At 59.4% G+C, this 56023-nt stretch carries 57 protein-coding genes, 3 tRNA genes and 1 riboswitch (2 of these 61 running past the window's edge); of the genes, 20 read left to right on the forward strand and 40 right to left on the reverse strand.

The window, feature by feature from the left end; all coding sequences use genetic code 11:
• The 3 genes from dusC to OJ965_RS15320 all read right to left on the reverse strand — a co-directional run.
• On the reverse strand, positions 1 to 498 hold the 5' portion of the coding sequence (dusC, locus tag OJ965_RS15310) for a tRNA dihydrouridine(16) synthase DusC (RefSeq protein WP_265136814.1). It extends 453 nt beyond the left edge of the window; the window shows 498 of its 951 coding nt (coding positions 1-498); its start codon is at positions 496 to 498; its stop codon lies beyond the left edge, outside the window.
• A 2-nt stretch (positions 499 to 500) separates the two neighbouring features.
• Positions 501 to 1862, reverse strand: a complete 1362-nt coding sequence (gene rhlE, locus OJ965_RS15315) for an ATP-dependent RNA helicase RhlE (protein WP_009091317.1) — start codon at positions 1860 to 1862, stop codon at positions 501 to 503.
• A 218-nt stretch (positions 1863 to 2080) separates the two neighbouring features.
• The gene (locus OJ965_RS15320) at positions 2081 to 2473 is read right to left on the reverse strand and encodes a YbhQ family protein (protein ID WP_009091318.1); all 393 of its coding nucleotides are present in this window, start codon (positions 2471 to 2473) and stop codon (positions 2081 to 2083) included.
• 179 nt (positions 2474 to 2652) lie between these two features.
• On the opposite strand from OJ965_RS15320, the gene OJ965_RS15325 reads away from it, so the two are divergent.
• Genes OJ965_RS15325 through OJ965_RS15335 form a run of 3 tightly spaced genes read left to right on the forward strand, consistent with a single transcriptional unit; the run spans position 2653 to position 5623 of the window.
• Positions 2653 to 3414 carry an endonuclease/exonuclease/phosphatase family protein gene (locus OJ965_RS15325; protein ID WP_009091319.1) on the forward strand — a complete coding sequence of 254 codons (762 nt, stop codon included), beginning with the start codon at positions 2653 to 2655 and terminating at the stop codon, positions 3412 to 3414.
• Positions 3411 to 4655 carry a cardiolipin synthase ClsB gene (gene clsB, locus OJ965_RS15330; RefSeq protein WP_058958320.1) on the forward strand — a complete coding sequence of 415 codons (1245 nt, stop codon included), beginning with the start codon at positions 3411 to 3413 and terminating at the stop codon, positions 4653 to 4655. The genes OJ965_RS15325 and clsB overlap by 4 nt, the downstream gene beginning before the upstream one ends.
• Positions 4655 to 5623 (forward strand): lysylphosphatidylglycerol synthase domain-containing protein, encoded by a 969-nt coding sequence (locus tag OJ965_RS15335; RefSeq protein ID WP_009091322.1) that lies wholly within the window; start codon positions 4655 to 4657, stop codon positions 5621 to 5623. Before clsB ends, OJ965_RS15335 begins: the two co-directional genes overlap by 1 nt.
• An 84-nt stretch (positions 5624 to 5707) precedes the next feature.
• Here the strand turns inward: OJ965_RS15335 and OJ965_RS15340 are convergent, their stop codons facing one another.
• Together OJ965_RS15340 and OJ965_RS15345 are read right to left on the reverse strand one after the other, a co-directional pair.
• Positions 5708 to 6415 (reverse strand): Bax inhibitor-1/YccA family protein, encoded by a 708-nt coding sequence (locus OJ965_RS15340; RefSeq protein WP_046101458.1) that lies wholly within the window; start codon positions 6413 to 6415, stop codon positions 5708 to 5710.
• Positions 6416 to 6518: 103 nt separating this feature from the next.
• The gene (locus OJ965_RS15345; RefSeq protein WP_058958322.1) at positions 6519 to 7613 is read right to left on the reverse strand and encodes a DUF1615 domain-containing protein; all 1095 of its coding nucleotides are present in this window, start codon (positions 7611 to 7613) and stop codon (positions 6519 to 6521) included.
• Positions 7614 to 7719: 106 nt separating this feature from the next.
• Between OJ965_RS15345 and OJ965_RS15350 the strand changes: the two genes are divergently transcribed.
• The gene (locus OJ965_RS15350; RefSeq protein ID WP_058958323.1) at positions 7720 to 8505 is read left to right on the forward strand and encodes an OBAP family protein; all 786 of its coding nucleotides are present in this window, start codon (positions 7720 to 7722) and stop codon (positions 8503 to 8505) included.
• Positions 8506 to 8512: 7 nt separating this feature from the next.
• On the opposite strand, the gene moaE is transcribed toward OJ965_RS15350, so the two are convergent.
• The 5 genes from moaE to moaA form a co-directional block, all read right to left on the reverse strand.
• The gene (moaE, locus tag OJ965_RS15355; RefSeq protein WP_265136822.1) at positions 8513 to 8965 is read right to left on the reverse strand and encodes a molybdopterin synthase catalytic subunit MoaE; all 453 of its coding nucleotides are present in this window, start codon (positions 8963 to 8965) and stop codon (positions 8513 to 8515) included.
• A gap of 1 nt (position 8966) precedes the next feature.
• The gene (moaD, locus tag OJ965_RS15360) at positions 8967 to 9212 is read right to left on the reverse strand and encodes a molybdopterin synthase sulfur carrier subunit (protein ID WP_009091327.1); all 246 of its coding nucleotides are present in this window, start codon (positions 9210 to 9212) and stop codon (positions 8967 to 8969) included.
• Entirely contained in the window at positions 9205 to 9690 is a 486-nt protein-coding gene (gene moaC / locus OJ965_RS15365; RefSeq protein ID WP_111207711.1) for a cyclic pyranopterin monophosphate synthase MoaC, read from the reverse strand. The genes moaD and moaC overlap by 8 nt, the downstream gene beginning before the upstream one ends.
• Before the next feature lie 2 nt (positions 9691 to 9692).
• Positions 9693 to 10208, reverse strand: coding sequence for a molybdenum cofactor biosynthesis protein B (gene moaB / locus OJ965_RS15370; protein ID WP_009091329.1), 516 nt, complete (start codon positions 10206 to 10208; stop codon positions 9693 to 9695).
• A gap of 14 nt (positions 10209 to 10222) precedes the next feature.
• On the reverse strand, positions 10223 to 11209 hold the full coding sequence (gene moaA / locus OJ965_RS15375; RefSeq protein ID WP_154927948.1) for a GTP 3',8-cyclase MoaA: 987 nt from the start codon (positions 11207 to 11209) through the stop codon (positions 10223 to 10225).
• A riboswitch (molybdenum cofactor riboswitch) is annotated at positions 11199 to 11332 on the reverse strand. (Overlaps the previous gene by 11 nt.)
• Before the next feature lie 203 nt (positions 11333 to 11535).
• On the opposite strand from moaA, the gene OJ965_RS15380 reads away from it, so the two are divergent.
• The gene (locus OJ965_RS15380) at positions 11536 to 12459 is read left to right on the forward strand and encodes a gluconeogenesis factor YvcK family protein (protein WP_009091333.1); all 924 of its coding nucleotides are present in this window, start codon (positions 11536 to 11538) and stop codon (positions 12457 to 12459) included.
• Here OJ965_RS15380 and uvrB read toward each other — a convergent pair.
• A complete protein-coding gene (gene uvrB, locus OJ965_RS15385) occupies positions 12443 to 14464 on the reverse strand; it encodes an excinuclease ABC subunit UvrB (protein WP_009091335.1) in 2022 nt (673 codons plus the stop codon). The genes OJ965_RS15380 and uvrB overlap by 17 nt on opposite strands.
• An 893-nt stretch (positions 14465 to 15357) precedes the next feature.
• Here uvrB and OJ965_RS15390 point away from each other — a divergent pair.
• Positions 15358 to 16080 carry an ABC transporter ATP-binding protein gene (locus OJ965_RS15390; RefSeq protein WP_009091339.1) on the forward strand — a complete coding sequence of 241 codons (723 nt, stop codon included), beginning with the start codon at positions 15358 to 15360 and terminating at the stop codon, positions 16078 to 16080.
• A gap of 63 nt (positions 16081 to 16143) precedes the next feature.
• On the opposite strand, the gene bioD is transcribed toward OJ965_RS15390, so the two are convergent.
• From bioD to bioB, 4 genes are read right to left on the reverse strand one after another with little or no spacing between them, the layout of a single operon-like run.
• On the reverse strand, positions 16144 to 16815 hold the full coding sequence (bioD, locus tag OJ965_RS15395) for a dethiobiotin synthase (protein ID WP_046101450.1): 672 nt from the start codon (positions 16813 to 16815) through the stop codon (positions 16144 to 16146).
• Complete coding sequence (gene bioC, locus OJ965_RS15400; RefSeq protein WP_009091341.1) at positions 16812 to 17567, reverse strand: malonyl-ACP O-methyltransferase BioC; 756 nt, start codon at positions 17565 to 17567, stop codon at positions 16812 to 16814. The genes bioD and bioC overlap by 4 nt, the downstream gene beginning before the upstream one ends.
• A complete protein-coding gene (gene bioF / locus OJ965_RS15405) occupies positions 17551 to 18702 on the reverse strand; it encodes an 8-amino-7-oxononanoate synthase (RefSeq protein ID WP_154927950.1) in 1152 nt (383 codons plus the stop codon). The genes bioC and bioF overlap by 17 nt, the downstream gene beginning before the upstream one ends.
• A complete protein-coding gene (gene bioB, locus OJ965_RS15410) occupies positions 18702 to 19733 on the reverse strand; it encodes a biotin synthase BioB (protein WP_009091343.1) in 1032 nt (343 codons plus the stop codon). The genes bioF and bioB overlap by 1 nt, the downstream gene beginning before the upstream one ends.
• A gap of 85 nt (positions 19734 to 19818) precedes the next feature.
• On the opposite strand from bioB, the gene bioA reads away from it, so the two are divergent.
• Positions 19819 to 21123: an adenosylmethionine--8-amino-7-oxononanoate transaminase gene (gene bioA, locus OJ965_RS15415; RefSeq protein ID WP_265136833.1), complete on the forward strand. Its 1305-nt coding sequence runs from the start codon at positions 19819 to 19821 to the stop codon at positions 21121 to 21123.
• Positions 21124 to 21197: 74 nt separating this feature from the next.
• Entirely contained in the window at positions 21198 to 21674 is a 477-nt protein-coding gene (locus OJ965_RS15420) for a kinase inhibitor (protein WP_009091345.1), read from the forward strand.
• A gap of 133 nt (positions 21675 to 21807) precedes the next feature.
• Here OJ965_RS15420 and pgl read toward each other — a convergent pair whose 3' ends face one another.
• The gene (gene pgl / locus OJ965_RS15425; RefSeq protein WP_167428479.1) at positions 21808 to 22809 is read right to left on the reverse strand and encodes a 6-phosphogluconolactonase; all 1002 of its coding nucleotides are present in this window, start codon (positions 22807 to 22809) and stop codon (positions 21808 to 21810) included.
• A gap of 155 nt (positions 22810 to 22964) precedes the next feature.
• Between pgl and OJ965_RS15430 the strand changes: the two genes are divergently transcribed.
• Positions 22965 to 23783 carry a pyridoxal phosphatase gene (locus OJ965_RS15430; protein ID WP_154927953.1) on the forward strand — a complete coding sequence of 273 codons (819 nt, stop codon included), beginning with the start codon at positions 22965 to 22967 and terminating at the stop codon, positions 23781 to 23783.
• On the opposite strand, the gene modC is transcribed toward OJ965_RS15430, so the two are convergent.
• From modC to OJ965_RS15450, 4 genes are all read right to left on the reverse strand, one after another.
• Positions 23784 to 24842, reverse strand: coding sequence for a molybdenum ABC transporter ATP-binding protein ModC (modC, locus tag OJ965_RS15435; RefSeq protein ID WP_009091349.1), 1059 nt, complete (start codon positions 24840 to 24842; stop codon positions 23784 to 23786).
• Positions 24842 to 25531 carry a molybdate ABC transporter permease subunit gene (gene modB, locus OJ965_RS15440; protein WP_265136840.1) on the reverse strand — a complete coding sequence of 230 codons (690 nt, stop codon included), beginning with the start codon at positions 25529 to 25531 and terminating at the stop codon, positions 24842 to 24844. The genes modC and modB overlap by 1 nt, the downstream gene beginning before the upstream one ends.
• Complete coding sequence (modA, locus tag OJ965_RS15445; RefSeq protein WP_154927955.1) at positions 25528 to 26301, reverse strand: molybdate ABC transporter substrate-binding protein; 774 nt, start codon at positions 26299 to 26301, stop codon at positions 25528 to 25530. The genes modB and modA overlap by 4 nt, the downstream gene beginning before the upstream one ends.
• 146 nt (positions 26302 to 26447) lie before the next feature.
• The gene (locus OJ965_RS15450) at positions 26448 to 26603 is read right to left on the reverse strand and encodes an AcrZ family multidrug efflux pump-associated protein (RefSeq protein WP_009091356.1); all 156 of its coding nucleotides are present in this window, start codon (positions 26601 to 26603) and stop codon (positions 26448 to 26450) included.
• 140 nt (positions 26604 to 26743) lie between these two features.
• Between OJ965_RS15450 and modE the strand changes: the two genes are divergently transcribed.
• The 6 genes from modE (at position 26744) to gpmA (ending at position 33426) form a co-directional block, all read left to right on the forward strand.
• Positions 26744 to 27526: a molybdenum-dependent transcriptional regulator gene (gene modE, locus OJ965_RS15455; protein WP_154927956.1), complete on the forward strand. Its 783-nt coding sequence runs from the start codon at positions 26744 to 26746 to the stop codon at positions 27524 to 27526.
• 69 nt (positions 27527 to 27595) lie between these two features.
• Positions 27596 to 29068 carry a molybdate ABC transporter ATP-binding protein ModF gene (modF, locus tag OJ965_RS15460; protein WP_154927957.1) on the forward strand — a complete coding sequence of 491 codons (1473 nt, stop codon included), beginning with the start codon at positions 27596 to 27598 and terminating at the stop codon, positions 29066 to 29068.
• Between the two features lie 234 nt (positions 29069 to 29302).
• Positions 29303 to 30349, forward strand: coding sequence for a galactose-1-phosphate uridylyltransferase (galT, locus tag OJ965_RS15465; protein WP_009091362.1), 1047 nt, complete (start codon positions 29303 to 29305; stop codon positions 30347 to 30349).
• Positions 30346 to 31494: a galactokinase gene (gene galK, locus OJ965_RS15470; protein WP_058958449.1), complete on the forward strand. Its 1149-nt coding sequence runs from the start codon at positions 30346 to 30348 to the stop codon at positions 31492 to 31494. Before galT ends, galK begins: the two co-directional genes overlap by 4 nt.
• Entirely contained in the window at positions 31488 to 32522 is a 1035-nt protein-coding gene (gene galM / locus OJ965_RS15475) for a galactose-1-epimerase (RefSeq protein WP_150029427.1), read from the forward strand. The genes galK and galM overlap by 7 nt, the downstream gene beginning before the upstream one ends.
• 151 nt (positions 32523 to 32673) lie before the next feature.
• Positions 32674 to 33426: a 2,3-diphosphoglycerate-dependent phosphoglycerate mutase gene (gpmA, locus tag OJ965_RS15480; protein WP_265136850.1), complete on the forward strand. Its 753-nt coding sequence runs from the start codon at positions 32674 to 32676 to the stop codon at positions 33424 to 33426.
• 351 nt (positions 33427 to 33777) lie between these two features.
• Here the strand turns inward: gpmA and aroG are convergent, their stop codons facing one another.
• Positions 33778 to 34830 carry a 3-deoxy-7-phosphoheptulonate synthase AroG gene (gene aroG, locus OJ965_RS15485; protein WP_009091369.1) on the reverse strand — a complete coding sequence of 351 codons (1053 nt, stop codon included), beginning with the start codon at positions 34828 to 34830 and terminating at the stop codon, positions 33778 to 33780.
• Positions 34831 to 35117: 287 nt separating this feature from the next.
• Between aroG and OJ965_RS15490 the strand changes: the two genes are divergently transcribed.
• From OJ965_RS15490 to zitB, 4 genes are all read left to right on the forward strand, one after another.
• On the forward strand, positions 35118 to 35480 hold the full coding sequence (locus tag OJ965_RS15490; RefSeq protein WP_033736370.1) for a YbgS-like family protein: 363 nt from the start codon (positions 35118 to 35120) through the stop codon (positions 35478 to 35480).
• Positions 35481 to 35579: 99 nt separating this feature from the next.
• Positions 35580 to 36161 (forward strand): response regulator transcription factor, encoded by a 582-nt coding sequence (locus OJ965_RS15495; RefSeq protein WP_009091372.1) that lies wholly within the window; start codon positions 35580 to 35582, stop codon positions 36159 to 36161.
• Positions 36143 to 39220 carry a hybrid sensor histidine kinase/response regulator gene (locus OJ965_RS15500; protein WP_265139280.1) on the forward strand — a complete coding sequence of 1026 codons (3078 nt, stop codon included), beginning with the start codon at positions 36143 to 36145 and terminating at the stop codon, positions 39218 to 39220. Before OJ965_RS15495 ends, OJ965_RS15500 begins: the two co-directional genes overlap by 19 nt.
• Positions 39198 to 40181, forward strand: coding sequence for a CDF family zinc transporter ZitB (zitB, locus tag OJ965_RS15505; protein WP_111207724.1), 984 nt, complete (start codon positions 39198 to 39200; stop codon positions 40179 to 40181). The genes OJ965_RS15500 and zitB overlap by 23 nt, the downstream gene beginning before the upstream one ends.
• Positions 40182 to 40226: 45 nt before the next feature.
• On the opposite strand, the gene pnuC is transcribed toward zitB, so the two are convergent.
• The 3 genes from pnuC to OJ965_RS15520 form a co-directional block, all read right to left on the reverse strand.
• Positions 40227 to 40961, reverse strand: a complete 735-nt coding sequence (pnuC, locus tag OJ965_RS15510) for a nicotinamide riboside transporter PnuC (protein ID WP_111207725.1) — start codon at positions 40959 to 40961, stop codon at positions 40227 to 40229.
• A 24-nt stretch (positions 40962 to 40985) separates the two neighbouring features.
• Positions 40986 to 42047, reverse strand: coding sequence for a quinolinate synthase NadA (gene nadA, locus OJ965_RS15515; RefSeq protein ID WP_009091379.1), 1062 nt, complete (start codon positions 42045 to 42047; stop codon positions 40986 to 40988).
• Positions 42048 to 42174: 127 nt separating this feature from the next.
• Positions 42175 to 42720, reverse strand: a complete 546-nt coding sequence (locus OJ965_RS15520) for a methylated-DNA--[protein]-cysteine S-methyltransferase (protein WP_140028230.1) — start codon at positions 42718 to 42720, stop codon at positions 42175 to 42177.
• Positions 42721 to 42878: 158 nt separating this feature from the next.
• On the opposite strand from OJ965_RS15520, the gene OJ965_RS15525 reads away from it, so the two are divergent.
• The gene (locus tag OJ965_RS15525; RefSeq protein WP_265136875.1) at positions 42879 to 44354 is read left to right on the forward strand and encodes an AlkA N-terminal domain-containing protein; all 1476 of its coding nucleotides are present in this window, start codon (positions 42879 to 42881) and stop codon (positions 44352 to 44354) included.
• Between the two features lie 139 nt (positions 44355 to 44493).
• Here the strand turns inward: OJ965_RS15525 and OJ965_RS15530 are convergent.
• The 16 genes from OJ965_RS15530 to sucC form a co-directional block, all read right to left on the reverse strand.
• Positions 44494 to 44569, reverse strand: a tRNA-Lys gene (locus OJ965_RS15530).
• Between the two features lie 46 nt (positions 44570 to 44615).
• Positions 44616 to 44691, reverse strand: a tRNA-Lys gene (locus OJ965_RS15535).
• 67 nt (positions 44692 to 44758) lie between these two features.
• Positions 44759 to 44834, reverse strand: a tRNA-Lys gene (locus OJ965_RS15540).
• A 164-nt stretch (positions 44835 to 44998) separates the two neighbouring features.
• Positions 44999 to 45793 carry a cell division protein CpoB gene (gene cpoB, locus OJ965_RS15545; protein ID WP_009091386.1) on the reverse strand — a complete coding sequence of 265 codons (795 nt, stop codon included), beginning with the start codon at positions 45791 to 45793 and terminating at the stop codon, positions 44999 to 45001.
• 9 nt (positions 45794 to 45802) lie between these two features.
• A complete protein-coding gene (gene pal, locus OJ965_RS15550; RefSeq protein ID WP_009091388.1) occupies positions 45803 to 46330 on the reverse strand; it encodes a peptidoglycan-associated lipoprotein Pal in 528 nt (175 codons plus the stop codon).
• Between the two features lie 51 nt (positions 46331 to 46381).
• A complete protein-coding gene (gene tolB, locus OJ965_RS15555) occupies positions 46382 to 47677 on the reverse strand; it encodes a Tol-Pal system beta propeller repeat protein TolB (protein WP_046101431.1) in 1296 nt (431 codons plus the stop codon).
• 115 nt (positions 47678 to 47792) lie between these two features.
• Positions 47793 to 49133 carry a cell envelope integrity protein TolA gene (gene tolA, locus OJ965_RS15560; RefSeq protein WP_009091391.1) on the reverse strand — a complete coding sequence of 447 codons (1341 nt, stop codon included), beginning with the start codon at positions 49131 to 49133 and terminating at the stop codon, positions 47793 to 47795.
• Between the two features lie 27 nt (positions 49134 to 49160).
• Positions 49161 to 49589 carry a colicin uptake protein TolR gene (gene tolR, locus OJ965_RS15565; RefSeq protein WP_009091394.1) on the reverse strand — a complete coding sequence of 143 codons (429 nt, stop codon included), beginning with the start codon at positions 49587 to 49589 and terminating at the stop codon, positions 49161 to 49163.
• Positions 49590 to 49602: 13 nt separating this feature from the next.
• The gene (tolQ, locus tag OJ965_RS15570) at positions 49603 to 50289 is read right to left on the reverse strand and encodes a Tol-Pal system protein TolQ (RefSeq protein WP_009091396.1); all 687 of its coding nucleotides are present in this window, start codon (positions 50287 to 50289) and stop codon (positions 49603 to 49605) included.
• Positions 50286 to 50690 (reverse strand): tol-pal system-associated acyl-CoA thioesterase, encoded by a 405-nt coding sequence (ybgC, locus tag OJ965_RS15575; protein ID WP_009091398.1) that lies wholly within the window; start codon positions 50688 to 50690, stop codon positions 50286 to 50288. The genes tolQ and ybgC overlap by 4 nt, the downstream gene beginning before the upstream one ends.
• A 177-nt stretch (positions 50691 to 50867) precedes the next feature.
• Complete coding sequence (gene ybgE / locus OJ965_RS15580; protein WP_111207730.1) at positions 50868 to 51161, reverse strand: cyd operon protein YbgE; 294 nt, start codon at positions 51159 to 51161, stop codon at positions 50868 to 50870.
• Positions 51161 to 51265 (reverse strand): cytochrome bd-I oxidase subunit CydX, encoded by a 105-nt coding sequence (gene cydX / locus OJ965_RS15585; RefSeq protein WP_009091402.1) that lies wholly within the window; start codon positions 51263 to 51265, stop codon positions 51161 to 51163. Before cydX ends, ybgE begins: the two co-directional genes overlap by 1 nt.
• A gap of 15 nt (positions 51266 to 51280) precedes the next feature.
• Entirely contained in the window at positions 51281 to 52420 is a 1140-nt protein-coding gene (gene cydB / locus OJ965_RS15590; RefSeq protein ID WP_046101429.1) for a cytochrome d ubiquinol oxidase subunit II, read from the reverse strand.
• 11 nt (positions 52421 to 52431) lie between these two features.
• The gene (cydA, locus tag OJ965_RS15595) at positions 52432 to 54003 is read right to left on the reverse strand and encodes a cytochrome ubiquinol oxidase subunit I (protein WP_058956301.1); all 1572 of its coding nucleotides are present in this window, start codon (positions 54001 to 54003) and stop codon (positions 52432 to 52434) included.
• 570 nt (positions 54004 to 54573) lie between these two features.
• On the reverse strand, positions 54574 to 55449 hold the full coding sequence (gene sucD, locus OJ965_RS15600; RefSeq protein ID WP_009091407.1) for a succinate--CoA ligase subunit alpha: 876 nt from the start codon (positions 55447 to 55449) through the stop codon (positions 54574 to 54576).
• Positions 55449 to 56023, reverse strand: partial view of an ADP-forming succinate--CoA ligase subunit beta gene (sucC, locus tag OJ965_RS15605; protein WP_009091408.1) — the 3' end only. The gene runs 592 nt beyond the window's last position; 575 of the gene's 1167 nt are visible here — the last part of the coding sequence; the start codon falls outside the window, past its right edge; it ends in the stop codon at positions 55449 to 55451. The genes sucD and sucC overlap by 1 nt, the downstream gene beginning before the upstream one ends.

Raw genomic sequence — 56023 nt, forward strand, 5'->3', positions numbered from 1 at the left:
CACCAGCTCACTGGCTCCCGCCTGCTGTACAGCATCGGCGATCTCCAGGCTGCGGGCGCTGGAATCCCAGCCGAGCCGCACTTTCACCGTGACCGGTAAGTCAGCAGGCACCGCTTCACGCATCGCTTTCGCGCCGCGATAGATCAGATCGGGATCTTTAAGCAGGGTCGCCCCGCCCCCGCTGCCGTTGACCAGCTTAGAGGGACAACCGCAGTTGAGATCCACCCCCCAGGAGCCCAGCGCCACCGCACGGGCGGCGTTCTCGGCTAACCATTCGGGATGCTGCCCCAGCAGCTGCATCCGCACCCGCGTGCCGGAAGGCGTGCGGCTGTTGTTATGCAGCTCGGGGCAGAGACGATAAAAGGATTTTACCGGCAGCAGCTGATCGACCACGCGCAAAAACTCGGTGATGCAGATATCGTAGTCGTTCACTTCCGATAACAGCTGGCGCACCAGCGAATCAAGCACGCCCTCCATCGGCGCCAGTAAAACCCTCATACTCAGACGTTCCCGGTACGCTTCGGTGCCGGACGACGCGGACGGGAAGCGGGCTTGTCGCCCTGAGGCGCAGGCTGTCCCTGACGACGAGGCTGAGAACGCTTGTCGCCGGATGAACGTGGTGCACCTGCACCCTGTCCGCCCTGACCACGACCGCGCCCGCCGCCTGCACCGCCGCGCGACTGCTGCTGGCGACCGTTGATGATAGGCTCTGCTTTGATGCTCGGATCGGGTTCATAACCCGGAATCGCCAGGCGCGGGATTTCACGCTTCAGCAGGCGTTCGATATCACGCAGCAGTTTATGCTCATCGACGCAGACCAGTGACAGTGCCGCACCGGTGGCCGCCGCACGGCCGGTACGGCCAATACGGTGCACATAATCTTCGGCGACGTTGGGCAGCTCATAGTTGACCACGTGTGGCAGCTCTTCGATATCCAGGCCACGCGCCGCGATATCGGTCGCCACCAGCACGCGGATCCCGCCAGATTTAAAGTCAGCCAGCGCACGGGTACGGGCACCCTGGCTCTTGTTGCCGTGGATCGCGGCGGCGGTGATGCCATCTTTGCCCAGCTGCTCGGCAAGGTGGTTAGCGCCATGCTTGGTTCGGGTAAAGACCAGCACCTGCTGCCAGTTCCCTTCGCCAATCAGCTGCGACAGCAGTTCCCGCTTGCGCTTCTTATCCACGAAATGCACCTGCTGAGCAACCTGTTCAGAGGCGGTGTTGCGGCGCGCCACTTCCACCATTTCCGGGTTGGTCAGCAGTTTTTCAGCCAGGCCTTTAATCTCATCAGAGAAGGTGGCCGAGAAGAGCAGGTTCTGACGCTTAGCCGGCAGGCGCGCCAGCACGCGACGGATGTCGTGGATAAAGCCCATATCGAGCATCCGGTCCGCTTCATCCAGTACCAGAATTTCGACCTTAGAGAGGTCAACCGCATTCTGATGCGCCAGATCCAGCAGACGACCCGGTGTCGCCACCAGCACGTCGACGCCGCCACGCAGTTTAACCATCTGCGGATTGATGCTGACACCACCAAACACCACCATCGACCGCAGCGGGAGATATTTGCTGTAGTCACTGACGTTTTCGCCGACCTGCGCCGCGAGTTCACGGGTCGGGGTCAGGATCAGGGCGCGCACCGGGCGACGGCCGCGCACCGGCGTGGTGGTCGCAGAGAGTTTTTCAAGCAAAGGTAAGGTAAAGCCGGCCGTCTTGCCGGTGCCGGTCTGGGCGCTCGCCAGCAGATCGCGGCCTGCCAGCACCACAGGTATCGCCTGGCGCTGGATAGGTGTAGGTTCGCTGTAGCCTTGTTCGGCGACCGCGCGCAAAATATCGGCACTCAGGCCGAGAGAGTCAAAAGACATTACGTGATTTACTCCGGTCCGCTCTGTCCGTGATTCACGGTGTAGTTTTCAGAGGGATAGTGACGGCAGCTGGGGCTGACGCGTGAAAAGGGCACAAACTACGATGCGTAAGCGGGCGAGTGTAGCAGCTTTAGAGCAAGTGTGCGAGATAGCTCACATTTACACACACATCTTCCCTGCCCCATAAACAGGAAGGCCACCTTTCGGTGGCCTTCAACTTAGCTACGTTTTTTTTCGATGCGCCGTGGCGGTTCTTTCGCCAGCAGCGACACCAGCGCCGGACCCAGCAACATCACCACGCCGAGGCACGCCAGCAGCAGGTTGTTGTGGTAGATCCGCGACACCAGAAACAGTGTCATCATGGCAGCGCCAAAGTAGTAAGTGGTGGTCGCTTCTTCAAGATAATCGCCAAGGGTCCGTAAACGGGCGATGCGCTGTGTTGCCAGCATGGCAACAAAAACCAGTGCGTAGACGGCCACCAGCGTGCTGCAGACATCGACCAGGGCCTTGTGCTTCCAGCCCCAGATCAGCGCAGCGATCACCAGCAGATGCATAGCGATATGCATGTATGTCTGACCCGTGATGATTTGAATACGATTAGACCATTTCATTCAGTTCTCCTGGCAGACCCAACAGGTCGCCCAAGTGCTACCGGCACAAGCCGGAAACGGTTTCCTCAATGTAAAACAATTTTCGGATAACGCCTTAATTATCGCCCTCTCTCACCACCCATTTGTGACAAAGACTACACTTTGATTCTGGTGATGATGAAAAGGAGTGCGTCGCGAGTATGCCACAAAACACGCAAGGATTTTCAATAAAAGTCCTGACGATCAATACACACAAGGGTTTTGCCCCGTTTAATCGCCGCTTCATCCTGCCGGAATTACGCGAAGCCGTTCGCGCAACGTCGGCGGATGTGGTCCTTCTGCAGGAGGTGATGGGCACGCATGCCATCCATCCGCTTAACCATGACGCGTGGCCCGAGGCGCCACACTATGAGTTTCTGGCCGACACCATGTGGAACGATTTCGCCTACGGGCGCAATGCGGTCTACCCGGAAGGACATCACGGCAATGCCGTGCTGTCGCGCTTTCCGATTGCAGAGTATGAGAACCGGGATATCTCGGTGGCGGGCAGTGAAAATCGCGGCATGCTGCACTGTCAGATCGCCCTGCCCGAGCCGCATGGCACGCTGCACGTTATCTGCGTGCACCTTGGCCTGAAGGCCTCGCACCGCCGCGCGCAGATGAAGATGATATGTGAAATGGTCACCTCGCTGCCGCCCGACGCGCCGGTTGTGGTGGCGGGTGATTTTAACGACTGGCAACGACGCGCTAACGCGATCTTAAAACAGGGCGCAGGCCTGAAAGAGGTATTCAGCATGAAAACCGGACGCCCGGCGCGCACCTTCCCGGCGCGCTTCCCGATTCTGCGGCTCGACCGCATCTATGTGCGCAATGCCACCGTCACTCATCCGTGGGCGCTGCCGCGTAAGCCGTGGTCCCATCTCTCCGACCATGCGCCGCTGGCCGTGGAGATTCACCTATGAATTTCAGCTGGCAGGAAGGCAACCGGCTGCTGTTGCTGGAAAATGGTGAGGCGTTTTTCCCGCGCGTCTTTGGTGCGATACAGCGGGCCGAGCGCACGGTGCTGATTGAAACCTTTATTCTGTTTGAGGATGAGGTCGGCAATGCCCTGCATCGCGAACTGCTGGCGGCGGCCCAGCGCGGGGTGCGGGTTGAAATCATGGTCGATGGCTACGGCTCCGCCGAACTTTCCGACACCTTTGTGAACAGCCTGACCAGCGCGGGCGTGCGCTTCATCTACTACGATCCGCGCCCGCTGGTGATGGGCATGCGCACTAACGTGTTCCGCCGCCTGCACCGCAAAACCGTGGTGGTGGATGACGTGGTGGCCTTTGTGGGCGGCATCAACTTCTCTGCCGAGCACAACACCGACTACGGCCCCGAGGCCAAGCAGGATTATGCGGTGCAGGTCAAAGGGCCGGTGGTAGGCGATATCGCCCGCTATCTGCAGCAGGCGATTGGCAGTGAACAGCCTACCCGCCGCTGGTGGGGGTCGCGATCTCACCGTCCGGCGGTCAATGCCAGGCCCGGCGATGCCCAGGTGCTCTATGTCTATCGCGACAATGACGAACATCGCGACGACATCGAAATGCACTACCTTGAGATGCTGCGCGAGGCGAAGCGGGATGTGATTATCGCTAACGCCTACTTCTTTCCCGGCTACCGGCTGTTGCGTGAGATGCGCAACGCGGCGCAGCGCGGCGTCAGGGTGCGGCTGATTGTGCAGGGCGAGCCGGATATGCCAATTGTGAAAGTAGGCGCGGAGTTGCTCTACAACTATCTGGTCGATGGCGGGGTTGAAGTCTATGAATATATCCGTCGTCCGCTGCACGGCAAGATCGCGGTGAAGGACGATCAGTGGGCCACCGTCGGCTCCAGCAATCTCGACCCGCTCAGCCTGTCACTCAACCTGGAAGCCAACCTGATCATTCACGACCGGCCGTTTAACCAGACGCTGCGTGACAACCTTGAAGCGCTGCTGGCAAATGATTGTCAGCGGGTGCAGGAGGATCGTCTGCCCCCGCGCAACTGGTGGCAACTCAGCAAAAGCGTGGTGGTCTTCCACTTCCTGCGCCATTTCCCGGCTATTGCGGGCTGGTTACCGGCGCACACACCGCGGCTGGCCCAGGTGGCAGCCCCGGTGCAGCCCGAAATGGAGACACAGGATCGCGTAGAAGCCGACAACCAGGGAGCAAAATCCTGATGGCAAAAAAACATCCACGCTGGCAACTGGCAAAAAAGATCCTCACCGTGCTGTTCTTTATCGCGGTGGTGGTGCTGCTGGTGGTTTATGCCCGCAAAGTGAACTGGGAAGATGTTTATGACGTCATCGTTAACTATAACCGCTTTGTGGTTCTGACCGCCGCCGGACTGGTGGTGCTGAGTTACCTGGTCTACGGCTGCTATGACCTTATCGGGCGCGCCTACTGCGGGCATAAGCTGGCGAAGCGGCAGGTGATGCTGGTGTCATTTATCTGTTACGCCTTTAACCTGACGCTGAGCACCTGGGTCGGCGGCGTGGCGATGCGCTACCGGCTCTACTCCCGTCTGGGACTCGACAGCGCCACCATCACCCGCATTTTCTCCCTGAGCATCGCCACCAACTGGCTGGGCTACATTCTGCTGGCTGGCGTGGTGTTCAGTGCGGGCATGGTCTCCATCCCCAGCGGCTGGTTTATCGGTGAGACTACCCTGCGGCTGATCGGTGTGGTGCTGCTGGTGCTGGTGGCGATCTACCTCTGGGCCTGTGCCTTCTCGAAACAGCGGCGCTGGACGGTCAAAGGGCAGACGCTGCAGCTCCCCTCGCTGCGTATGGCGCTGCTGCAGTTTGGCGTCTCCTGCGCTAACTGGATGGTGATGGGGGCGATTATCTGGCTGCTGCTGGGGCGCGATGTCGGCTATCCGATGGTGCTGGGCGTGCTGCTGATCAGCAGTATTGCCGGGGTGATCATTCATATTCCGGCGGGGATTGGCGTGCTGGAGGCGGTCTTCCTGGCACTGCTCAGCGGTCAGCACGCGTCGCATGGCACCATTATCGCGGCGCTGCTCGCCTATCGCGTCCTCTATTTCATCCTGCCGCTGCTGCTGGCGCTGGTGCTCTATCTGGTTCTGGAGAGCCGGGCAAAGCATCTGCGCCAGAAGAACGAGCAGAAGCTTCAGAAGTCATCATAAAACGGGGGAGGCGCAACCGGTGCGCCTCCCCCTTTACATCTCAGCCGTTCAGCGCGGCGCTGGCCGCGAAACGGGTAGCCTGACTCAGCGACGGTTGCCCATAATCCGCAGCAGCATCAGGAAGAGGTTGATGAAGTCCAGATAGAGCGTTAACGCCCCCATGATCGAGTAGCGACGCAGGTTTTCCGTATCGCGCGCATCAATCTGCTCACCGATATTTTTCAGCTTCTGGGTGTCATAGGCGGTCAGGCCGACAAACACCACCACTCCGATGTAGGTAATCGCCCACATCAGCGCCGGGCTCTTCAGCCAGAAGTTCACCAGCGACGCCAGCAGGATGCCGATCAGCGCCATAAACAGCAGACTGCCAAACCGGCTCAGATCGCGTTTGGTGGTGTAGCCGTAGAAGCTCATGGCGCCAAACATCCCGGCGGCGACAAAGAAGGTACTGGCGATGGAGGAGTAGGTGTAAACCAGGAAGATGCTGGCCATCGTGACGCCGGTCAGCGCCGAATAGAGCATAAACAGCCCGGTCGCCACCGCCCCGCTCAGGCGATGCACCATGCCTGACAGGAAGAACACCAGCGCCAGCTGCGCGATAATCAGCCCGAAGAAGGTGATCCGGTTGGCGAAGACCAGCTCCATGACCGCAGGCGTACGTGCAGCGAACCAGGAGACAAACGCCGTCAGCAGCAGACCACAGGTCATCCAGCCATACACCTGGGCCATGTAAGCCTGAAGCCCGCGCGAGGCGGGTTGAACGATAGAATCATGTCGTGGATATCGATCCATGATGCACCTCTTGATAAAGGGATGAGTAGTAAGACGCTCCACAGGGAGCCCTGTCAGATTTAAGTGTGGCACAGCTCAGCTCAACTGCGCCACAACATGCCGTTTAACGCCGCGACAGGCACTGCTGATAACGGCTGTCGACGCGCTGCGCAAACCACGCCGTCGTAAGATTGCGGGTAATTTTCGGGCTCTCCAGCTTAATGCCCGGCAGCATTTCACGCGGCAGCTTACGGCCCGCCATTTTATCCGCCAGGGTAAAGACCTGCTTCCAGAGTTCGCTGTCGCTGAACGACGCTTTCTCCCCTTTCTCCAGATCGCGCCGGATGGCGCTGTTGCTCATGTCGATCTGCTTCGACAGGGTGCGCACCGCCAGTTCGGTGCCGCCCGCCGCGTCTGAGCCATAGAGGATCAGATCGCCATCCAGCGCCAGCTTCATCCCGGTCGCCTTCGCCACCGCCGCCTGGAACGCCGCGTTGCGACTGGCGTACCAGCCCGCATTGAAGTCCGCGAAGCGGTAGAGCGGCTGGCTGTAGTCAGCCGGGTAGCCGAGCAGGTGCATGGTGCCGAAGTAGATCCCGCCGTGACGGGTAAAGACTTCACGCCGGATCGTGCCATCAACCGGCCACGGGTAGCCTTTGGCATGCGCCTCGGCAAAGGCAATGCTGACCTGCATCGGCCCGCCCGTGTGGATCGGATTGAGATTGCCAAACAGCGTCTGGCCCATCGGCACCATGTCGATCAGGTCATCAAAGATGGCGCTCAGCTCTTTTTCACTGCGCACTTTGTCAAGCCGCGCCGCGTAACTTTCGCCGGTCGGGGATTTAATCAGCAGCGCCGTGCGCACCAGAAAAGCTGGCACGTGGACTTTGGCTGCCCGGCGATTGATCTCACCCCAGGCGATTTTAGGCAGGCCGGGCACGGCCGCTTCGGCGCTGAAGTTACTCTCCTGATCCGCCACGGCGATCACCGCGCAGAGGTTGCTGGCGCTGGGATCGATCTGCTGGGTGCGGAAAGAGGTGTAGATATCGTCGCTCCATGCCGCTTTGTTGCTGACATGCGACGGCAGCAGCCGCTGAATTTGTGCTTTCACATCCTCAGGCTGCCGGACCGGCGCCTCGGGGGTTTTCTTGCTGCTACAGCCCGCCAGCACCAGCGCGGCGACCAGTGTCAGACGTTGCAGAATCGGGGTGGATGACATGCCTGTCCTCAGAATGAACCAAAACCCTACTCTATCATCGCCAGCGTTTCACAGGCAGGCGGGAACTGAACTAAGGTTACCTTTTTTAACGTTAAAGGAACTTACGATGTTTAAACTCTGGCCTGTTGCGGCGTTCAGCCTGTTATTAACCGGCTGCGGCGCCAATAATACGCCTGCTCAGGTGCAGTCACCGGGCGCGCCCACCTCCTCCTCGCTGAAGCTGCTGGAGACCGGCGCCAGCGTGATGCAGTCACGACCGCCGATTGAGGCAATCAACACCTATCTGGATGGCTTCCATTTTTACAATGGTGACCAGAACGGTCAGATGGAGGCACACCACTACGTCACCGTGCTGAACGAGGATGTGATGCAGGCGGTGATCTATGACGGCAACACCCGCGACGCGCGGCTGATGGGGGTGGAGTACATCATCAGCGAACGGCTGTTCAACACCCTGCCCCCGGAGGAGAAGAAGCTGTGGCACAGCCACCAGTATGAGGTGAAGTCGGGCACGCTGATTGCGCCGGGCTTACCCGCCAGCGCCGACCACGCCCTGATGAAACGCATCGTGAATACCTACGGGAAAACCTGGCACACCTGGCATACCGATCGCGATAAAACGCTGCCGCTCGGCATTCCGGCACTGATGATGGGCTTTACGGCGGATGGTCAGATGGATTCCCGGCTGCTGGCCGACCGCGATCGCCGCTTCGACGTCGACAGCAAAGCGATTCGCGCCCGGCGCGCCGATATCGTGGCGCACCCGGCAGCAGCGGGTGCGAACGCGTGGCAGCAGGGCCAGGTGATCCAGCTGAAGCGGACGACGGGCGGCGGTGAGCACAGTCACGGCCAGACCCGCTTTGGCCCGGCGGAGCAGCTGAAGCAGCCGTAGTTCCGCGCTACTCCCAGCGCTGAGCGGCCTGGTGATCGCTGTCGCGGGCATCCACCCAGCGGTGACCCTGCTCTGTCGCTTCGCGTTTCCAGAAGGGCGCGCGCGTTTTCAGGTAATCCATGATGAATTCGGCGGCGGAAAAGGCGCTGCCGCGATGGGCGCTGGTCACGCCGACCAGCACGATTTCATCGCCGGGAAACAGCTCGCCGACGCGATGGATCACCGTGACGCGCTGCAGCGGCCAGCGTTCACGCGCCGCCGCCACGATCTCCTGCAGCGCTTTCTCGGTCATACCGGGATAGTGCTCCAGCGTCAGCGCCGCCACATCACTCCCCAGATTGTGGTTGCGGACTTTACCGGTAAAGGTCACGACCGCGCCATCTTCATCACAGGCGGCCAGCCAGCGATACGCTTCCGCCATGTCAAACGGCGCGGGGCCGACGCGAATCTGCGTATCCATCTCAGCCTCCGGTTACGGGCGGGAAAAAGGCCACTTCATCCCCGGCGTGCAGGGGATGCGTCATCGGCACCAGCGTCTGATTGACCGCCGCCAGCAGCTTACCCGACGCCAGCGCCAGCGCCCAGCGGTCGTCCCTTGCAGCGAGGGATGCGCGCAGTGCCGCCACGTCCGGATAGTCCGCGCTGACCTCCAGTGCGGCCGTGCCGGTCAGCTCGCGCACCTGGGCAAAAAACAGCACCTTAATCATGGGCCACCGCCTGAAAATCGCCGCTTTTGCCACCGCTCTTGCTGATTAAACGCAGCTGATCGATGACGATATCTTTCTGCACCGCTTTGCACATGTCGTAGATAGTCAGCGCGGCCACCGAAGCCGCGGTCAGCGCCTCCATCTCCACGCCGGTTTTGCCACTCAGGCGGCAGAGCGAGGTGATGCGGACCCGGCTGTGTGCCGGTTCTGCTTCGAGGTTCACTTCCACTTTGCTCAGCATCAGTGGATGGCAGAGCGGAATCAGCTCCCAGGTGCGTTTCGCCGCCTGGATACCGGCGATGCGGGCGGTGGCAAAGACATCCCCTTTATGGTGGCTGCCCTCGATAATCATCTGCAGCGTTTCCGGCTGCATCAGCACCAGCACTTCTGCCCGCGCTTCGCGCACGGTTTCAGCCTTGGCGGAGACATCCACCATGTGCGCTTCGCCCGCGGCGTTAATGTGTGTAAGTTGAGACATGCTTATTGTTTCTTCAGATGTGAGACAAAATTACAGGGCGCGGTGCGCGCATCGATCTGATCGGCAATGATGCGCTCCCAGGCGGTACGGCAGGCGCTGGTCGAACCCGGCACGGCCAGAATCAGCGTCTGATTCGCCAGACCGGCAATGGCGCGTGACTGCAGGGTCGAACCGCCAATCTCCTCATAGGAGATCATCCGGAACAGTTCGCCAAATCCCTCAATCTCGCGGTCAAACAGCGGCAGCAGCGCTTCCGGCGTGCTGTTCTTCAGGTTAAACCCGGTGCCGCCGTTCACGATCACCACCTGCACATCGTCACTGGCGATCCAGCGCGACACGGTGGCACGAATGCGATAGAGATTCTCCGGCACGATAGCGTGATCGACCACGCTGTGGCCCGCTTCCGCCGCCGCGCTGCGCAGGTAGTCACCGGAGGTGTCGTTGCTGGCATCGCGACGATCGGAGACCGTCATCACCGCAATCTGCACCGCCTGAAATTCGCTGGCTGGTTTACCCATACTGCCTCCTGAAATTAGCCGCCAATGTAAGAGAGATTCTGTGTGATGCCGGTGTTGCCCTGATGGAGAAAATGGGTCTGCTTCTTCTGCCCCAGGCTGCTGGCAATGCGCGCCTGCAGTTCAGCCTGCTGGTCGTCCGACGCCAGCAGATCGCGCAGCGGAATGCCGCCGTCGCCAAACAGACAGAGGTGCAAATTGCCCTGTGCGGAGACGCGCAGACGGTTGCAGCTGGCACAGAAATCTTTGGCGTAGGGCATAATCAGGCCGATCTCGCCGACATAATCGGGATGGTAAAAAACCTGCGCCGGGCCGTCACTGCGTTCGCTTTCGCGACGCTGCCAGCCCTGAGCGATCAGCTGGTCGCGGATCACCGCACCGGAAACGTGCTGATCGCGGAACAGCGAACCGCCGTCACCGGTTTCCATCAGTTCGATAAAGCGCAGCTGAATCGGACGGGTGCGGATCCAGTCCAGGAAGGTGGCGAGATTGCGGCTGTTAAGATCGCGCATCAGCACGCTGTTGACTTTCACCTGGCGAAAACCGGCGTCAAAGGCGGCATCGATGCCGCTCATCACCTGATGAAATTTATCCTGACCGGTAATGGCGTGAAACTGGCGGGCATCCAGACTGTCCACGCTGACGTTCAGCGCGGTTAAGCCTGCCTCGCGCCACTGCTTCACGTCACGCGCCAGCCGGTAGCCGTTAGTGGTCACCGCGATCTGACGAATGGCGGCGTTTTCACGCACCGTGGCGATGATGTCGGTGAAATCACGGCGCAGCGACGGCTCACCCCCGGTCAGCCGCACTTTTTCCGTGCCGGCTGCCGCAAAGGCCCGCGTGACACGGCGGATTTCATCCAGAGAGAGAAAGCTTTTGTTACGAATTCCCTGCGGCTTGTAGCCGTCCGGGAGACAGTAGGTACAGCGGAAATTACAGACATCCGTGACCGACAGGCGCAGGTAATAGAACTTACGCGCGTATGCATCAGTAAATTGTGACACCAGAACACCTTTCCAGATTGGGAGATGCAGTCATTTCTTCCTGCACCCTGGCAGCTCGATGGCTACGGCCTGAACCCCCTATCCGCAGACTTAGGCATTCAGGCTTGAGTGTACGCTGACCCGTTGATCAGCGCGGTAAACATGATGGTAGCGTGATTCACGCCACTCTTCCATTCGCTGTTTTCGCTATATATTCTTATACATATCGAATTTTCACCGCATTTTCGCGACAGGATACGTTAAAATGCCCGCCTGATTTTGACGTAAGTCATCCGCGCGGGCTTAGCGTTTAGAGCCTCGCCACGCGAAAGGAAGTAAGGAGAAGTATGAATCGCACACTGGCCGATCTTGATCGCGTTGTGGCACTGGGCGGCGGACACGGTCTGGGCCGCGTGATGTCTGCCCTTTCCCCGCTGGGCTCGCGTCTCACCGGCATTGTCACCACCACCGACAACGGCGGTTCAACCGGCCGTATCCGCCGTTCCGAAGGCGGGATCGCCTGGGGGGATATGCGCAACTGCCTGAACCAGCTGATTACCGAACCCAGCGTCGCCTCTGCGATGTTTGAGTATCGTTTCGCCGGTAATGGCGAACTGGCCGGGCACAACCTGGGTAACCTGATGCTGCGCGCGCTGGATCATCTCAGCGTGCGCCCGCTGGAGGCGATCAACATCATCCGCAACCTGCTGAAGGTGGATGCCTTTTTAATCCCGATGTCGGAGCAGCCGGTGGATCTGGTGGCGATGGATGCGGAAGGCAACATGGTTTACGGCGAAACGGCGATTGACGAGATGAAGCAGCCGCCGCAGGAGCTGATGCTGCATCCTAATGTCCAGCCTACGCGGGAAGCGCTGCAGGCGATTGGTGAGGCGGATCTGATCCTGATCGGGCCGGGCAGCTTCTACACCAGCCTGATGCCGATCCTGCTGATGGATGAGATGGCGCAGGCGCTGCGGCGCACGCCCGCCACCATGGTCTTTATCGGCAATCTGGGCCGCGAGCTCAGCCCCGCCGCCGCCAGCCTGTCGGTGGCTGACAAACTGGCAATGATGGAGCGTTACATCGGCAAGCGGGTGATTGATGCGGTGGTGGTCAGCCCGGCGGTCGATACCCGGGGGATTGACGATCGGCTGATCGTCCGTGAACCGCTGGAGGCCGCCGACATTAAATATCGTCACGACCGCCAGCTGCTCAGGGTGGCGCTGGAACACGCCATTCAGGGTTTTAACGGCGCTATGAGGCCGCAATAAACAGCGTACGCAGCTCATGCAGCTGATCGCGCACGTTCGCCGCCTGCTCGAACTCCAGGTTCTGCGCATGCTGCTGCATCTGTCCCTCCAGCTCGTGGATTTTCTTCTGCAGCGCCTGAGGCGTTAAGGTCAGCAAATCGGCCTGAGCCTGCGCTTCGCCCGGGCGGGCCGGTCTGGCTTTGCCACGGGTTTTCACCACGTTGTTGCCGAGTTCCAGAATATCGGTGATCTTCTTGTTGAGGCCCTGCGGCACGATGCCATTCTTTTCATTGTGCAGCTGCTGTTTCTCACGGCGGCGTTCGGTCTCTTCAATGGCGCGCGCCATCGACGGCGTGATTTTATCGCCGTAGAGAATCGCCTTACCGTTGACGTTTCGTGCCGCACGACCGATGGTCTGGATCAGGGAACGTTCTGAACGCAGGAAGCCCTCTTTATCCGCATCCAGGATCGCGACCAGTGACACTTCCGGCATATCCAGCCCCTCACGCAGTAAGTTGATGCCCACCAGCACATCAAACTCACCCAGACGCAGGTCGCGGATGATCTCCATACGTTCCACCGTATCGATATCGGAGTGCAGATAGCGCACCTTTTCGCCATGCTCTGTCAGGTATTCGGTGAGATCTTCCGCCATGCGTTTGGTCAGCACCGTCACCAGGATACGTTCGTTGGCCGCCACGCGCTGACGGATCTCCGACAGCAGATCGTCAACCTGGGTGCCGACCGGACGCACTTCGATGATCGGATCGAGCAGACCGGTCGGACGCACCACCTGATCGACCACTTCATTGCCCGATTTTTCCAGCTCATATTTACCCGGCGTCGCCGACACGTAGATGGTCTGGGGCGCCAGCGCCTCAAACTCTTCAAACTTCATCGGACGGTTATCCAGCGCCGACGGCAGACGGAAGCCATACTCCACCAGCGTCTCTTTACGCGCCCGGTCGCCTTTGTACATGCCGCCAATCTGCGGAATGGTGACGTGGGACTCATCCACCACCAGCAGGCCATCGGCAGGCAGATAGTCAAACAGCGTTGGCGGCGCTTCGCCCGGCCCGCGGGCAGAGAGATAGCGTGAATAGTTTTCGATGCCGGAGCAGTAGCCCAGCTCGCTCATCATCTCCAGATCAAACTGGGTACGCTGGGTGATACGCTGCTCTTCCAGCAGTTTGTTGTTCTCCAGCAGCACCCGCCGGCGATCCGCCAGCTCCACTTTGATCTCTTCCATCGCCTGCAGGATACGCTCGCGCGGCGTGACGTAGTGGGTTTTAGGGTAGATGGTGAAGCGCGGCACCACCGACTCGATCTGGCCGGTCAGCGGGTCGAACAGCGACAGCCGCTCAACCTCTTCGTCAAACAGCTCTACGCGCAGCGCAATGTCATCCGACTCCGCCGGGAAGATATCGATCACTTCGCCGCGCACCCGGAAGGTCCCGCGCTGGAACGCCTGGTCGTTTCGGGTGTATTGCAATTCTGAGAGACGACGCAGAATACTGCGCTGATCGATGATCATGCCGCGGGTCAGGTGCAGCATCATTTTCAGATAGAGATCGGGGTCGCCCAGACCGTAGATCGCGGAGACGGACGCCACCACGATCACATCCCGCCGCTCCAGCAGCGCCTTGGTGGCCGACAGACGCATTTGTTCGATGTGCTCATTCACCGAGGCATCTTTTTCGATAAAGGTGTCGGAGCTGGGCACATAGGCTTCAGGCTGATAGTAGTCGTAGTAAGAGACGAAGAACTCCACGGCGTTATCCGGGAAAAACTCTTTCATTTCGCCATAAAGCTGGGCGGCCAGCGTCTTATTGGGCGCCAGCACCATGGTCGGACGGTTGAGGTCGGCAATCACGTTGGCGACGGTAAAGGTTTTACCGGAGCCGGTTACCCCTAATAAGGTCTGATGGGCCAGTCCATCCTCCAGTCCCTCTTCCAGGCGACGGATCGCCTCAGGCTGATCGCCTGAAGGTTTAAAGGCAGAGTTTAATTTAAAGGCTTTGCTCATGAATGCATTTCCTGCTGGAGAAGTCGGCGGGCAGGCACTTATTTTACTCGGCTATGGTGATTTTGCCAGAAAATAATACTGGATATAAAAACAGTAATGGTGCAATGTTAACCCCGTTGCGGTTCCGCTCCCCTCTCTGGCGCGCGATGAAAATCCAGGCGAAGCGTGTTGCGCAAGGTTATCCCCAGGCAGAGATCGGATTTAACATTTGTCAATAGAGCGTCACAAAATTACAGTCTGGTTACCTGACAGAGAAATCGCAGGCTTGTTTTTTAATAAAATACTGATTTTACTGGCTTTAGCTTATGAGGCCAGAATCTCGTCATTATGTTACCAGGCCCCGTATTTCCTCGCTTCCAACTGGTTTTCATTACCTAATGCACAAGGTTATCCACAGGAATAGTGGATAAGTGATGGCAGCCCCGCCGCCATCAGCTGTGTATAGTTTTTCCCTGCCCTTCTGACACCGCGAAAATAATTTTTTTTCCGTTAAATTTCGCGCCCGCGGCTGGCGGAATAGTCTGCATTTTTAATCCTTCCCCCCGCTGGCCAGGCAAATTTCCGGGCGCCGACTAGAATTCTTAATCAGATTCGTTGCCTTCTCAGAGCACGCCTGCACCAGGAACAGCGCCGCCAGGCACTGCAAAAGTGCAGGTGCGTAATGACCGTGGGGAATTGATAAGTTTTTCTCACCTTTCCTTCCCCGAAAGCAGGCACAGCAGCAGAAAACAGGGCCGTTTTAAGATCTGGCCTGGGAATTGCAGGACTCTCTGGCACCAACGCGCATCAGGCGCACTGAGCTGCAACGGCGACAGGGCCGCTGCTGATGACTTGTTTGCCAGACGACAGAGAGCGGAAGCATTCAGGCTAATGATCGGGAAGGAGAGTGTCAGATGCTGAGTTTACGTTCGGTGAATCAATTTTACGGTCAGAACCACATTCTCTGGGATGTGGACCTCGATCTGGCGCCTGGCACCTGCACCGGCGTTCTGGGCCGGCCTGGCATGGGCAAAACGACGCTGGTGAACTGCATCATGGGCAGACTGCCTATCAACAGCGGCTCTATCTCCTGGAAGGAAGATGGCTCCCCGCCGGAAGATCTGCTGCTGCAACCGGCTGAACAGCGGGCACAGATGGGGATCGGCTACGTGCCGCAGGGCCGCCATATTTTTACCCAGATGAGCGTGGAAGATAACCTGCTGATCGCCCTGCTGGCGGGTGCCAGTCAGCACGATCGCCATCGCGCCATTCCTGAAATGGTGTTCGATCTCTTTCCGGCACTCTATTCGCTGCGCCAGCAGCGCAGCGGCGATCTGCCTGTCGATCAGCAGCAACAGCTGGCCCTGGCGCGTGCGCTGGTGCTGCAACCTAAACTGCTGATTCTCGATGAACCCACCGATGGCATGTCGCCGTGGCTGGAGGAGGAGATGGGCAATCTGATCCGGCGGCTTAACCTCGACTACGGGCTGACCATTCTCCTGCTGGAGCAGCGCCTGTCGCTAATCCGCCGCGTGGCAGACTACTTTCTGCTGCTGCACCGCGGTCGCAATGTGGCGCACGGCAGCATGGCGCAGCTTGACGACTACACCGTCGATAAATGGCTGACGGTGGCCTGAGGCAAAACCGGTTGCGGCGGGCAGAGCCGCCGCTGGCCGCAGTGACTGCCGGGCCGGGTCCGCTTATTCAGGCAGCGTCAGGTAGTGTCCACAGGCAGCCTGCTGCGCCTCATCCGTGAGATAGGGGATCGTGCCCAGACAGGGGGCAGGCAGGCGCTGTTTCAGGCTGGCGAGATAGTGCTGATAGCGTTTGCCCGGTGGCTCGATGGTATTCGCGATCCAGCCTGCCAGGGGCAGCCCGCGCGCCCGTACCGCCTCTGCGGTGAGCAGCGCATGGTTGATGCAGCCCAGCTTAATCCCCACCACCAGAATCACCGGCAGCTGTTCGCTGACCACCCAGTCCGCATAGGTGTGCGTCTCCGACAGCGGGGTGTACCAGCCCCCGGCCCCCTCGACCAGAATCCAGTCCGCCAGCGGCTCCAGTGCCGCCAGACCGGCCGACAGCGCCAGATGGGTAATCGGCCTGCCCTCTTCCGCGCTGACGATGTGCGGCGATGTCGGTTCCATAAAGGCCAGCGGATTGACCTGCTGGTACGTTAACGCGACGCTGCTGTAACGCTGCAGGGCCAGCGCATCGCTGTTGCGGATGCCCTCCGGCGTCATTTCACAGCCCGACGCCACCGGCTTATAGCCCGCACAGCGGAAGCCTGCGGCGGCGGCAGCCTGCAACAGCGCGCCGCTGGCGACCGTTTTGCCGACTTCGGTGTCGGTGCCGGTGATAAACAGGCGTTTCATGATGCACTTACTCCATAAATTAAATGATAACTCAGGCGGTAGCCGTGCCGGTCGCGCGGCCAGTGCGCCTCTAACCGGCTGAGGCGTTGCCGGGTTAACACCTGGCCGTCACGCCCCTGATGCAGATGGGTCGCGCCAATGCCCTTCAATGAGCGCATGGCGCTGAGCGCATCGGGAAAATGGATCGTCACCCGCTCCGAGGTGCAGCGCAGCGGCCAGGCATGGCAGGCGGCGGCAATCTGCGCCTCGCTGAGAAAGCGATTGGCATGCGGCAGTGCGTCCAGATGTGACCAGGCTTCATGCACCTCCTGCAGCGAATCGTCCCCCAGGGTGGAAAAGAGCAGCGTGCCGCCGGGACGCAGCACCCGCCGGAACTGGGCCAGCGCCTGCGGCAGATCGTCACTCCACTGCACCGCCAGGTTGCTCCAGACCAGGTCAAAGCTGTTGTCCGCCAGCGGCAGCGCATCAATGTCCCCCGCCAGATAGTGCTGCGCCGCGTCGTTGCGGCGTGCCTGTTGCAGCATCTGCGGGGAGAGATCCAGCGCCGTAACCTGTTTGCCGCGCGCGCGCCAGAGCCGGCTGTACCAGCCGGTGCCACAACCGGCATCCAGCAGGTGCAGACCACTGTCGACCGGGGCGTGTGCCAGCAGGGCATCGCCGCTCAGACGCTGCAGGGCGGCATGCGCATCGTAGTGGCTCGCCGCCCGGCCAAAAGCGCGTGCGACCGCCTGTTTGTCAACCTGCAGCGTCATGCAGTGCCTCCAGTAGCCGATCGATATCCTCAGGGCGATGTGCCGCCGTCAGGGTGATGCGCAGCCGGGCGGTACCCGGTGGCACGGTAGGCGGCCGGATAGCGCTCACCCAGCAGCCCGCCTCAGCCAGCCGCGCAGAGAGCGCCACTGCCTCGCTGTTTTCACCCACCAGCAGGGGCTGAATCGCACTCTCTGAATCCATCAGCTGCCACGGCAGCGACGCCGCGCCGCGCCGGAAATGGCGGATATTCTGCTGCAGGCGCTGGCGCAGCGCCTCGCCCTGCTGAACTTCATGCAGCGCCGCCTGCAGCGCAAAAGCCTGGGCCGCGGGCATGGCGGTGGAGTAGATCAGATGACGGCTGAACTGCAGAAAGTAGTCGGCGGTGTCGGCATCGCACAGCAGGGCCGCGCCGCTGACACCAAAGGCTTTGCCGAAGGTGATCACCTGCAGTTCCGGCCGGACGCCCTGCTGCCAGCAGCTGCCGCGTCCCTGCTCACCCACCACGCCAATACCGTGCGCATCATCCACCAGCAGCCAGCCTCCGGCCTGACGCGTCTGCTGCGCCAGTGCGGCCAGCGGCGCGCTGTCGCCATCCATGCTGAAAATCCCCTCAGTCACCACCAGCGTCTCCCCCTCACAGGGTGAGGCGAGCCGCGCCGCCAGACTCTCCGGCGCGTTGTGACTGAACCGGCGCAGCTGCGCCGGGCTGTGGCTGGCCGCGTCGAGCAGTGAGGCGTGGCTGAGCTTATCAGCCAGGATGCGATCGTTTTTCTCTCCCAGCAGATGGATCACCGCCTGGTTGGCTGCGAAACCGGAGATAAAGAGCAGCGCACGCTCATAGCCGAGCCAGTCGGCCAGCTGCGCCTCCAGATCGGCATGCTGCCGGTGATAGCCGGTTACGTGCCCTGAAGCCCCCGCGCCCGCGCCGGTCAGCGCCGCACCCTGCTGCCATGCCGCGATTACCGCCGGATGGCGGGTCAGGCCGAGATAATCATTGCTGGAGAAGTGGTGATAGCAGCGACCGCCGCTGTGCAGCGTGCGGGTCGTCTGTTCGTCAATAATCCGTCGCTGCCGCCAGCCATCGGCCGCACGACGCTGATCCAGCGCCTGCCGGAATCGTTGCTGCCAGCTCATTACAGCGCCGCGTTGTAGAACTGTTCCGTGTCCGCATGGAACAGCTGCTCGCTGAGATGCTCTTCCTGCTGCTGATCGCCGTGCTGCGTGTGCGTATGCTCCGGGTTCAGCCCCAGTTTGCGGAACAGCACCCGATCGGTATCCTCTTCCGGGTTTGGCGTGGTCAGCAGCTTGCAGCCGTAGAAAATGGAGTTCGCCCCGGCCATAAAGCACATCGCCTGGGTCTGTTCGTTCATCTGCTCCCGGCCTGCTGAGAGACGCACATGGGAGGTCGGCATCATGATGCGCGCCACCGCGATGGTGCGGATAAAATCGAACGGTTCCACATCGTCGTTATCCGCCAGCGGTGTGCCTTTCACCTTCACCAGCATGTTGATCGGCACGCTCTCGGGTGGCGTCGGCAGATTGGCTAACTGCACCAGCAGACCGGCGCGATCGTTCACGGTTTCCCCGAGGCCGACGATCCCGCCTGAACAGACTTTGATCCCGGCGTCGCGCACTTTGCCCAGCGTATCCAGGCGCTCCTGATAACTGCGGGTGGTGATGATGGAGCCGTAAAACTCCGGCGAGGTGTCGAGATTGTGGTTGTAGAAATCGAGCCCCGCGCCCGCCAGTCGCTGCGCCTGCTGCTCGCTGAGGGTGCCCAGCGTCATGCAGGTTTCCATTCCCATCGCCTTGACGCCTTCAACCATCTTTTCCAGATAGGGCATATCGCGCTCGTGCGGATTTTTCCACGCGGCCCCCATGCAGAAGCGGGTCGAACCCGCGGCTTTGGCCTGACGGGCGGAGGTCAGCACCTCTTCCACTTCCATCAGGCGTTCCGACTCCAGGCCGGTCTTGTAGCGCGCACTCTGCGGGCAATATTTGCAATCCTCCGGGCAGGCACCGGTTTTGATCGACAGCAGGGTACTGACCTGCACCTGACGCGGGTCGAAGTGCTGACGATGCACCTGCTGCGCTTTAAACATCAGTTCAAGAAAGGGTTCATCAAACAGCGCTTGCGCCTGTGCAATTGTCCAGCGTTGAGCCATTACTTACTCCAAAAAGGGTGTCATCCCGACAGAAAGCAGGGGTATACTTGTAAACTATATTTTTTTATTTTGGTTTACAACTCCGATGACCCTCACCGCGTTCACCTCTGAAGATGCCCGTTTTGACCGCCAGCATATCTGGCACCCCTACACCTCCATGCAGGATCCCCTGCCCTGCTACCCCGTGGTGGCCGCCCGCGGGGTTACGCTGCAACTCGCCGATGGCCGTGAGCTGGTGGATGGCATGTCCTCCTGGTGGGCCGCGATCCATGGCTACAACCATCCGCGCCTGAACCAGGCGCTGACCGCGCAGGTTGCACAGATGTCCCACGTCATGTTTGGTGGCATCACCCACCCGGCAGCGGTGGCGCTCTGCCGCCAGCTGGTGGCGATGACGCCTGAGGCGCTGGAGTGCGTCTTCCTGGCGGACTCCGGTTCGGTGGCGGTGGAAGTGTCGATGAAGATGGCGCTGCAATACTGGCTGGGCCGCGGTGAAACGCGCCAGACCTTTCTGACGCTGAAGCGCGGCTATCACGGCGATACCTTTGCGGCGATGTCGGTGTGCGATCCTGAGAACTCCATGCACAGCCTGTGGCGCGGCTATCTGCCGGAACATCGCTTTGCAGCGGCACCGGCCTGCGGCTTTGACGATGCGTGGCAGAGCCAGGACTTTGAGGATTTTGCCCGGCTGATTGAGACACACCATCAGCAGCTGGCGGCGGTGATTCTGGAGCCGATTGTGCAGGGCGCTGGCGGCATGCGTTTTTATCATCCGCGCTACCTGCAGCAGGTGCGGGAGGCGTGCGACCACTACGGCGTGCTGCTGATTGCCGATGAGATCGCCACCGGATTCGGCCGCACCGGCAAGCTCTTTGCCTGCGAGCACGCGGGCATCACCCCGGATATTCTCTGCGTCGGCAAGGCGCTCACCGGCGGCATGATGACCCTGGCGGCCACCCTGACCACCCGCGAAGTGGCGGACACCATCAGCCGCAGTGCGGCAGGCTGTTTCATGCATGGCCCGACCTTCATGGGCAATCCGCTGGCCTGCGCGGTCGCGTCGGAGAGCCTGAAGATGCTGGCGGAAGGAGAGTGGCAATGCCAGGTGGCAAACATCGAACGGCAGCTGCGGGCTGAACTGCTGCCGCTGCGCCACTCGCCGCAGGTGGCCGACGTGCGCGTGCTGGGCGCGATTGGCGTGGTGGAAACGCATCAGGCGGTCAACATGGCGGCGCTGCAGCAGTTCTTTGTGGAACAGGGGGTCTGGATCCGCCCGTTTGGCCGCTTAATCTACCTGATGCCGCCCTACATCATCACGCCACCGGCGTTAAGCCGGCTGACCGCTGCGATTGCCGGCGCGCTGGATCATCTGCACCATTTTGTCTCCTGAGCAGGCTGACCGCTGGCACTGGCTGCGCTTTTGGTTATGATGAAAGGCTATTCATCGACAGTTAAGGAGATGTGATGCGCGTTTTTAGTCAGGATTTTAATGACGGCGAGAAGATGCCTGAGAAGCATGTTTTCAACGGCATGGGTTATCACGGCGAGAATATCTCTCCGCATCTGGCCTGGGAAGCGGCACCGGCGGGCACGAAAAGTTTTGTTGTGACCTGCTACGATCCGGATGCCCCGACCGGGTCCGGCTGGTGGCACTGGGTCGTGGCGAACATCCCGGCCAGCACCACCTCTCTGCCACAGGGTGCCGGTTCCGGTAAAGCGGAGCTGCCTGCAGGCGCCGTGCAGACCCGAACTGATTTCGGTCAGGCGGGTTACGGTGGCGCAGCACCGCCGCAGGGCGAAACCCATCGCTACATTTTCACCGTGCATGCGCTGGATGTGGAGACGATTGAAGTGGATGAAGGCGCCAGTGGCGCGATGGTCGGCTTTAATGTGCATTTCCACGCTCTGGCGAGCGCCTCGCTGACCGCGAACTATCAGTAACAGGGGACGCTTTCCTCTTCTGACCGTGTCCCCTGCATGCTGAGCGGATTCATCGCGGTCAGAGGCAGCCGGATTTGCGTTTTTGCGCCCTCTGAATGCCTCTCCTGCTCAGGAGAGGCGTTTTCAGGATAGGTTACGCCTGCAGCGAGTGGATCACGACCCACATCGGACCCTGGCCCACGGCATAACGCCCCAGCGGCTCTAACAGCCCTTTCGGTTCATTAATGGCATAGACTTCAATGTGATGCGACTTCTGCCCCGCCGCCACCAGATAGCGTCCGCTGTGGTCGATATTGAAGCCGCGCGGCTGCGTTTCGGTCGGCTGGAACCCTTCCAGCGTCAGCTCATCACCCAGTTCGCTGACGCTGAAGATCGCCAGCGTGCTGCTGGTGCGATCGCAGGCATAGAGGAAACGGCCATCCGGCGTCAGGTGAATATCGGCTGCCCAGCGCGTGCCGCTGAAGTCCGGCGGCATCATGTCCAGCGTCTGGACGCTCTCGGCTTCTCCCCCGCCCTGATTTAACGCCCAGACCTCAACCGTGCTGTCGAGTTCGTTCACGCAGTAGGCGTACTGCCCGCCCGGATGGAACTGCATGTGACGCGGACCGGCACCCTCGACCGTCGTCACCTGCGCCTGCTCACGCGGCGTCAGCTGACCGTCTGCGCCCAGCGCAAACAGACAGATGCGATCCTGCTTCAGGGCCGGCACGTAGAGCGTCTTATTGTCATTGTCGATGTTGGCGGAGTGACAGCCCTCCAGTCCGTTAATCACCTGCAGCGGCGCCTGCGGAATCCCATCCTCACCAATCGGGCTGACGCTGACGCAGGCATCGTTGTAGGAGCCACAGAAGAGGAATTTCCCCTGATGATCGGTGGAGATGTGGGTCGGACTGCCGGGCAGCGGCGCCTGGCCCGCTTCCGTCAGCGTGCCGTCTGCGGCAATACGAAATGCCAGCACGCGAAAATTGGGACGAACACCGACATAGAGAAAATCGCGCTTCGGACTCACCACCATCGGCTGAACCTGGCCGGCGACATCGGTCACCTGAAGCAACGTCAGCCCACCCTCATCATTCATCTGCCAGACGTGGATCTGCTGGCTCTCGGGACTGGCGGTGTAGACAACTTGTTTCATGCATTCTCCTTTTTTGCTGCCTGATCATGAACTGTCAATCACTGTAGCGCGTTTTATTGCCGGACGCTGGAATCATTTGTGCCCTGTTTTTTGTCTCCGGGCCGCGGTCAGGTGTAGACTTTAGCCCTCGCAAACCCGGATGAATGGAAGGATTAATGAGCTACCGTGTAATTGCCCTCGACCTCGACGGCACACTGCTGACCCCCGCCAAAACGATTCTGCCGCAGTCCATCGAGGCGCTGAACCAGGCACGCCAGGCGGGTATTCACGTCGTTATCGTGACCGGACGCCATCACTGCGCCATCCATCCTTTTTATCAGGCGTTACAGCTGGAGACACCTGCGATCTGCTGCAATGGCACCTATCTGTACGATTATCAGGCGAAAAAGGTGCTGGCGTCCGACCCGCTCGATCCGCAACTCGCCCTTGAGGTGATCGACAGGCTGAACGCGCAGCGGATTCACGGCCTGCTCTATGTGGATGATGCGATGCTCTATCAGACCGCAACCGGACACGTGACGCGCACCCTGAAGTGGGCCGAATCCCTCCCTGCCCACCAGCGCCCGCTGTTTCGTCAGGTGCCTGACCTCGCTCAGGCGGCGCGCGATGCCGGTTCGATCTGGAAGTTTGCGCTGTCGCATACCAACATTCCGGAACTGCAGCAGTTCGCCAGCCAGGTGGAAACGGAGCTGGGGCTGGCCTGCGAATGGTCGTGGCACGATCAGGTGGATATCGCCCGCGGCGGCAACAGCAAAGGCAAACGACTGGCGCAGTGGGTTGAATCACAGGGCCTGAGCATGTCGGATGTGATCGCCTTCGGTGACAACTACAACGATCTCAGCATGCTGGAAACGGCCGGACTGGGGGTGGCGATGGGCAACGCCGACGAGGCGATTAAAGCGCGGGCGAAGAAGGTGATCGGCACGAACCTTGAAACCGCCATTGCCGATACCCTCCATCAGTACGTGTTGTAATCAGGGCGTCACCGAGACGCTTTTAATCTGGGCATAGAGCCACTGATCGGGCCGGATGCCCAGCTCATCCCGCGCCCACGGCGTGATGCGTGCCCAGAGTTCGCTGATGCCGATGCGCAGCTTCACCTCAACCTGATCGCCGACCTCCACCAGCTCCACCACCTGCGCGGGCAGAATGTTGCGGATGGAGCTGTGCTGGGGTGGCTGCAGCGCCAGCGAAACGTCGGCCGAGGCGATGCGAATGCGCAGCGGGGTCTTCACCGGCTGATTCACCCGGCTGACCCAGATATGCTGATCGCCCAGCGACAGCGCGGTCATCGGGTAGTCGGGATGCTGCTCCAGCACCTGCACTCGCAGCACGCTGGTCAGTTCACTCATCGGCAGCCAGGGACGCATCGCGCTGCTGCTCCAGACCCGCTCCAGCGGTCCAAAGGCTTTAACCCGCCCTGCATCCAGCACCAGCACGTTATCGGCCAGCTGCAGGATCTCCTCCAGGCTGTGCGAAACGTAGAGCATCGGAATATCGACCTGCTTCGCCAGCTTTTGCAGATAAGGCATCAGTTCGCGTTTGCGCGGCAGATCCAGTGACGCCAGCGGCTCATCCAGCAGCAGCATATCCGGTGCGGTCAGCAGCGCACGGCCAATGGCGACCCGCTGCTTCTCGCCGCCCGACAGCGACAGCGGAAAGCGTGGCAGCAGCGCCTCCAGCCCCAGCAGTGACACCAGGGTGTCGAACTGCGCTTTCATCGCGGGCGCCATGCCATATTGCAGGTTGCCGCGCACCCGGTAGTGGGGAAAGAGCCGGGCATCCTGAAAGACATAGCCGATACGCCGCTTTTCCGGCGGCAGCGATATCCCCTGATCCGCATCGAACAGCAGCCGGTCATTCAGCGCTATCCGTCCTCGCTGGGGCTGAGTCAGGCCGCTGATCGCGTTGATCAGCGAGGTTTTACCGGCCCCGGAGACGCCGAAGATGGCCGTGATCCCGCTGGCCGGGATCTGCAGGTCGACCTCTAAGTGATGATCGCCCTGCTGCTGCATAAAATTGAGTGACAGCATCAGCTTCCCATCCGCTTACGACCGGCACGGGCCAGCCATTCCGACGCCAGCAGCGACGCCAGCGCCAGTACAATGGCGATCACGCAGAGGCGCGCCGCCGCCCCTTCTGCACCCGGCGTATCGATCAGGGTAAACATCGCCAGCGGCAGGGTGCGGGTCTCGCCCGGTATATTGGAGACAAAGGTGATGGTCGCGCCAAACTCACCCAGCGAGCGGGCAAAGGCGAGCACCGTCCCGACGATCACGCCTGGCAGGGTCAGCGGCAGCGTAATGGTGAAGAACACCCGCCAGCGTCCGGCCCCCAGCGTGCGCGCCGCCTGCTCCAGCCGGCTGTCGACCGCCTCCAGCGCCAGCCGGATGGCGCGCACCATCAGTGGAAAAGCGATCACCGCGGAGGCCAGTGCGGCCCCCCGCCAGCTGAAGGCGAAGCTGAAACCGAACCAGTCATAGAGCTTTTCACCGATGATGCCGCGCCGGCCCAGGCTTATCAGCAGCAGATAGCCCACCACCACCGGCGGCAGCACCAGCGGCAGATGGATCAGGCTGTCGAGCAGCGCTTTGCCGGGAAAACGGCAGCGCACCAGAATCCAGGCCATCAGGATGCCAAACGGCAGGCTGCCGAGCACGGCAATGCCAGAGACTTTGAGGCTGAGCAGTACCGCCTGCCATTCGGGATCGCTGAGTATCATTTCGTCGGTGTGAATCCGTAGTGTCTGAAGATAGCCGCCGCTTCCGGCCCTTTCAGGTAGTCATAAAACGCCTTAACGGCGGCGCGGTTGTGTTCGTTAACGATCGCCATAGGATATTCCACCGGTTTGTGGCTGCTGGCCGGGAAATGCCCCACGACCTGCACTTTTCCGCTGGCCACGGCGTCGGAGCCATACACTATGCCATACGGCGTTTCGTTGCGCTCGACCAGCGCCAGCGCCGCCCGCACGTTGTTAGCCGGGGCTAATACCGGCGCGACCTGCGGCCAGGCCCCCAGGTGCTGCAGCGCCTCTTTGGCGTAGAGTCCCGCCGGCACGTGATCCGGGTCGCCGACCGCCAGACGTTCACCGTGCAGCAGGCTTTTCCAGTCCGTCTGCTTGTCCAGCGTAACCGCTTTTGCCGCGGCGCTGCGCGGGGCGATTAACACCAGATCGTTGCCCAGCAGCGTATAACGGCTGCTCTTCATCATGCTGTTTTTAGCGACCGCATCGTCCATCCACTGCTGATCGGCTGAGATAAAGAGATCGGCAGGGGCCCCCTGTTCAATCTGGCGCGCCAGCGTGGAAGAGGAGGCAAACGAAGCGACGACGTTCACGCCCTTCTCCTGCTGATAACGGCTGGCAATATCCTGCAGGGCATTGGTCAGTGAGGCCGCCGCAAACACGGTAATATTATCGGCGGCAACCGCCTGACCGGCCAGTGAAAAAGTGACCAGCGCCGCGACGCCCCAGCGAGTGTAATGGTGTGACATGATCTTCTCCGGCTATTCGTTGTGTAGCGGATAATATAACGCATTATCACGGCATCCCGATAAATTATCGGCAGCAGAGAGAGAAGGATGAAGGGGGGCGGGATAAAAATGACCGCGCCCGCGCAGAGAGGCGGGCGGGGCAGAAATCAGTTGTGCGAACGGGCGGAGGATTTTTCGCGATGACCAAATTTTGAGATGACGTTAAACACTTCACCCAGGCCATAAATGATACCCAGCATCAGCGCCATCACCACAGGCACCATCAGGACGGCTACGGCGAGGCTTTTCAGTAATTCCAGCATCGGGAGTCTCACTCTGAGAATAAAAAAGTGATTGTAACGGGTCAGGAAAATTTTGCGCAGCCCTTTTCGTGCTTTTACTTTGGTCACGAAACGCCGCTATCATCGGCCTCCACACGCGTTAACCCTTTGCCGGAGCTGTCATGGAAGCCGAACTGTCCCTTCACATCCGTTTACAACAGAAACTGTTTGCCGATCCCCGTCGTATCGAGCTGCTGAAACGGGTCCGGGAAACCGGCTCAATCAGTCAGGGAGCAAAGCTGGCGGGCATCAGTTATAAAAGCGCCTGGGATGCGATTAACGAGATGAATCAGCTAGCGGATGAGACGCTGGTGGCGCGGGCCACCGGCGGCAAAGGTGGCGGCGGCGCGACGCTGACCCGCTACGGTGAACGCCTGATCCAGCTGTTTCAGCTGATGGAGCAGATCCAGCAGAAGGCCTTTGATGCCCTGCAGCAGGATGCCCTGCCGCTCGACAGCATGCTGGCGGCGATCGCCCGCTTCTCCCTGCAGACCAGCGCCCGAAACCAGCTGTTTGGCACCGTGATGAGCAATGACGCGCAGCAGGTGGTGCAGCATCTGCTGATTCAGCTGGCCGATGGGGTCACGCAGCTCAACGTGGCGCTGACGCAGCGCAGCGCCGATCGTCTTCAGCTGGCGGCGGGTAAAGAGGTGCTGGTGCTGATCAAAGCCCCCTGGATTCATATCAGCCGGGATACCACCGGGGATGACAACCAGCTGGCGGCCACCGTCAGCGCCATTGAGCCGGGCGACGGCAAAAGTGAAGTCCTGCTGCAGATCGCCAGCGGCGAAACCCTGTGCGCCACCCTGACCCGCGAGCGGCTGCAGCAGCTGAAGCTGCAGCCGGGCGACGCAGTGACCGCCAGCTTTAATGCGGAGAACGCCATCGTCGCCACCCTGCTCTAGCGGGGAATTTGACATCACTACCGGCAGAGGTTACAACGCAGTAACATGATGCAAAAAACGGAACATATTATGGCTTCATTGCATATTTCGCAAGGCACGTTTCGTCTTAGCGATACCCGGTTACTGCGCCTGAATCAGGTAGAACTGCAACGCGGCGAGAGCTGGGCGTTTGTCGGCGCCAACGGCAGCGGCAAATCCTCTCTGGCGCGTGCGCTCTCCGGGGAGCTGCCGCCGCTCTCCGGTTCGGTCAGCAGCACGTTCAGACGACCGGTCAGGCTGTCGCTGGAGCAGTTGCAGTCTCTGGTGGCACAGGAGTGGGAACGCAACAATACCGATATGCTCAGCGAAGGCGAAGAGGATACCGGGCTCACGGTGGCCGATGTCATCCAGATGGAGGGGCAGCACCCCGGACGGTGCGAGCAGCTTGCCCGCCAGTTTGGCATTGAACCCCTCCTCTCACGTCGCTTTAAATATCTTTCTACCGGTGAAACCCGCAAGACGCTGCTCTGCCAGGCGCTGATGAGCCAGCCTGACCTGCTGATTCTGGATGAGCCGTTTGACGGGCTGGATGTGGCGTCGCGCGCCAGCCTGACCGACACCCTGCGCAGCCTGCAGCAGCCCGATTTCACCCTGGTGCTGGTGCTCAATCGCTTTGATGATATTCCCGATTTTATCGGGCAGGTGGGCGTGCTGGCGGAGTGTAATCTGACCCACAGCGGCGCGCGCCAGACGATTCTGACGGAAGCGCTGGTGGCACAGCTGGCGCACAGTGAACAGCTGCTGGGTATGGCGCTGCCGGAGGCGGATGTGCCGGATGCCCTGCCCGCCCTGGCCGATGATGCGCCGCGCGTCATTCTGCGCAACGGCACCGTCTCTTACCATGATCGGCCCATCATCAGCGGGCTGAACTGGCAGGTCAACCCAGGCGAACACTGGCAGATCACCGGTCCGAACGGTGCCGGTAAATCGACCCTGCTCAGTATGGTGACCGGCGATCATCCCCAGGGCTACAGCAATGACCTGACCCTGTTTGGCCGTCGCCGTGGCAGTGGCGAAACCCTCTGGGACATCCGGCAGCATATCGGCTATGTCAGCAGCAGCCTGCACCTGGATTATCGCGTCAGCACCAATGTGCGCACGGTGATCCTGTCGGGCTTCTTCGACTCTATTGGTCTCTATCAGGCGGCGTCTGACCGGCAGAAAGCGCTGGCCCAGCAGTGGCTGGCTCTGCTCGGCATGGACAACCGTCTGGCTGATGCCCCCTTCCACTCACTGTCGTGGGGACAGCAGCGGCTGGTACTGATCGCACGCGCGCTGGTTAAACACCCGACGCTGCTGATTCTGGATGAGCCTCTGCAGGGACTCGATCCGATTAACCGTCAGCTGGTGCGGCGCTTTGTCGATGTCCTGATTGGCGAAGGACGTACCCAGCTGCTGTTTGTTTCGCATCACGCCGAAGATGCGCCGGCCTGCATCACGCATCGCCTGAGTTTTGTCCCTCAGGACGATGGCTATCGCTATCAGCAGGAGACCCTGCGCTAACGTTCTCTCCTCAGCCCTGACGCCGCGACAGCGGCGTTTTACAGCCCTCCAGTGTAAGCGTTACCATTCCTTCTCACCTTTCACCCTCCTGCACCGCACACAATGCCACCAAATAAGAATTTTCAGCTTGTGTAAACGATACCATTTATCCAGACTTGATCACGCTTTCGGGCGCGCTGATGTGCTAATTTTTACCGATGCCTCTTTGGCTTTTGACGCTTACCAGGACCTCACATGGACAAATTCAACCCGGTCGATCATCCGCATCGCCGTTACAATCCACTGATTGATCAATGGATTTTAGTCTCTCCTCATCGGGCCAAACGGCCGTGGCAGGGCGCGCAGGAGACCCCGGCGGTTAACACGCTGCCGTCCCATGATCCGGACTGCTTCCTCTGTGCCGGAAACACACGCATCACCGGCGACAAAAACCCGGACTATACCGGCACTTACGTCTTTACCAATGACTTTGCCGCGCTGATGACCGACACCCCCGACGCGCCTGAGAGTGACGATCTGCTGATGCGCTGTGAAAGCGCACGCGGCACCAGCCGGGTTATCTGTTTTTCGCCCGATCACAGCAAAACCCTGCCGGAGATGTCGCTGAGCGCGCTGGAAGAGGTGGTGCGCACCTGGCAGGAGCAGACCGCTGAGCTGGGTCAGCACTATCCCTGGGTGCAGGTGTTTGAGAACAAGGGCGCGGCGATGGGCTGCTCCAACCCGCATCCCCATGGTCAGGTCTGGGCCAACAGCTTCCTGCCGAATGAAGCGCAGCGTGAAGATGACCACCAGCGCGACTACTTCGCGAAGAAGGGTTCACCGATGCTGGTCGATTACCTGGCGCGTGAACAGCAGGATGGCAGCCGTACCGTCGTGGAAACCGAACACTGGCTGGCCGTGGTGCCCTGGTGGGCCGCCTGGCCGTTTGAAACCCTGCTGCTGCCGAAAGCGCACGTCAGACGTCTGACCGATCTCAGCGCAGCACAGCGCACCGATCTGGCGCTGGCGCTGAAACAGCTCACCAGCCGCTACGATAACCTGTTCCAGTGCTCCTTCCCCTACTCTATGGGCTGGCATGGCGCACCGTTTAACGGCGAAGCCAACGATCACTGGCAGCTGCATGCCCACTTCTATCCACCGCTGCTGCGTTCAGCAACGGTACGCAAATTTATGGTCGGCTATGAAATGCTGGCCGAAACCCAACGCGATTTAACGGCGGAACAGGCGGCGGAACGTCTGCGTTCTGTCAGCGACGTTCACTTCCGTGAGGCACAACAATGAGCTTAAAAACCATCACGCAGCAGCTTTTCTCAGACACCTTCGGTTACGCCGCCACCCATACCATTCAGGCACCGGGTCGCGTCAACCTGATTGGTGAGCACACCGACTATAACGACGGCTTTGTGCTGCCCTGTGCCATTGACTACCAGACGGTGATCGCCTGCGCCCGCCGTGACGATCGCCAGATTCGCGTGGTCGCGGCGGATTATGAGAATGCCCAGGACACCTTTTCGCTCGATGAAGAGATCGTCAGCGTGCAGGAGCCGATGTGGGCGAACTATGTGCGCGGCGTAGTGAAACATCTGCAACGGCGTCATGCCGATTTCGGTGGCATCGACATGGTGATCAGCGGCAACGTTCCGCAGGGCGCGGGCCTCAGCTCCTCTGCCTCGCTGGAAGTGGCGGTCGGCACCGTGGTGCAGCAGCTCTATAACCTGCCGCTGGATGGCGCGGCGATTGCGGTTAACGGTCAGGAAGCAGAAAACCAGTTCGTTGGCTGCAACTGCGGCATCATGGACCAGCTGATCTCCGCGCTGGGCCAGAAAGATCACGCCATGCTGCTCGACTGCCGCACGCTGGGCACCCGTCCGGTGTCGATGCCGGCAGATATCGCCGTGGTGATCATCAACTCCAACTTCCGCCGCACCCTGGTCGGCAGCGAATACAATACCCGTCGCGAGCAGTGTGAAGCGGGCGCGCGCTTCTTCAACAAAAAAGCGCTGCGTGATGTCGAGCTGGCAGAGTTTGAAGCGGCAGAGGCGAAGCTGGACCCGCAGGTGGCTAAGCGGGTGCGTCACGTTCTGACCGAGAATGCCCGCACGCTCGAAGCCGCCGATGCGCTGAGCCGGGGCGACCTCTCCCGTATGGGTCAGCTGATGGCCGAGTCGCACGCCTCCATGCGTGACGATTTTGAGATCACCGTGCCGCCGATTGACACGCTGGTGGAGATCGTAAAAGCGCAAATCGGTGAGCACGGGGGCGTTCGCATGACCGGCGGCGGCTTCGGCGGCTGTATCGTTGCGCTGATGCCGCTGGATCGGGTGGATCAGGTGAAAGCCGCCGTTGCGGAGCAGTATGAAGCGCAGACCGGCATCAAAGAGACCTTCTACGTCTGCAAAGCCTCTGAAGGAGCCGGTCAATGCTGAATGACGTCAACTCTCACGCGCCCGACGGTCAGCCGTGGCGCATCACGGTGCTGCGCAATGCCAACGGCATGCTGGCGACCTTTATGGACTGGGGCGCAACCTGGCTCTCCGCCCGCGTGCCGATGCAGGATGGCACGGTGCGTGAAGCGCTGCTTGGCTGCGCCACCCCCTCTGACTATCTGCACCAGGATGCTTATCTCGGTGCCACGGTGGGCCGTTACGCTAACCGCATCGCCGGTGCAAAACTGACCACACTCAACCGTCAGCTGGTGCCGAACCAGGGCGCGCATCAGCTGCATGGCGGTCCGGAAGGGTTTGATAAACGTCGCTGGCAGATTGTCAGCCAGTCAGACAGCGACGTGCACTACCGCCTGGATTCGCCGGATGGCGATCAGGGCTATCCCGGTAACCTGATTGCCGACCTGCACTATCATCTGGACGATCAGAACTGCCTGAGCATCCGCTATGAAGCACGCTGCGACCAGCCCTGTCCGGTCAACCTGACCAACCACGCTTACTTTAACCTTGATGCGCATCATGGCGACGCCCGCCAGCATCGCTTACAACTGCACGCAGATCACTATCTGCCGGTCGACAGCGAAGGGATTCCCAATGCGCCGCTGAAAGCCGTGGCCGGCACCAGCTTTGATTTCCGGCAGGCGAAAACGGTCGCGCAGGATTTCCTGACAGAGGACGACCAGCGGGCGGTGAAGGGGTATGACCACGCGTTTCTGCTCAACAGCGCAGGCGATGACAGCCAGCCTGCCGCAGAACTCTGGTCAGAAGATGGCAGACTGCAGCTCAGCGTCACCACCTCCGCTCCGGCCCTGCAGTTCTACTCTGCCAACTATCTGGCCGGTACCCGTGCCCGCGAGCAGGAGAGCTATACTGCATTTCAGGGCATTGCGCTGGAGAGTGAATTTTTACCGGATTCGCCCAATCATGCTGAGTGGCCTCAGCCCGATTGCTGGCTGCAACCGGGAGATCGCTGGGAATCGGTGACGCGCTATCGCTTCACGCCACGCTGATCTTCTGGCTGAAAAACGCGCAGTGCGTCACACACAGGCTTACGCGCTGCCCGCTTTTCCGCTATGGTATGGCGCAATCCGCTCGCGTGTCAGGCGGGCAGCAGCAGGTTTCCAATCTCACAGAAACATCACAGTATTAAGGAGTTAAGCTATGGCTGTAACTAAGCTGGTTCTGGTGCGACACGGCGAAAGCCAGTGGAACAACGAAAACCGCTTTACCGGTTGGTATGATGTTGACCTTTCTGAGAAAGGTCGTGGCGAAGCCAAATCAGCGGGTCAGCTGCTGAAAAAAGAGGGCTTTGTTTTCGATTTCGCTTACACCTCTGTACTGAAGCGCGCGATTCACACGCTGTGGAATGTGCTGGATGAGCTGGATCAGGCCTGGCTGCCGGTCGAGAAAACCTGGCGTCTGAACGAGCGTCACTACGGTGCGCTGCAGGGCCTGGATAAAGCGGAAACTGCGGCCAAATATGGCGATGAGCAGGTTAAGCAGTGGCGTCGCGGTTTTGCCATTACCCCACCTGAGCTGGATCGTGCTGATGAGCGCTTCCCTGGCCATGACCCGCGTTACGCGAAACTGACCCCGGAGCAACTGCCGACCACTGAAAGTCTGGCACTGACCATCGACCGCGTGATCCCTTACTGGAACGACACCATTCTGCCGCGCATTAAAAGCGGTGAGAAAGTGATCATTGCCGCACACGGCAACTCACTGCGCGCACTGGTTAAATATCTGGATAACCTGAGCGAAGATGAGATCCTCGAACTGAACATCCCAACCGGCGTGCCGCTGGTGTATGAGTTCGATGAAAACTTCAAACCGCTGAAACGCTACTACCTGGGCGACCAGGACGAGATTGCCGCGAAAGCCGCAGCCGTTGCGAATCAGGGTAAAGCGAAGTAATTTTTCGCTGAGAGGCAAAAAGGCCAGACAGAAGTCTGGCCTTTTTTATTGGGCTGCGTCCGGCAATGCTGTGTGTCATCTTTAACTGTCAGAGTAAAAGCCTGAATGTCCGTTCGTCCCGGACGAATCACATCGTCAAAGCCGTCTGAGTATGGCAGCAATAAATCAGCCCAATCTGCAGGGAACATGGTCAGAAGAGGAAAGCGTCCCGCGCCAGGGATGGCGCGGGGAGAGCGTGCCATGGATGGCGGTTGTTGCGTCTTTCCGATCTGACTGTGTTCCCTCAGCAGGCTCACTCTCCACCGCGCATTCAGACAGATCCGGCCAGTTGTCACACCAGATCGCCAGCACTCAACCGCGGCGCTGTTTAACCGCTGCCGCCAGCTGACGCAGCACCTTGTCGGTATCATCCCAGCCGATGCAGGCATCAGTGACACTCTTGCCATAGACCAGCGGCTCACCGCTCTCCAGGCTCTGATTGCCCTCTACCAGATGACTCTCGATCATCACGCCGACAATCGCCTGTTCACCGTTGATGATCTGCTGCGCGACATCGTCCGCCACGACCATCTGACGCTGGAACTGCTTGCTGCTGTTGGCATGGCTGAAATCGATCATGACCTGCTGTGGCAGACCCGCTTTTGCCAGGCCCTCTTTGACCTCAGCCACATGCTTCGCACTGTAGTTCGGCTCTTTGCCGCCGCGCAGAATAATGTGACAGTCGCCATTGCCGCTGGTTTCGACAATCGCGGAGTGGCCATATTTGGTCACTGACAGGAAGCAGTGCGGCGAACCAGCAGCGTTGATGGCATCGATGGCCACCTTGATGGTGCCATCGGTGCCGTTTTTGAAACCGACCGGACAGGAGAGACCGGAGGCCAGCTCACGGTGCACCTGGGATTCGGTGGTGCGTGCGCCAATCGCGCCCCAGCTCATCAAATCCGCCACATATTGCGGGGTGATCATATCCAGAAACTCGCCCGCCGCCGGTAAACCGCTGTCATTGATCTCCAGCAGCAGTTTACGCGCCAGACGCAGACCATCATTGAGCTGGAAGCTGTTATCCATGTAGGGGTCGTTGATCAGCCCTTTCCAGCCCACGGTAGTGCGCGGCTTTTCAAAATAGACCCGCATGACCACTTCCAGTTCGCCTTTCAGCTCATCCCGCAGCGCCAGCAGACGGCCGGCATACTCTTTGGCGGCCTCAGGATCGTGGATTGAGCACGGACCAATCACCACCAGCAGGCGGTCATCCTTGCCCTGCAGGATCTGATGAATCGCCTGACGCGCCTGGGAAACGGTCTGTGCAGCACGATCGGTCGCCGGGAATTTTTCGAGCAGCGCAACCGGGGGTAACAGCTCTTTAATCTCTTTGATGCGTAAGTCATCGTTCTGGTAATTCATACTGATTCCATATTATTTCTGGCCCGGCGCCCGCCGGACACAACCTGCCCAATGTAGCCCGAAGCGCCAGGGGTGTAAATTCCCGCTGCGGGTTAAATGTGCGGGTCATATTTGCATTAATCAGGTTAGCGACTAGACTTTTTAATGGTAAGCACTGAGGAACGTCCCGCTTACATGATTAAATCACCCTGTTTAAGCCAACTGGCGAATTTTATTTCGTCTGGGACTTTTTTATCCCCAATTTCACCTCTGGGCTTAAAACGTCTTCATTTATTAACGGGAGTATAATGATGAAAAAGTTTGCCTTACTCTTTTTGACAGCAGCAATGACATTAGGCAGTGGCGCGGCGCTGGCGGAAGGCAGCAACAACGGCACAGCTAACCAGGCAGCCAGTGCAGGTGCGGTCGCACCCGGCGCAAAAGAGAACCTGCCACCGAATAATGTCGATAACAGCAAAATTAATAACACCGGCACCAATACTAATCCGGCCACTTCTGGCAGCACCACCAGCAGCGGAAATATGTCTGCTAACGAAATTGACCAGAACAGCCAGTGTAAAGATGGCAAATGTCCGAACATCAACAAAAAAGTTGAAACGAAAGTGGGCGGCGGTGACGTTAATACTAAAACCGACGGCACGACCCAGTAATTCTGTCTGACCCGGAGAGCATCCGTTCTCCGGGTTTTTCTCCCCTCTGCCCCACTCTTCCGCTATGCTCATCCTGTGAAATTTACAGGGAAACCGTTCATGGCCGTTTTGCTCTTGATTGACGATCATCCGCTGGTGGAAGTGGCACTTGAAGCCGCGCTCAGCCAGTCGCCCATTCCGGTTCAGCTCCTCTCTGCCAGCAGTGAACACGCCGCCCGTCCTTTTCTTCAGCAGCCGCTGGACATTATCGTGCTTGATATCGGGCTGCCGGAGAGCGACGGGCTGGAGATCCTGCGCCGCCTGAAAATCCATCGTCCCGACTGTCCGGTGCTGATCTATTCGGCCCAGCAGACCCGTCACTATATCCGGCGCGCTCAGGCATTAGGGGCGTCCGGTTATGTGGTGAAAAGCCAGCGCATGACGCAGCTGCTCAGCGCCATTCTGGCCGTGCTCGGCGGACAGACCGCGTTTCCGGAAACCGAAGAGGAGCCTGAGCTGCCGCTGACGCACAAAGAGCGTCAGATTCTGGCGCTGCTCGCCAGCGGCCTCTCTAACCTGCAGATCGCCGCCCAGCTGCACATCAGCAACAAAACGGTCAGCACCCATAAAAAGAACATTCTGGAAAAAACCGGTGCCCGCTCTGTGGTTGAACTGGCTGACCTCTGGAAGGCGCAGCAGTGAGATATGCGCTGCTGATTCTGCTGTGGCTGTGCAGCAGCGCGCTGGCTGAGGTGCGCCCGGTCAGCAGCCTGAATCTGCCTATGATGCTGCCGGTCACGCATGCTGAAACCATGCAGGGAAAGAGCCTGCGCGTCGGACTGCTGGAAGAGAACCACGCGCCCTGGACGATGCGGATCGGCAACGATCTGTATGGCATCAATGCCGACTATCTTGCTGCGCTGCGACAGCTGACCGGGGCGCAGTTTACCCTGCGCCTCTACAGCGACGCGCCGCAACTGATGCAGGCCCTGAACCGCGGAGAGATCGATTTTGCGCTGGGCATGTGGAACACCCCGCTGCCTCAGGGCACGCTGAGCAGTGAAAGCTGGTTCAGCAGTCCGCTGCGGGTCTATCGCAATCAGCAGAACCAGCGTGCCGTGATGTTCAACAGCCAGAATGCGCAGCTTGCGATCAGCGACAGCACCCTGGCGCAGCTGCCACCCGCCCTGGCGGCCCGTCACCACTGGCGACGCTACAGCAGCGATCTGCAGGCGCTCTATACCCTGCTCAATCAGCAGAACGACTATGTGGTGGCGGACGAGACCAGCGCCGGTTTTCTGCTGAGTCAGCTGCAGCAGGGGCAGATTTATCAGATCGCCTCACATATTGAGGCGGGACAGCTTAACCTGCGTGCGCTCTCCCGCGATCCCGCGCTGATTGAGTGGATAAATCAGAGCCTGCGTCAGTTACCAGCGGAACTGATGAACAGCCTGCAGGCGCGCTGGAGCAGCACGCTGCCGCGCTATCAGGATACGCAGACCCTGATGCTCAGCCCCGCTGAACGCGCGTGGATTGCCGACCACCCTCGCATTACCTACACCGCCGAGCCCGACAACTATCCCTGGAGCTATCGCGACGCCAGCGGCACCGCCAGAGGCTATGGCGTGGATTTACTGAAAGCGGTCGCCCAGAGCACGGGCCTGCAGTTTGAACCCGTGTGGGTCAGCAATCCCCATCAGGCCAGTGCGCTGATTCAGCAGCAGCAGGCGATGCTGCAACTGATGCAGCCCCTTAATGGCGATGCGATGCAGATCACCTCACTGCCGGTGTGGCGGGCGCTGTGGGGGATCTACAGCATTCACTCTGCCCCGCTGTCGCACTGGCAGGATCTGCGCGGCAGGCGGATCGGCGTATTGCAGGATGACCTGGCGCTGCGCCTGCTGCCGGAGGATCTGCATCCCGTGCCGTTTGCCGACCGGAACAGCCTCTATGATGCGCTGGCAAAGGGGCAGATTGATGCGCTGGTCGATAATGTGCTCTCCGCCCGCTGGCGCATCGCCAGCCGTGATGACGCGCGTATCCACCTCGCCTTTGCCGCCAGCGACATCGCCTGGCCGATCGCGCTGGGTGTCACGCCCGATCAGCCCCTGCTGCGCAGCCTGCTGGATCGGGCGCTGCAGCAGATCCCGGCGGATACCCAGGGCAAAATGCGCGACAGCTGGTCAACACCGCCGCAGCCCGGCAGCGTGATGGTGATGCGAACGCTGCCGATGATGGTGCTGGCGGTAGCCGGGGCCGCCATTGTGCTGCTGCTCCTGCTGCTGGCGCGCCGTTACTGGCAGCAGCGCCGCGAGCGTCAGCAGCGCGAACAGGCGGAGCGGGCCAACGCCATGAAAAGCCAGTTTCTGGCTACCGTCAGCCATGAGCTGCGTACGCCGATGCAGGCGATCCTCGGCCTGCTGGAGCTGGAGAAGCAGCAGCACAACAGCCAGAACCTGACCCTGCTGCACAGCAGCGCACACTCCCTGTTGACCCTGCTGAATGACCTGCAGGATCACGCACGTATCGAGAGTAACAGTTTTACCCTGGCGCCCCGCCCGCTGGCGCTGGCGCAGTGGCTCGAACAGCAGCAGCATTTTTATCATCCGTTAATGCGGGCGGACGGCCCGCGTCTGATCGTCGCGGCACAGACGCCGCTGCCTGACACGGTGATGATCGATGCCGATCGCCTGCAGCAGGTGGTCAATAACCTGATGACCAATGCGCTGAAATTTACCCGTCACGGCACCATCCGCCTCACCCTGGCGGCAGAGCAGCAGCAGCTGGTGCTGACGGTCACTGACAGCGGCAGCGGTATTCCACCTGAGGAGCAGCCGAAGCTGTTTGATCCCTGGTATCAGGCGCCGTCGGGCAAAACCGTGTCGGTGCAGGGCAGCGGTCTGGGCCTGTTTATCTGCCGCGAGATGGTGCTGCGGATGGGGGGCGATATCCGGCTCACCTCGCAGCCCGGCCAGGGAACGCAAGTCACGGTGACCCTGCCTTTGCAGATCGCGGAGCCGGTCAGCAGCACCGATGAGTCTGGCCTGCCCGGCTTTCCCCATCTGCGGGTGGCGATTGTCGATGACCATCCGGCCAATCTGCTGGTGATGCAGCAGCAGCTGGCGCGCTTTGCCATTCAGGCTGAGATCTTCGAAGAGGGACGTGCGCTGCTCAGGGCCGATGCGCAGCAGCCTTTTGACCTGCTGTTTATCGACCAGATGATGCCGCATCCTGACGGCACGCTGCTGCTGCGACTGCTGCGACGCCGTGACCGGCAGCGGGGACGGCAGGCGATGCGGGTGCTCTGCTCCGCAGACGCCCAGCTGCTGTCACGACCGGCTGAGGCGCAGGAGCGGGTTCTGATTAAACCGGTGCAGCTGGCCGATCTCCGCGCACTGCTGGCGGAGTGGCAGCCCGACCCGCTGGCACCGCTGGATGAGAACCTGTGGCAGCTGGCACAGCAGAATGAAAAATTTCTCAGCCGGCTGAGTCAGACGCTGCACAGCACGGTGACCCAGGATCTGGCCGTGATGCGTGAGGCGCGCGCACGCGCGGACTGGAACCAGTTTGCCGACGCGGCACACCGGATGAAAGGCAGCTGGTTGCTGGTGGGGCTGGAGCAGGGTGCACAGCTGAGTCAGCAACTCGCAGAGCAGGCAAAACAGCATCAGGACACGTCTGAGACGTGGCAATTACTGATATTATTAGCAAACAGGTTACTGAAAAAACTGGAATCTTATGGCACATACCCACACTCATAGCGGGCAGGATAGTAATCGCACGCGTCTGGCGGCCGCCTTTGGCGTGACCGTCCTCTTCATGGTTGCCGAGGTGATTGGCGGCTGGCTTTCAGGTTCACTGGCGCTGCTGGCGGATGCCGGACATATGCTCACCGATGCCGCCGCCCTGCTGATGGCGCTGCTGGCGGTTCACTTCTCGCGCCGTAAACCTAATGCGCGTCATACCTTTGGCCTGCTGCGCCTGACCACCGTAGCGGCCTTTGTCAATGCCATCGCCCTGCTAGGTATTACCGCGCTGATCGTCTGGGAGGCGGTGCGTCGCTTCAGCGATCCGCAGCCGGTGACCGGCGGCCTGATGCTGGGCATCGCGATTGGCGGCCTGCTGGCCAACCTGCTCTCATTCTGGCTGCTGCACCACGGCAGCGAAGAGAAGAACCTCAACGTGCGGGCAGCGGCACTGCACGTCATGGGTGACCTGCTCGGTTCGGTGGGGGCGATTGTGGCAGCAGCCATCATTATGCTGACCGGCTGGACGCCGATCGACCCGATTCTGTCGCTGCTGGTGTCACTGCTGGTGCTGCGCAGTGCCTGGGCGCTGCTGCGTGAGAGCCTGCAGGAGTTACTTGAAGGGGCACCCCACTCCCTGGATGTGAACCGGCTGATGCGGGACCTCACCCTGAACATCGCTGAAGTGCGCAATGTTCACCATGTGCATCTGTGGCAGGTGGGTGAAAAGCCGCTGCTGACGCTGCATGTGCAGGTGATCCCACCCTATGACCACGATGCGCTGCTGCACCGCATTCATGACTATCTGCGCCAGCACTATCAGATTGACCATGCGACCGTGCAGATGGAGTATCAGCCCTGTGCCGGTGCTGAGTGTGAGCTGAGCTTCAGCGGCGCGGCTGAGGCCGGTCACGGTCACAGCCATTCCCACTCCCACGACCATACTCACGCCAGAGGCGACGAGCACGCTCACTAAACGACCGCGCGCGGTAACCTGGTTACCGCGCGCTGTGACCGCCCCTTACTGGCCTGTCTGCTGCGCCGACAGTGCGCGTGACCCCTGCTCCCGGGCACTGCGGATCCACATGCGTGAGCCATTAAGCGCAATCAGGGTCAGAATCATATACTCCAGCGACATCGCATAGACCCCCTGACGGGCAAAAATCATGACGCTGATGACGTTAATGATCACCCACAGCAGCCAGTTCTCAACATATTTGCGCGTCATCAGGATCATCGCCGCAATCGACAGCACCATCATGCAGGCGTCCCAGAACGGGAAGGCATCCGGCTGCAATACCGGCATCGCCACCGACAGGCCAATCGCGTTCATCAGCGTCACCGCCGCACGGGTCAGCATGGCAAACACCGGGTCAATGTAGAGCGTCATCAGCGCAATCGCGACGACGCAGCTCACCGCCCAGGCGATCGCTTTCGGCAGCGGCAGCCAGCGAATCTTCAGCGCCGCCTGATGATCGCTGGTCTGCCGGCTCCAGGCGTACCAGCCGTAAATATTGGCGGCAAAAAAGAAGAGCTGCAGCAGCAGGCTGGCGTAGAGCTGAATCTGAAAGAAAATCACCGCAAACAGCGTGACGTTAATCAGGCCAAAGGGGTAGTTGATGATTTTTTCCAGGCTGGCAAACCAGATGCAGAGTAAGCCCGCCAGGGTGCCGATAGCCTCAATCCATGAGAGATCGTAGCCGCCTGCACCCAGAGGAATGTGAACCAGAATATTATGCGTGCTGAAAAAGTCCATGCAGAGCACCTGTCAGGAAAACGGCTAGGCGTTTCCCTTCACGTTGAGTTTAAGTTCCGCTGCAAAGGATAGCATGCGATTCAGGGGCAGTAACGCCGCCTCTCGAAGCGTCTCGTCCACCTGAATCTCATGTTCCGCGCCGCCCGTCTCCAGCGCGTCTGCGATGGCTTTGAGACCGTTCATCGCCATCCACGGACAGTGCGCGCAGCTGCGGCAGGTTGCGCCCTCCCCGGCTGTCGGCGCTTCCAGCAGCTCTTTGTCCGGCACCGCCTGCTGCATTTTGTAGAAGATGCCGCGATCGGTCGCCACAATCATCTGCGGATGCGGCAGGGATTTGGCGGCCTGAATCAGCTGGCTGGTCGAACCCACCGCGTCGGCCAGATCCACAATCGCCTGCGGCGACTCGGGATGAACCAGCACCGCCGCATCGGGATAGAGCGCTTTCATGCGCTGCAGCGCCTGAGTCTTGAACTCATCATGGACAATGCAGGCGCCCTGCCAGCACAGCACATCGGCGCCCGATTTCTGGGTGACGTAGCGGCCGAGGTGACGATCCGGTGCCCAGATAATTTTCTCGCCCAGGCTGTCGAGGTGCTCAATCAGCTCAACCGCAATGCTGGAGGTGACGACCCAGTCAGCGCGCGCTTTTACCGCCGCCGAGGTGTTGGCGTAGACCACCACGGTGCGATCGGGATGGGCGTCGCAGAAGGCGTTAAACTCCTCAATCGGACAGCCCAGATCCAGCGAGCACTCCGCCTGCAGTGTCGGCATCAGGACGGTTTTCTCAGGACTGAGGATTTTGGCGGTCTCCCCCATAAAGCGTACGCCCGCCACCAGCAGCGTGGTCGCCGGATGGTTGCTGCCGAAACGGGCCATCTCCAGTGAGTCGGAGATACAGCCGCCGGTCTCTTCGGCCAGCGCCTGAATTTCCGGGTCGGTGTAGTAGTGCGCGACCATCACGGCATTTCGCGCCTTCAGCAGGGTTTTGATTTTCTCACGATAAAACGCCTTCTCGTCATCACTCAGGCGGGCGGGTTTAGGGGGAAAGGGGTAAACGGTGCTTTCAGGATCGAACATCACACTCATGACACAGCTCTCGTTTTATCTAATTAACGAAAATCGCCATAACAGGCGAAATATGGCGTTGAATACGCCGTCGTGTTTTATATGCTAAACACGATAGCGGAAAAGCCCGACTGTGTCGTGTGATTTTTTAATCGGCCTGCATGACCGCACCGCCAGCCCGACCCTGTGCGCCTTGTTCGCCCGGCTGCGGCAGGGGCTGTGACGTTTCCAGCGCCAGCAGAAACGCTTTAACCGTCAGCCCGCCGGCAAACCCGGTCAGCTTGCCGTTGGCCCCTATCACCCGGTGACACGGCGCGACAATCGAAAGTGGATTGCGACCGTTGGCCGCGCCGACCGCACGCACCGCCAGCGGATGCCCGATCTCGCGGGCAATCTGGCTGTAGCTGCGTGTTTCACCAAACGGAATCGCCACCAGTGCCTGCCAGACTTTTTTCTGAAAGTCAGTGCCGGCAAAATCGAGCGGCAGTTCAAAGCCGCGTCGCGCACCGGCAAAGTACTCGCCGAGCTGACGTGCCGTTTCGACCAGAATGGGATGGTCGTCATCGCGCGTCTGCGGTAAAAAGCGGGTGCGATGAGGATCGTCGTTCTCCCACAAAATACCCGCCAGGCCGCGCTCGCTGGCCACCAGTTTCAGTTCGCCCACCGGGGTAACAGTCAATTTGAAGTAATACATGGTGATTCTCCCGTCACGGTTTCGACACGTATTATCGCACTTTTCCTCAGCCTGACTGGCTGTTTTCGGTCATGGCGATAAACTGATGTGTTGTCCGAAAACAGCCAGTCTGCCGGGAATCACCGGTGTAGGCTCCGCATATTTACCGGAGAAATACCATGCTTAATCCCGACATTGCCTATCAGGCGCTGACCTCCCGTGATACCCGTTTTGACGGCGTATTCTTTGTTGGGGTGACCTCAACCGGTATCTATTGTCGTCCGATCTGCCCGGTCAAAGCGCCGATGCAGAAGAACTGCCTCTTTTTCAGCAGCGCCGAAGCCGCCGAAAAAGCGCGCTTTCGTCCCTGCCTGCGCTGCCGGCCTGAACTGGCACCGGGCAATGCGCCGGTGGATCAGCCGCACCGCGTGGCGGAACGGCTGATTCAGCGCATCGAAGAGGGAATGCTGGAGGAGCGCGAAGGGCTGGAGGCGATAGCCACTGAGTTCGGTTTAAGCCTGCGTCAGCTGCGGCGTATCGTGCAGCAGGAGCTGGGGGTCTCACCGCTTGAGCTGAGGCAGACGCGACGGATGCTGCTGGCGAAGCAGCTGCTGACGGAGACGCAACTGCCGATTACGGAGATCGCCTACGCCAGCGGCTTTGGCAGCCTGCGCCGCTTTAATGATGTGTTTCAGGCGCGCTATCGCATGACGCCAGGCGCCCTGCGCCGGAACGAGGCGGGTGACGGGCGGACGCAGCCCGGTGACCGCGTGACGCTGCGGCTCGCCTATCGCCCGCCCTACGACTGGGCAGCGATGCTCTGGTTTTTACAGACTCACCTGATGAAAGAGGTCGAAGCGGTGGAGGATGGCACCTGGCGACGCACGGTGGCGATGGGCCGCTATCGGGGCTGGGTCAGTGTCGCGCATCTGCCGCAGAAGAATGCGCTGCAGGTGACGCTCTCCACCTCGCTGACGCCGGTTCTGCCTCTGCTGCTGCGCCGCCTGCGCGATCTGTTCGATCTTAATGCTCAGCCGCAGCGTATCGCCGCCTGTCTGTCACAGGATCCGCTGCTGGCACCCAGCCTGATCGCCCACCCGGGCCTGCGTGTTCCGGGTGCCTTTGACGCCTTCGAGCTGGGCGTGCGCGCGATCATCGGTCAGCAGGTGACGGTCAAAGCCGCCACCACCGTCAGCAGCCGCTTTGCCGCCGCCTTTGGCGAGCCCTGTGAAACGCCGTTTGCCGACCTGACCCGCTACGCCGTGCCGCCAGCACGTATCGCGGGCCTGACGGTCGACGAGGTTGCGCCGATGGGCATTGTCAGCGCCGCGCGCTCACGCGCCATCATCGCCTTCGCTGAAGCCTGCGCCAGCGGGGATCTGCGCCTCAGTGCCGCTCAGCCGCCTGACGAGGTGATCAAAAAGCTGATCAGCCTGCCTGGCATCGGTCCCTGGACCGCCCACTACATCGCGATGCGTGCCCTGCGCTGGCCGGATGCCTTTCCCAAAGAGGATATCGCCATCCGGAATAACCTGGGCGGCATGTCATCCAGGGAAGCAGAGGCACGCTCGCAATCCTGGCGTCCCTGGCGCAGCTATGCGGTGATGCATATCTGGGAGAGCCTGGCAGTGGCGAAAGCGAAGAAAAAGGCGTAACGGCGGATTCAGGCCTGCTCTCCTCATCATGCAGAAGCAGCCCGCGCCAGTAGCGCGGTCAGAGAAGGAAAGCGTCCCGCACCGTAAAGTCCGTGCCCTGAAAACGAAAAAAGCGCCCTGAGGGCGCTTCTTTCTTAATTGGTGGGTCGTGCAGGATTCGAACCTGCGACCAATTGATTAAAAGTCAACTGCTCTACCAACTGAGCTAACGACCCGCTGGGGGCTTACAACCGTTCAGCACGCCAGGCGGCTGAAGTAAGATGGTGGGTCGTGCAGGATTCGAACCTGCGACCAATTGATTAAAAGTCAACTGCTCTACCAACTGAGCTAACGACCCATCTTAGGTTGTGAAGCAATCCTGAACTCTTCTTCGCGCGTCGCACTGATGCGCGACTGAGAGAAGATGGTGGGTCGTGCAGGATTCGAACCTGCGACCAATTGATTAAAAGTCAACTGCTCTACCAACTGAGCTAACGACCCATCTTCAGGCTTGCCAGACACTTTGCATTGTGTCCCGGCAACGGCGGCATATATTACTGATTTAGCGGGGTAGCGCAACTCTTATTTCTACTAAATGCTTCAGTTGCTTACCTTTCATACGGCAAGACCAGAAATCACACGATATCTGGCCTGAACCGTACCGATTACAGACCTGACAGACGTTTTTGCGCCTGTTTTGCAGATTCGCTATCAGGATAAAGTTTGATCACCTGCTGGAAGACCGCTTTGGCTTTCGCCGTGTCTTTCTTCTCCTGCATGATCACACCCACCTTCAGCAACGCCTCTGCGGCTTTCGGCGACTTCGGATAGTTTTTCACCACCGTGGCGTAATAATAAGCCGCGTCGTCCTTTTTGCCTTTGTTGTAGTTCAGCTGCCCCAGCCAGTAATTGGCGTTGGGCTGATAGGTCGAATCGGGGTAACGCTTTACCCACGCCTGAAGCGCACTGATCGCCTGATCATACTGTTTCTTTTCCAGAATCAGCGCCACAGCCGCATTGTAATCGCTGTTGGCGTCACCGGTCTGCGCAGGTGCGCTCTCCGTTGATGCCGCTGCGCCTGTGCTGGCTGCTGCACCGGTATCGGCTGCGGCATCGCCGCCCGCCGCCTGCTGGCCGCCGCTGCTGCTGGCGCTGCTCAGGCTGTCGATCTGCTGGTAGAGCTGCTTCTGGCGCTCAACCACCTGATTCAACTGATACGTATTTTGCTGGATTTGCCCACGCAGCGCGTCGATATCACGCTGATTGTCGCTCATCTGCTGCTGCAATTGCTGCATCAGCTGCGCCTGGGCATTAGAGATTCGTTCGAGAGTGGTGACACGGTCTTCGACCGAGCCGGAGCCAACGCTACTGATTGACGCTTGGGCATTAGCGGCCCAGGGGGCCGCTACGCCAATCAGTAACGACAGACTCAACAGATGACGTCTGAAGTTACTAACCATGTGATTCTCTTAGTAGACCAGTACGGCACGACGGTTTTTAGCATACGCTGCTTCGTCATGACCCAGAACGGCTGGCTTCTCTTTACCGTAAGAAACGATAGACATCTGATCAGCTGACACGCCTTTGCCCTGCAGGTACATTTTAACCGCGTTAGCACGACGTTCGCCCAGGGCGATGTTGTATTCCGGCGTACCGCGCTCATCCGCGTGACCTTCGATGGTCACTTTGTAGGATGGGTTGCTGCGCAGGAAGGAAGCGTGCTGATCCAGCATCTGTGCGTAATCAGACTGAACGTCATACTTGTCCAGACCGAAGTACACGATGTTGTTCTGCTGCAGCTGCTGCATCTGCAGACGCGCCTGCTCGTCAGAAGACATGTTGCCGCCGTTGCCGTTCATGCCAGAGTTTGCACCGTAAGCGCCATCAGCGCCCATGCCAGTCTGGTCATTGTTGTTGTTTTTGTGTGAGCTACAAGCCGCTACTGCCAGAACCGGCAGAGCCAGCATCAAACCCTTCAGCATTTTGTTCAGTTGCATTTCAAAAATCCCATTATTGTTTATTGTTTGCGATGTCTGATCGATCAGACATTACAGATACGGCGACCAGGCAGGAAATTTGACCTGTCCATCGGTTGCCGGAAGACGCGCTTTGAAACGGCCGTCGGTTGAAACCAACTGCAGCACGGAACCCATCCCCTGAGTAGAGCTATAGATTACCATTGTGCCGTTTGGTGCCAGGCTCGGCGTTTCATCCAGGAACGTGTCCGTTAACGTTTGAACGGCTCCCGTTTCCAGATCCTGTTTGGCGACGTGCTGTGATCCACCGCTGGTGCTGATCATCACCATGGATTTGCCATCGGTTGCGACATCCGCATCCTGGTTCTGACCGCCTTCCCAGGTAATACGTTGTGGCGCGCCGCCATTAATGCCTACTTTATAAATCTGAGGTGCACCCGCCTGATCCGAGGTATAAGCCAGCGTCTGACTGTCCGGGAACCAGGTTGGTTCTGTACTGTTATAACGGCCATCGGTGACCTGACGCGTCTGACCTGAAGCCAGATCCATCACATAGAGGTTCAGGCTGCCGGTTTTAGAGAGTGCGAAAGCCAGCTTAGAGCCATCCGGTGAGAACGCCGGAGCACCGTTGTGGCGCGGGTACGAGGCGACCTGACGGATAGCCCCGTTCGACAGCGTCTGAACCACCAGCGCAGACTTGCCGCTTTCAAAGGTCACGTAAGCCACTTTGCTGCCATCCGGAGACCAGGCTGGCGACATCAGAGGCTGTGGTGAACGATGAACCACAAACTGGTTGTAACCATCGTAATCCGCTACGCGCAGCTCATACGGGAACTGGCCGCCGTTGGTCTGCACGACATAGGCGATACGGGTACGGAAAGCGCCCTTGATGCCGGTCAGCTTCTCGAAGGTTTCATCACTGGCGGTGTGACCGGCATAACGCAGCCACTGTTTGGTGACTTTATAGGTGTTCTGCGCCAGCACGGTTCCCGGTGCACCACCGGTATCGACCAGCTGATAAGAAACCTGATAGCTGCCATCCGGGTTAGCGGCGACCTGACCGACCACAACCGCGTCGATGCCCAGGGCGCTCCAGGCCGCAGGCTGAACTTCCTGTGCGCTGCCAGGCTGCTGAGGCAGACGTGAGCGATCCAGCGGATTAAATTTGCCACTGTTGCGCAGGTCAGCGGCCACGATGCCGCCGATATCTTCCGGCGCGGCACCTGCACCCGTCCACTTAAATGGCACAACGCCAATCGGGCGAGCAGTGTTGACGCCCTGGGTAATCTCAATTCGAACTTCTGCATGCAGCATGGCTGCCCACAGCAGGATAAAAAAGCCTAACGTAACGCGAAGAGCTTGCTTCATTTTATCTCCCTTATCTGAACCTCAGTCCACGATAATTGGCACTGTTCCTGGAAACCACGAGTAGAACTTAAGTACGGCAAGCTAAACATAGATCAACTTGCCGCCCGTTACTGCATTATTGCGGTTTAAAACGCATAGGGGCGTTCTTAAACACTTCGTAGACCGCCTGGGAAGGCGGCTTCGGAATACGTGCCTGTCGGGCGGCGGTAATCGCGGCCTGACAGAGCGCGGGGTCCCCACCTTCTGACTTAACATCAATCAACAGGCCATCCGGCGCAAGTTTAATCCGCAAATCACAGGTTTTTCCGCGATACAGATCGGCATCATAGAAGCGGCTTTGAATCGCACTGACCACCTGCCCCATGTAGGAGTTGATTTCCGCGCCTGACGCACCCGCTTTCTTCTGGTTTCCCTGCCCTGCTGCGCCGCCGCCAGCGGCCCCGCTTTTCGGTGCATTTTTACCAGAAGCCAGTCCACCCAGCAGATCATCGACATCGCTGTCGTTAGCCGCATCGGCGGCGGCTTTCGCTTTCGCGTCGGCTTTGGCCTTCGCGGCGGCATCGGCTTTCGCTTTGGCAGCCGCGTCCGCTTTGGCTTTCGCTGCCGCATCGGCTTTCGCTTTGGCCGCGGCTTCCGCTTTCTCTTTCGCCGCTTCTTTCGCCGCCTCTTTCGCGGCTTCCGCTTTGGCTTTTGCGGCTTCCGCTGCTTTCTCTTTCGCTGCCTCTGCGGCTTTTTCTTTGGCTTCTGCGGCTTTCTCTTTCGCCTCTTCAGCCGCTTTCGCTTTGGCCTCGGCGGCCGCTTTCACTTTAGCTTCCGCTGCCGCTTTGGCCTCCGCGTCAGACTTTGCCTTCGCTTCGGCGACGGCTTTCTCTTTTGCCGCCGCCGCCGCAGCGGCTTTCGCCTGCTGATCAGCCTGCTTCTTTGCTTCGGCAGCAGCCTGTTTCGCCTGCTCAGCCGCGGCTTTCGCCTGGGCATCCGCCTGTGCTTTAGCTTCAGCCTTCGCTTTTGCGGCTGCCGCTTCAGCGGTTTTCTGCTGCTCAGCCGCCTGTTTAGCGGCCTGTTCGGCCGCTTTCTGCTGCTCAGCCTGCTGTTTAGCCTCTTCTTTTGCCGCTTCCTGCGCAGCTAAGCGCTCTTTTTCCAGCGCTTTCAGACGCTGCTGTTCGGCGGCCTGCTTCTCCTGCAGCTCTTCAGCCTGCTGCTGCGCCTGCTTTTTACGCTGCTGCTCAGCACGCTGGCTGTCGCTCTGCTGGTTCTGCTGACGGTTATACTGGCTGACGACGGCGCCGGGATCGACCATCACCGCATCGATATCACTGCCGCCGCCACCCGCACTGCTGGGGTCAACATGCTCATTAAACGAGCTCCATACCAGCAGCGCGATCAGCACGATATGCAGAATCACCGAAATGATTATCGCGCGCTTTAACTTCTCGTTTTGCTCGGTTGCCTTCGACACACTCGGTTCCCAAAAAACGGTTCGATTTTAAATCGGCTGCGTCATCAAACCGACAGATTTAACACCCGCCTGGTGCAGCAGGTTGAGCGCTTTAATAATTTCATCGTAAGGCACCTCTTTCGCGCCCCCGATCAAAAAGACCGTCTTAGGATTCGCTTCCAGTCGACGCTGCGCTTCGCTGATCACCTGCTCGGGCGGAAGCTGATCCATGCGATCGTGATCCACCACCAGGCTGTACTGACCCACGCCCGCCACCTCAACAATCACCGGCGGATTGTCGTCGCTGGAAACGGTTTTGGAGTCGGTCGCATCCGGCAGATCCACTTCCACGCTCTGGGTAATAATGGGTGCGGTTGCCATGAAGATCAGCAACAGCACCAGCAGGACGTCCAGCAGCGGAACGATGTTGATTTCCGACTTCAGGTCGCGGTGTTTGCGACCACGTACTCTGGCCATCATTAACCTCTGTTTACTTAGCGTTATCGCTGGAGAAAGCCTGGCGATGCAGGATGGCCGTGAACTCTTCCATGAAGTTGTCGTAGCCCTGCTCCAGTTTGTTGACGCGCTGGTTCAGGCGGTTGTACGCCATCACCGCCGGAATCGCGGCAAACAGACCGATCGCGGTCGCAATCAGTGCTTCAGCAATACCTGGCGCCACCATCTGCAGCGTCGCCTGCTTCACCGCGCCCAGCGCGATAAAGGCGTGCATGATCCCCCAGACGGTGCCGAACAGCCCGATGTAGGGGCTGATGGAACCGACGGTGCCGAGGAAAGGAATGTGGTTTTCCAGCGTTTCCAGCTCGCGGTTCAGCGAGATGCGCATCGCACGGCTGGCGCCATCAATGACCGCTTCCGGCGCATGATTATTGGCGCGATGCAGACGGGCAAACTCTTTAAAGCCGGCGTAGAAAATCTGCTCAGAACCAGCCAGTTCGTCCCGACGCTCCTGACTCTCCTGGTAGAGACGCGAAAGTTCGATACCCGACCAGAACTTGTCTTCAAACGCCTCCGCTTCTCTTCCGGCCGCATTCAGAATACGTGTGCGCTGAATAATGATGGCCCAGGAGGCAATAGAAAAGCCGATCAAAATCAACATGATAAGTTTGACCAGAAGGCTCGCCTTCAGGAACAAATCAAGAATGTTCATGTCAGTCACTGCTTGAACTCCGCGACAATAGACTTGGGAAGCGCAATCGGCTTCATCAGATGTGGGTTAATGCAGGCAATCAGGACTTCTGCCTCATTGAGCACTTTGCCTTCAGTATTCACGATACGCTGCGTGAACGTCATCGTGGCCCGTGTCATTGATGTCACTTCACTCTGGATCTCCAGAAGGTCATCAAGACGCGCCGCCGACAGGTAGTCCACCGTCATACGTCGTACCACAAAAGCGACCTGCTGCTCTAACAGCGTCTGCTGATTGAAATGGTGCTGTCGCAACATCTCGGTACGTGCTCGTTCATAAAAAGCGATATAGCTGGCGTGATAAACCACACCACCGGCATCAGTGTCTTCGTAGTAGACCCGAACCGGCCAGCGAAACAGCGTTGTACTCACTCTACATCCCGGCCTCGTTTTAAACGATGCTACTATACGCAAGAGAATTGGGGTTGGGAATGGGTCGCCAGAGCCAGGCGAAAATAATTATCGCTCCGTAACAAACGGAACGATTTCAGGGAGATTTATTGACCGTACGCTGACAAATATTCACTGACAGCGCCGGTAAGGCGGGGGCTAAACGTAAAAACGGTAAAGGGCAATCATTAACACCACTACGGCGGGTAACGGCGTAAACAGCGCCTGCCATCGGGTTTTTCGTGGCCGGAAACCCACGCCGTGGATCACCCCGCAGCAGACCGCCCAGATCAGCACCAGCGCCTGCAGCGCAGGTAACTCCCCTGCCTGATTGGCAAAGCGTGCAGGATCCCACATCACCCCGCCCGCCGTCAGCAGTGCCAGCAGCAGAGAGAGGGCCCGTAACGGGCCCTTATCCATCAGATCATACAGCATCCGAATCAGCGTTCGCATCAGTGAGACTCATCCTGCGCTTCAATGTGCTCAATCGCCAGCGCGGTGATGATACCAAAGGCACAGGCCAGCAGAGTGCCGAGAATCCAGGCAAAATACCACATGCGACATCTCCTTAATCAGTAGAGTGAGTGACTGTTGCTTTCAATATGCTCTTTGGTGATACGACCAAACATCTTCCAGTAGCACCAGGTGGTGTAGGCGAGAATGATCGGCACAAAGATAACGGCGGCAATGGTCATGGTTTGCAGGGTCAGCAGGCTGGACGTGGCGTCCCACATCGTCAGGCTGGTGCCCGGCACGGTGCTGGACGGCATGATGAACGGGAACATCGCAATACCCGCCGTCATGATGACGCAGGCCAGCGTCAGCGAGGAGAACAGGAACGCCCAGGCCCCCTTCTCCACCCGTGAGCAGAAGATGGTCAGCAGCGGCAGAAGCACACCCAGCAGCGGGAACAGCCACAGCACAGGATGCTGCTGGAAATTCACAAGCCAGGCTCCCGCTTCGCGCACCACGGTTTTACCCAGCGGGTTGGAGGCGGCGAAGTGATCCAGAGGGCTGGTCACCACATAGCCATCAATGCCATATTTCACCCAGACACCTGCCAGGATGAAGCAGACCATCATCACCAGCGCGGCAAGCTGGGCGGCGGTGCGTGAACGCAGATGCAGTTCACCGGTGGTGCGCATCTGCAGATAGGTCGCACCCTGCGCCAGAATCATCGCCACACTGACCACTCCCGCCAGCAGACCAAATGGATTCAGCAGCTGGAAGAAGTTACCGGTGTAGAACAGACGCAGATACTCGTCGGCATGGAACGGCACGCCCTGTAACAGGTTGCCAAACGCCACGCCAATCACCAGCGGCGGGACAAAACTGCCAATGAAAATGCCCCAGTCCCAGGCACCGCGCCAGCGGTTGTCTTCAATCTTTGAGCGGTAGTCGAAACCGACCGGACGGAAGAAGAGCGACGCAAGCACGAGGATCATCGCCACATAGAAGCCCGAAAAGGCGGCCGCGTAGACCATCGGCCAGGCGGCAAACAGCGCCCCTCCGGCGGTGATCAGCCAGACCTGGTTGCCGTCCCAGTGCGGTGCGATGGTGTTAATCATGATGCGACGTTCGGTATCGGAGCGTCCCAGAATGCGTGTCAGCATACCGACGCCCATATCGAAACCATCGGCGACGGCAAAGCCGATCAGCAGCACGCCAATCAACAGCCACCAGACAAAGCGCAGAACTTCGTAATCAAACATGGTCGCTCTCCTTATCCCTGTACCGGCTGAGGGGTTGCCGTGATCTGCTCGTGGTGATAACGCCCGGTTTTCAGACTGCTCGGCCCGAGGCGGGCGAATTTGAACATCAGGTACATTTCAGCCACCAGGAACAGGGTGTAGAGGCCACAGATCAGAATCATCGAGAACAGCAGATCGCCTGTGGTCAGGGAGGAGTTAGCCACCGCCGTCGGCAGAATTTCACCGATGGCCCAGGGCTGACGGCCATACTCTGCGACAAACCAGCCTGATTCCACCGCAATCCACGGCAGCGGAATCCCCAGCAGTGCCGCTTTCAGCAACCCGCGGTTCTTACCGATGCGATTGCGTATCACGCTCCAGAAGGAAAGCGTGATGATGGCCAGCAGCAGCACGCCGCACAGCACCATGATGCGAAACGCGAAGTAAAGTGGTGCCACACGCGGGATGGAATCCTGCGTCGCCTGCCTGATCTGCGCGTCCGTCGCATCCGCCACGTTGTCGGTATAGCGTTTCAGCAGCAGACCGTAGCCGAGATCCTGTTTGTGACTGTTAAAGGCGTCACGTACTGCCGGATCCTGGCTGCCGCTGCGCAGCTCATTCAGCAGGGTGTAGGCCTTCATGCCGTTGCGGATGCGCACCTCATGCTGTGCCATCAGATCTTTCAGGCCGGTGACGGGCGTATCGGTGGATCGGGTGGCGATCAGGCCCAGCAGCCAGGGGATCTGAATCGCATAGCGGTTCTCCTGAGTCGCCTGATCCGGCAGACCAAACAGCGTAAATGAAGCCGGTGCCGGCTGGGTCTCCCACTCGGCTTCAATCGCGGCGAGTTTGGTTTTCTGCACGTCACCCATTTCATAGCCGGACTCATCGCCCAGCAGGATCACTGACAGCACCGCAGCCATACCAAAGCTGGCGGCAATGGCGAACGAGCGTTTTGCAAAGGCGAGATCACGCCCTTTCAGCATGTACCACGCGCTGATGCCGAGAATAAACATCGCACCGGTGGTATAACCCGCCGCCACGGTGTGCACGAATTTGACCTGCGCGACCGGGTTCAGCACCAGCTGCGAGAAGCTGACCATCTCCATACGCATGGTTTCGAAGTTAAATTCAGAGGCGATCGGGTTCTGCATCCAGCCGTTGGCGACCAGAATCCAGAGCGCCGACATGTTCGATCCCAGCGCCACCAGCCAGGTGACCGCCATGTGTTGCACTTTGCCCAGCCGATCCCAGCCAAAGAAGAACAGGCCGACAAAGGTCGATTCCAGGAAGAACGCCATCAGACCTTCAATGGCGAGCGGCGCACCGAAGATATCGCCGACGTAGTGAGAGTAATAGGACCAGTTAGTGCCGAACTGAAATTCCATCGTCAGTCCGGTGGCCACACCCAGCGCAAAGTTAATGCCAAATAACTTGCCCCAGAACTTCGTCATATCTTTATAAATCTGTTTGCCGCTCAGCACATAGACCGTTTCCATAATCGCCAGCAGAAACGCCATACCCAGCGTTAAAGGGACGAACAGAAAATGGTACATCGCCGTTAAGGCAAACTGTAATCGCGACAGCTCGACGATATCTAACATAAGGACTCCTTGCTCCTCGCTTTCTCTCAATTGCGCGCGCGAATCGCGAACGTAATCGGGGTCAGGAACGACTGTTTATTGATTCCAGTTTTTTTATTACCCGCAGACCCGGCCTGTAAGCTGCCGGGACAGGTCAGTCACGCATGCAGCAGCTCTGAATTGTCAATCCGCGCTTTCATTAACGCGTGCTATAACAGGAGAAAAGCGGGTGTCATCCCGGGTTGAGCAGACGTTTGAAAATGTGTGTAAAAGGCTGGATTGATGCAGCGCAATTTACGCCCTTAGCGTTGCGCTTTGCCAGAGAAATAGTTGGATATAAGTCGCGATTAATTGATCTGGAATAACGCAATAAGTTTCCAGATAAGGTCAGGTAGGATTCTTGTTAATAAGATGTCATTACTTAAATCAGGAGTGAGAAAATAGATCACGTTTGCCATTATTCATTAACCTGGCAGGCGCCCGGACGCCATTATCATGCAGCCTGTTTCCCTTTCCGCTGACGGCCCTCTCCCCCGGGTTAATCGCAAAAAAAAGCCACCCGAAGGTGGCTGAGTCTCAGATGACGCTGGCTTATTTAGCCGGTAATACTGCTTTCACGGCGTCACCGATGTCCGCCAGACTGCGAACGGTCTTCACGCCTGCCGCTTCCAGCGCCGCAAACTTCTCATCAGCGGTGCCTTTACCACCGGCAATGATGGCGCCCGCATGGCCCATACGTTTGCCTTTAGGCGCCGTCACACCCGCGATGTAACCCACGACAGGCTTGGTCACGTGCTCTTTGATGAAGGCTGCCGCTTCTTCTTCTGCGCTGCCGCCGATCTCACCGATCATCACGATCGCTTCCGTCTGCGGGTCATCCTGGAACAGTTTCAGGATGTCGATGAAGTTAGATCCCGGGATCGGGTCGCCGCCGATACCCACACAGGTCGACTGGCCGTAACCGATATCGGTGGTCTGCTTAACCGCTTCATAGGTCAGCGTACCGGAACGTGAGACGATACCCACGCGGCCCGGCTGGTGAATGTGGCCCGGCATGATGCCGATTTTGCATTCGCCTGGGGTGATAACACCCGGGCAGTTTGGACCGATCATCCGCACGCCGGCTTCATCCAGCTTCACCTTCACGGTCAGCATATCCAGCGTCGGGATACCTTCGGTGATGGTGATGATCAGTTTGATGCCCGCTTCAATCGCTTCCAAGATGCCATCTTTGCAGAACGGTGCCGGAACGTAGATCACGGTTGCCGTTGCGCCAGTCGCTTCTACCGCTTCGCGCACGGTGTTGAACACCGGCAGGCCGAGGTGAGTCGTGCCGCCTTTGCCTGGCGTGACGCCGCCAACCAGTTGGGTACCGTAGGCCAGCGCCTGTTCAGAATGGAAAGTCCCCTGGCCACCGGTGAAACCCTGGCAAATGACTTTGGTGTTTTTGTCGATCAGAATGGACATTATTTACCCTCCGCGGCAGCAACAACACGCTGTGCGGCGTCTGTCAGGCTGGTTGCTGCAATGATGTTCAGACCGCTGTCCGCCAGTTTCTGGGCGCCCAGCTCGGCGTTGTTACCTTCCAGACGTACCACCACTGGCACATTCACACCCACTTCAGCAACTGCGCCGATGATGCCGTCGGCAATCAGGTCACAGCGTACGATACCGCCGAAGATGTTAACGAAGACGGCTTTCACCGCATCGTCAGAGAGGATGATTTTGAAGGCTTCGGTTACGCGCTCTTTGGTTGCGCCGCCGCCGACATCAAGGAAGTTTGCTGGCTGGCCGCCGTGGTGCTTAACGATGTCCATGGTGCCCATCGCCAGACCTGCGCCGTTAACCATACAGCCGATGTTGCCTTCCAGCGCAACATAGTTCAGTTCCCACTGTGTCGCGTGCGCTTCACGGGGATCTTCCTGGCTTGGATCGCGCATTTCGCGCAGCTCTGGCTGGCGGAACAGGGCATTGCCATCGGCACCCAGTTTGCCATCCAGGCAGATCAGGTCGCCCTGCTTGGTGATCACCAGCGGGTTGA

It is taken from the genome of Pantoea anthophila, assembly GCF_026104315.1.
Lineage (GTDB): Bacteria > Pseudomonadota > Gammaproteobacteria > Enterobacterales > Enterobacteriaceae > Pantoea > Pantoea anthophila.

Coding starts and splice junctions, on each gene's coding strand:
- rhlE (WP_009091317.1), bottom strand. CDS start 1,862: ATGTCTTTTGACTCTCTCGGCCTGAGTGCCGATATTTTGCGCGCGGTC.
- OJ965_RS15320 (WP_009091318.1), bottom strand. CDS start 2,473: ATGAAATGGTCTAATCGTATTCAAATCATCACGGGTCAGACATACATG.
- OJ965_RS15325 (WP_009091319.1), top strand. CDS start 2,653: ATGCCACAAAACACGCAAGGATTTTCAATAAAAGTCCTGACGATCAAT.
- clsB (WP_058958320.1), top strand. CDS start 3,411: ATGAATTTCAGCTGGCAGGAAGGCAACCGGCTGCTGTTGCTGGAAAAT.
- OJ965_RS15335 (WP_009091322.1), top strand. CDS start 4,655: ATGGCAAAAAAACATCCACGCTGGCAACTGGCAAAAAAGATCCTCACC.
- OJ965_RS15340 (WP_046101458.1), bottom strand. CDS start 6,415: ATGGATCGATATCCACGACATGATTCTATCGTTCAACCCGCCTCGCGC.
- OJ965_RS15345 (WP_058958322.1), bottom strand. CDS start 7,613: ATGTCATCCACCCCGATTCTGCAACGTCTGACACTGGTCGCCGCGCTG.
- OJ965_RS15350 (WP_058958323.1), top strand. CDS start 7,720: ATGTTTAAACTCTGGCCTGTTGCGGCGTTCAGCCTGTTATTAACCGGC.
- moaE (WP_265136822.1), bottom strand. CDS start 8,965: ATGGATACGCAGATTCGCGTCGGCCCCGCGCCGTTTGACATGGCGGAA.
- moaD (WP_009091327.1), bottom strand. CDS start 9,212: ATGATTAAGGTGCTGTTTTTTGCCCAGGTGCGCGAGCTGACCGGCACG.
- moaC (WP_111207711.1), bottom strand. CDS start 9,690: ATGTCTCAACTTACACACATTAACGCCGCGGGCGAAGCGCACATGGTG.
- moaB (WP_009091329.1), bottom strand. CDS start 10,208: ATGGGTAAACCAGCCAGCGAATTTCAGGCGGTGCAGATTGCGGTGATG.
- OJ965_RS15380 (WP_009091333.1), top strand. CDS start 11,536: ATGAATCGCACACTGGCCGATCTTGATCGCGTTGTGGCACTGGGCGGC.
- uvrB (WP_009091335.1), bottom strand. CDS start 14,464: ATGAGCAAAGCCTTTAAATTAAACTCTGCCTTTAAACCTTCAGGCGAT.
- OJ965_RS15390 (WP_009091339.1), top strand. CDS start 15,358: ATGCTGAGTTTACGTTCGGTGAATCAATTTTACGGTCAGAACCACATT.
- bioD (WP_046101450.1), bottom strand. CDS start 16,815: ATGAAACGCCTGTTTATCACCGGCACCGACACCGAAGTCGGCAAAACG.
- bioC (WP_009091341.1), bottom strand. CDS start 17,567: ATGACGCTGCAGGTTGACAAACAGGCGGTCGCACGCGCTTTTGGCCGG.
- bioF (WP_154927950.1), bottom strand. CDS start 18,702: ATGAGCTGGCAGCAACGATTCCGGCAGGCGCTGGATCAGCGTCGTGCG.
- bioB (WP_009091343.1), bottom strand. CDS start 19,733: ATGGCTCAACGCTGGACAATTGCACAGGCGCAAGCGCTGTTTGATGAA.
- bioA (WP_265136833.1), top strand. CDS start 19,819: ATGACCCTCACCGCGTTCACCTCTGAAGATGCCCGTTTTGACCGCCAG.
- OJ965_RS15420 (WP_009091345.1), top strand. CDS start 21,198: ATGCGCGTTTTTAGTCAGGATTTTAATGACGGCGAGAAGATGCCTGAG.
- pgl (WP_167428479.1), bottom strand. CDS start 22,809: ATGAAACAAGTTGTCTACACCGCCAGTCCCGAGAGCCAGCAGATCCAC.
- OJ965_RS15430 (WP_154927953.1), top strand. CDS start 22,965: ATGAGCTACCGTGTAATTGCCCTCGACCTCGACGGCACACTGCTGACC.
- modC (WP_009091349.1), bottom strand. CDS start 24,842: ATGCTGTCACTCAATTTTATGCAGCAGCAGGGCGATCATCACTTAGAG.
- modB (WP_265136840.1), bottom strand. CDS start 25,531: ATGATACTCAGCGATCCCGAATGGCAGGCGGTACTGCTCAGCCTCAAA.
- modA (WP_154927955.1), bottom strand. CDS start 26,301: ATGTCACACCATTACACTCGCTGGGGCGTCGCGGCGCTGGTCACTTTT.
- OJ965_RS15450 (WP_009091356.1), bottom strand. CDS start 26,603: ATGCTGGAATTACTGAAAAGCCTCGCCGTAGCCGTCCTGATGGTGCCT.
- modE (WP_154927956.1), top strand. CDS start 26,744: ATGGAAGCCGAACTGTCCCTTCACATCCGTTTACAACAGAAACTGTTT.
- modF (WP_154927957.1), top strand. CDS start 27,596: ATGGCTTCATTGCATATTTCGCAAGGCACGTTTCGTCTTAGCGATACC.
- galT (WP_009091362.1), top strand. CDS start 29,303: ATGGACAAATTCAACCCGGTCGATCATCCGCATCGCCGTTACAATCCA.
- galK (WP_058958449.1), top strand. CDS start 30,346: ATGAGCTTAAAAACCATCACGCAGCAGCTTTTCTCAGACACCTTCGGT.
- galM (WP_150029427.1), top strand. CDS start 31,488: ATGCTGAATGACGTCAACTCTCACGCGCCCGACGGTCAGCCGTGGCGC.
- gpmA (WP_265136850.1), top strand. CDS start 32,674: ATGGCTGTAACTAAGCTGGTTCTGGTGCGACACGGCGAAAGCCAGTGG.
- aroG (WP_009091369.1), bottom strand. CDS start 34,830: ATGAATTACCAGAACGATGACTTACGCATCAAAGAGATTAAAGAGCTG.
- OJ965_RS15490 (WP_033736370.1), top strand. CDS start 35,118: ATGATGAAAAAGTTTGCCTTACTCTTTTTGACAGCAGCAATGACATTA.
- OJ965_RS15495 (WP_009091372.1), top strand. CDS start 35,580: ATGGCCGTTTTGCTCTTGATTGACGATCATCCGCTGGTGGAAGTGGCA.
- zitB (WP_111207724.1), top strand. CDS start 39,198: ATGGCACATACCCACACTCATAGCGGGCAGGATAGTAATCGCACGCGT.
- pnuC (WP_111207725.1), bottom strand. CDS start 40,961: ATGGACTTTTTCAGCACGCATAATATTCTGGTTCACATTCCTCTGGGT.
- nadA (WP_009091379.1), bottom strand. CDS start 42,047: ATGAGTGTGATGTTCGATCCTGAAAGCACCGTTTACCCCTTTCCCCCT.
- OJ965_RS15520 (WP_140028230.1), bottom strand. CDS start 42,720: ATGTATTACTTCAAATTGACTGTTACCCCGGTGGGCGAACTGAAACTG.
- OJ965_RS15525 (WP_265136875.1), top strand. CDS start 42,879: ATGCTTAATCCCGACATTGCCTATCAGGCGCTGACCTCCCGTGATACC.
- cpoB (WP_009091386.1), bottom strand. CDS start 45,793: ATGGTTAGTAACTTCAGACGTCATCTGTTGAGTCTGTCGTTACTGATT.
- pal (WP_009091388.1), bottom strand. CDS start 46,330: ATGCAACTGAACAAAATGCTGAAGGGTTTGATGCTGGCTCTGCCGGTT.
- tolB (WP_046101431.1), bottom strand. CDS start 47,677: ATGAAGCAAGCTCTTCGCGTTACGTTAGGCTTTTTTATCCTGCTGTGG.
- tolR (WP_009091394.1), bottom strand. CDS start 49,589: ATGGCCAGAGTACGTGGTCGCAAACACCGCGACCTGAAGTCGGAAATC.
- ybgE (WP_111207730.1), bottom strand. CDS start 51,161: ATGCGAACGCTGATTCGGATGCTGTATGATCTGATGGATAAGGGCCCG.
- cydX (WP_009091402.1), bottom strand. CDS start 51,265: ATGTGGTATTTTGCCTGGATTCTCGGCACTCTGCTGGCCTGTGCCTTT.
- cydB (WP_046101429.1), bottom strand. CDS start 52,420: ATGTTTGATTACGAAGTTCTGCGCTTTGTCTGGTGGCTGTTGATTGGC.
- cydA (WP_058956301.1), bottom strand. CDS start 54,003: ATGTTAGATATCGTCGAGCTGTCGCGATTACAGTTTGCCTTAACGGCG.
- sucD (WP_009091407.1), bottom strand. CDS start 55,449: ATGTCCATTCTGATCGACAAAAACACCAAAGTCATTTGCCAGGGTTTC.